45 protein-coding genes, 2 tRNA genes and 5 pseudogenes (2 of these 52 only partly in view) are annotated in these 57671 nt (G+C 43.5%); 18 read left to right on the plus strand and 34 right to left on the minus strand.

Going from position 1 to position 57671, the window contains the following annotated elements; translation table 11 throughout:
* From myaer_RS12485 to myaer_RS12515, 7 genes are all read right to left on the minus strand, one after another.
* Positions 1-1577, minus strand: partial view of a cation-translocating P-type ATPase gene (locus myaer_RS12485; RefSeq protein WP_046662330.1) — the 5' portion only. It extends 1210 nt beyond the left edge of the window; the window shows 1577 of its 2787 coding nt (coding positions 1-1577); it begins with the start codon at positions 1575-1577; its stop codon lies beyond the left edge, outside the window.
* Between the two features lie 256 nt (positions 1578-1833).
* Complete coding sequence (locus myaer_RS12490) at positions 1834-2940, minus strand: hybrid sensor histidine kinase/response regulator (RefSeq protein WP_046662331.1); 1107 nt, start codon at positions 2938-2940, stop codon at positions 1834-1836.
* Between the two features lie 104 nt (positions 2941-3044).
* A complete protein-coding gene (locus tag myaer_RS12495) occupies positions 3045-3482 on the minus strand; it encodes a pentapeptide repeat-containing protein (RefSeq protein WP_046662332.1) in 438 nt (145 codons plus the stop codon).
* 114 nt (positions 3483-3596) lie between these two features.
* Positions 3597-5069 (minus strand): BCD family MFS transporter, encoded by a 1473-nt coding sequence (locus myaer_RS12500; RefSeq protein WP_046662333.1) that lies wholly within the window; start codon positions 5067-5069, stop codon positions 3597-3599.
* Between the two features lie 70 nt (positions 5070-5139).
* Positions 5140-5979, minus strand: coding sequence for an Rpn family recombination-promoting nuclease/putative transposase (locus myaer_RS12505; protein ID WP_046662334.1), 840 nt, complete (start codon positions 5977-5979; stop codon positions 5140-5142).
* A 219-nt stretch (positions 5980-6198) separates the two neighbouring features.
* Positions 6199-7449, minus strand: coding sequence for an RNA polymerase sigma factor RpoD (gene rpoD, locus myaer_RS12510; RefSeq protein ID WP_046662335.1), 1251 nt, complete (start codon positions 7447-7449; stop codon positions 6199-6201).
* Positions 7450-8150: 701 nt separating this feature from the next.
* Entirely contained in the window at positions 8151-9752 is a 1602-nt protein-coding gene (locus myaer_RS12515; protein WP_046662336.1) for a 2-isopropylmalate synthase, read from the minus strand.
* 175 nt (positions 9753-9927) lie between these two features.
* On the opposite strand from myaer_RS12515, the gene myaer_RS12520 reads away from it, so the two are divergent.
* Positions 9928-10263 carry a hypothetical protein gene (locus myaer_RS12520; protein ID WP_046662337.1) on the plus strand — a complete coding sequence of 112 codons (336 nt, stop codon included), beginning with the start codon at positions 9928-9930 and terminating at the stop codon, positions 10261-10263.
* An 80-nt stretch (positions 10264-10343) separates the two neighbouring features.
* Entirely contained in the window at positions 10344-11891 is a 1548-nt protein-coding gene (locus tag myaer_RS12525; protein WP_046662338.1) for an FAD-dependent oxidoreductase, read from the plus strand.
* A 241-nt stretch (positions 11892-12132) separates the two neighbouring features.
* Here the strand turns inward: myaer_RS12525 and myaer_RS12530 are convergent, their stop codons facing one another.
* A complete protein-coding gene (locus myaer_RS12530) occupies positions 12133-13641 on the minus strand; it encodes a helicase C-terminal domain-containing protein (protein WP_046662339.1) in 1509 nt (502 codons plus the stop codon).
* Between the two features lie 153 nt (positions 13642-13794).
* On the opposite strand from myaer_RS12530, the gene psb28 reads away from it, so the two are divergent.
* The gene (psb28, locus tag myaer_RS12535; RefSeq protein WP_046662340.1) at positions 13795-14133 is read left to right on the plus strand and encodes a photosystem II reaction center protein Psb28; all 339 of its coding nucleotides are present in this window, start codon (positions 13795-13797) and stop codon (positions 14131-14133) included.
* Between the two features lie 83 nt (positions 14134-14216).
* Here the strand turns inward: psb28 and myaer_RS12540 are convergent, their stop codons facing one another.
* From myaer_RS12540 to myaer_RS12555, 4 genes are read right to left on the minus strand one after another with little or no spacing between them, the layout of a single operon-like run.
* Positions 14217-14735, minus strand: coding sequence for an FKBP-type peptidyl-prolyl cis-trans isomerase (locus tag myaer_RS12540; RefSeq protein ID WP_046662341.1), 519 nt, complete (start codon positions 14733-14735; stop codon positions 14217-14219).
* Between the two features lie 6 nt (positions 14736-14741).
* Positions 14742-15065: a phasin family protein gene (locus tag myaer_RS12545; RefSeq protein WP_002737682.1), complete on the minus strand. Its 324-nt coding sequence runs from the start codon at positions 15063-15065 to the stop codon at positions 14742-14744.
* Between the two features lie 14 nt (positions 15066-15079).
* Positions 15080-16903, minus strand: a complete 1824-nt coding sequence (locus myaer_RS12550) for a phosphodiester glycosidase family protein (RefSeq protein ID WP_046662342.1) — start codon at positions 16901-16903, stop codon at positions 15080-15082.
* 2 nt (positions 16904-16905) lie between these two features.
* On the minus strand, positions 16906-18447 hold the full coding sequence (locus myaer_RS12555; RefSeq protein ID WP_046662343.1) for a bifunctional pantoate--beta-alanine ligase/(d)CMP kinase: 1542 nt from the start codon (positions 18445-18447) through the stop codon (positions 16906-16908).
* A gap of 651 nt (positions 18448-19098) precedes the next feature.
* On the opposite strand from myaer_RS12555, the gene myaer_RS12565 reads away from it, so the two are divergent.
* Together myaer_RS12565 and myaer_RS12570 are read left to right on the plus strand one after the other, a co-directional pair.
* Positions 19099-19836 carry an HAD family hydrolase gene (locus tag myaer_RS12565; RefSeq protein ID WP_046662344.1) on the plus strand — a complete coding sequence of 246 codons (738 nt, stop codon included), beginning with the start codon at positions 19099-19101 and terminating at the stop codon, positions 19834-19836.
* Between the two features lie 85 nt (positions 19837-19921).
* Positions 19922-19992: transfer RNA gene (locus myaer_RS12570), tRNA-Gly, on the plus strand.
* A 59-nt stretch (positions 19993-20051) separates the two neighbouring features.
* Here the strand turns inward: myaer_RS12570 and myaer_RS21220 are convergent.
* A pseudogene (locus tag myaer_RS21220) lies at positions 20052-20183 on the minus strand (lysozyme inhibitor LprI family protein); the annotation flags it as partial.
* Between the two features lie 240 nt (positions 20184-20423).
* Here myaer_RS21220 and myaer_RS12575 point away from each other — a divergent pair.
* The 4 genes from myaer_RS12575 to malQ all read left to right on the plus strand — a co-directional run bounded on the left by myaer_RS12575 (position 20424) and on the right by malQ (position 25033).
* Positions 20424-21122: a GNAT family N-acetyltransferase gene (locus myaer_RS12575; RefSeq protein ID WP_052734181.1), complete on the plus strand. Its 699-nt coding sequence runs from the start codon at positions 20424-20426 to the stop codon at positions 21120-21122.
* A 174-nt stretch (positions 21123-21296) separates the two neighbouring features.
* Positions 21297-21770, plus strand: coding sequence for a sigma factor-like helix-turn-helix DNA-binding protein (locus tag myaer_RS12580; RefSeq protein ID WP_235614744.1), 474 nt, complete (start codon positions 21297-21299; stop codon positions 21768-21770).
* A gap of 459 nt (positions 21771-22229) precedes the next feature.
* Positions 22230-23300 (plus strand): SGNH/GDSL hydrolase family protein, encoded by a 1071-nt coding sequence (locus myaer_RS12585; RefSeq protein WP_052734182.1) that lies wholly within the window; start codon positions 22230-22232, stop codon positions 23298-23300.
* Positions 23301-23530: 230 nt separating this feature from the next.
* Positions 23531-25033, plus strand: a complete 1503-nt coding sequence (gene malQ, locus myaer_RS12590; protein ID WP_046662346.1) for a 4-alpha-glucanotransferase — start codon at positions 23531-23533, stop codon at positions 25031-25033.
* Between the two features lie 270 nt (positions 25034-25303).
* Here the strand turns inward: malQ and myaer_RS12595 are convergent, their stop codons facing one another.
* The 5 genes and pseudogenes from myaer_RS12595 to myaer_RS12615 form a co-directional block, all read right to left on the minus strand.
* Positions 25304-25729 carry a hypothetical protein gene (locus tag myaer_RS12595; RefSeq protein ID WP_046662347.1) on the minus strand — a complete coding sequence of 142 codons (426 nt, stop codon included), beginning with the start codon at positions 25727-25729 and terminating at the stop codon, positions 25304-25306.
* A 133-nt stretch (positions 25730-25862) separates the two neighbouring features.
* Positions 25863-26789, minus strand: a complete 927-nt coding sequence (gene argF / locus myaer_RS12600) for an ornithine carbamoyltransferase (protein ID WP_002762401.1) — start codon at positions 26787-26789, stop codon at positions 25863-25865.
* A 328-nt stretch (positions 26790-27117) separates the two neighbouring features.
* Positions 27118-30354: a tubulin-like doman-containing protein gene (locus myaer_RS12605; RefSeq protein ID WP_046662348.1), complete on the minus strand. Its 3237-nt coding sequence runs from the start codon at positions 30352-30354 to the stop codon at positions 27118-27120.
* Between the two features lie 2 nt (positions 30355-30356).
* On the minus strand, positions 30357-31313 hold the full coding sequence (locus tag myaer_RS12610) for a ribonuclease Z (RefSeq protein WP_046662349.1): 957 nt from the start codon (positions 31311-31313) through the stop codon (positions 30357-30359).
* A 1500-nt stretch (positions 31314-32813) separates the two neighbouring features.
* Positions 32814-34062 (minus strand): annotated as a pseudogene (locus tag myaer_RS12615) (ISNCY family transposase).
* A gap of 265 nt (positions 34063-34327) precedes the next feature.
* Here myaer_RS12615 and myaer_RS12620 point away from each other — a divergent pair.
* A pseudogene (locus myaer_RS12620) lies at positions 34328-35923 on the plus strand (DUF6603 domain-containing protein); the annotation flags it as partial.
* A gap of 125 nt (positions 35924-36048) precedes the next feature.
* Positions 36049-37941, plus strand: a complete 1893-nt coding sequence (locus tag myaer_RS12625; RefSeq protein WP_046662351.1) for a hypothetical protein — start codon at positions 36049-36051, stop codon at positions 37939-37941.
* A gap of 60 nt (positions 37942-38001) precedes the next feature.
* Here myaer_RS12625 and myaer_RS21670 read toward each other — a convergent pair whose 3' ends face one another.
* From myaer_RS21670 to myaer_RS12675, 11 genes are all read right to left on the minus strand, one after another.
* On the minus strand, positions 38002-38139 hold the full coding sequence (locus myaer_RS21670; protein ID WP_174236441.1) for a hypothetical protein: 138 nt from the start codon (positions 38137-38139) through the stop codon (positions 38002-38004).
* 223 nt (positions 38140-38362) lie between these two features.
* Entirely contained in the window at positions 38363-39607 is a 1245-nt protein-coding gene (sigC, locus tag myaer_RS12630) for an RNA polymerase sigma factor SigC (RefSeq protein WP_046662352.1), read from the minus strand.
* A 232-nt stretch (positions 39608-39839) separates the two neighbouring features.
* A complete protein-coding gene (locus myaer_RS12635; protein ID WP_046662353.1) occupies positions 39840-40901 on the minus strand; it encodes an anthranilate phosphoribosyltransferase family protein in 1062 nt (353 codons plus the stop codon).
* Between the two features lie 43 nt (positions 40902-40944).
* Positions 40945-41916, minus strand: coding sequence for a LysR family transcriptional regulator (locus myaer_RS12640; RefSeq protein ID WP_046662354.1), 972 nt, complete (start codon positions 41914-41916; stop codon positions 40945-40947).
* Between the two features lie 198 nt (positions 41917-42114).
* Entirely contained in the window at positions 42115-43362 is a 1248-nt protein-coding gene (locus tag myaer_RS12645) for a glutamate-5-semialdehyde dehydrogenase (protein WP_046662355.1), read from the minus strand.
* 10 nt (positions 43363-43372) lie between these two features.
* A complete protein-coding gene (locus myaer_RS12650) occupies positions 43373-43780 on the minus strand; it encodes a hypothetical protein (RefSeq protein WP_046662356.1) in 408 nt (135 codons plus the stop codon).
* A gap of 170 nt (positions 43781-43950) precedes the next feature.
* Positions 43951-44022: transfer RNA gene (locus tag myaer_RS12655), tRNA-Gly, on the minus strand.
* Between the two features lie 72 nt (positions 44023-44094).
* Complete coding sequence (locus myaer_RS12660; RefSeq protein ID WP_080949755.1) at positions 44095-44415, minus strand: hypothetical protein; 321 nt, start codon at positions 44413-44415, stop codon at positions 44095-44097.
* Between the two features lie 57 nt (positions 44416-44472).
* A complete protein-coding gene (gene ribH / locus myaer_RS12665) occupies positions 44473-45018 on the minus strand; it encodes a 6,7-dimethyl-8-ribityllumazine synthase (protein ID WP_002767497.1) in 546 nt (181 codons plus the stop codon).
* Between the two features lie 150 nt (positions 45019-45168).
* Positions 45169-45357 carry a photosystem II reaction center protein PsbZ gene (gene psbZ, locus myaer_RS12670; RefSeq protein WP_002732865.1) on the minus strand — a complete coding sequence of 63 codons (189 nt, stop codon included), beginning with the start codon at positions 45355-45357 and terminating at the stop codon, positions 45169-45171.
* A gap of 370 nt (positions 45358-45727) precedes the next feature.
* Positions 45728-46177, minus strand: a complete 450-nt coding sequence (locus myaer_RS12675; RefSeq protein ID WP_046662357.1) for a CopD family protein — start codon at positions 46175-46177, stop codon at positions 45728-45730.
* Positions 46178-46290: 113 nt separating this feature from the next.
* Between myaer_RS12675 and myaer_RS12680 the strand changes: the two genes are divergently transcribed.
* Entirely contained in the window at positions 46291-48990 is a 2700-nt protein-coding gene (locus myaer_RS12680) for a CBS domain-containing protein (RefSeq protein WP_046662358.1), read from the plus strand.
* Here myaer_RS12680 and myaer_RS21675 read toward each other — a convergent pair.
* Both myaer_RS21675 and myaer_RS12685 read right to left on the minus strand, forming a co-directional pair.
* Entirely contained in the window at positions 48987-49151 is a 165-nt protein-coding gene (locus tag myaer_RS21675; protein WP_002733784.1) for a hypothetical protein, read from the minus strand. The genes myaer_RS12680 and myaer_RS21675 overlap by 4 nt on opposite strands.
* 112 nt (positions 49152-49263) lie before the next feature.
* The gene (locus myaer_RS12685; RefSeq protein WP_046662359.1) at positions 49264-49557 is read right to left on the minus strand and encodes an RNA recognition motif domain-containing protein; all 294 of its coding nucleotides are present in this window, start codon (positions 49555-49557) and stop codon (positions 49264-49266) included.
* Between the two features lie 241 nt (positions 49558-49798).
* Between myaer_RS12685 and pheS the strand changes: the two genes are divergently transcribed.
* The 5 genes and pseudogenes from pheS to cdd all read left to right on the plus strand — a co-directional run bounded on the left by pheS (position 49799) and on the right by cdd (position 54630).
* Entirely contained in the window at positions 49799-50803 is a 1005-nt protein-coding gene (gene pheS, locus myaer_RS12690; RefSeq protein ID WP_046662360.1) for a phenylalanine--tRNA ligase subunit alpha, read from the plus strand.
* Between the two features lie 157 nt (positions 50804-50960).
* Positions 50961-52148: pseudogene (locus myaer_RS12695) on the plus strand (RNA-guided endonuclease InsQ/TnpB family protein).
* The gene (locus myaer_RS12700) at positions 52105-52419 is read left to right on the plus strand and encodes a DUF4870 domain-containing protein (protein WP_235614745.1); all 315 of its coding nucleotides are present in this window, start codon (positions 52105-52107) and stop codon (positions 52417-52419) included. The pseudogene myaer_RS12695 and the gene myaer_RS12700 overlap by 44 nt, the downstream one beginning before the upstream one ends.
* Positions 52420-52493: 74 nt before the next feature.
* Positions 52494-53621: an NAD(P)/FAD-dependent oxidoreductase gene (locus myaer_RS12705; RefSeq protein WP_046662362.1), complete on the plus strand. Its 1128-nt coding sequence runs from the start codon at positions 52494-52496 to the stop codon at positions 53619-53621.
* A 607-nt stretch (positions 53622-54228) separates the two neighbouring features.
* Positions 54229-54630 (plus strand): cytidine deaminase, encoded by a 402-nt coding sequence (gene cdd / locus myaer_RS12710; protein WP_012266153.1) that lies wholly within the window; start codon positions 54229-54231, stop codon positions 54628-54630.
* A gap of 140 nt (positions 54631-54770) precedes the next feature.
* On the opposite strand, the gene myaer_RS22045 is transcribed toward cdd, so the two are convergent.
* The 3 genes and pseudogenes from myaer_RS22045 to myaer_RS12720 form a co-directional block, all read right to left on the minus strand.
* Positions 54771-54950, minus strand: a complete 180-nt coding sequence (locus myaer_RS22045; protein ID WP_046662363.1) for a hypothetical protein — start codon at positions 54948-54950, stop codon at positions 54771-54773.
* A gap of 38 nt (positions 54951-54988) precedes the next feature.
* Positions 54989-55090 (minus strand): annotated as a pseudogene (locus tag myaer_RS22690) (BrnT family toxin); the annotation flags it as partial.
* A 227-nt stretch (positions 55091-55317) separates the two neighbouring features.
* Complete coding sequence (locus myaer_RS12720) at positions 55318-56583, minus strand: YcjF family protein (RefSeq protein WP_046662364.1); 1266 nt, start codon at positions 56581-56583, stop codon at positions 55318-55320.
* A 58-nt stretch (positions 56584-56641) separates the two neighbouring features.
* Here myaer_RS12720 and myaer_RS12725 point away from each other — a divergent pair, with 58 nt between their 5' ends.
* A protein-coding gene (locus tag myaer_RS12725) for a DUF4336 domain-containing protein (protein ID WP_046662365.1) crosses the window boundary here: on the plus strand, positions 56642-57671 show its 5' portion. The gene runs 146 nt beyond the window's last position; only the first 1030 of its 1176 coding nucleotides appear in the window; it begins with the start codon at positions 56642-56644; its stop codon lies beyond the right edge, outside the window.

Below are 57671 nucleotides of genomic sequence, written 5' to 3' on the forward strand. Positions count from 1 at the left end.
GCATTGTTAGCGACTAAGACTTTTTCTTTTTCCCTATCCCCAAAAGGAAGACTTTCTAATCCCGATTGGTAGGAGAGACACTGTTCAAGGATTAATTCCGGGGAACCTTTGGTAAATAGTACGCGATTGACTCCTTGACAAATGACCGACATTCGCTTTCTTTGAGAAGAAAAGGGGATTTCAGCGATTCTAGGGAACTCTTGCTTGGTTAGGGATAAATTTAAGCCCGCTTTCGCCCCTAAAACTAATAAGGCTCCTTCCGTGGGATCGCCTAAAATGCTATCGTGACCGTTATCGAGGTCTAAACTGGCATCGTTGCAGAGGATACTGGCAATTAAAAGATGATGTAATTCTAGATCGGTTTTGGGATCGATCGCCCGTTGCTCGGAGTCTAAAAATTGTCCTTTTGGACTATATCCTTCCCCAGTAACTAAAAAACTGCGATTAACTGTCTCTATCTCGCGTACAATCATTTTATTTTCCGTTAGCGTCCCTGTTTTGTCGGAACAGATCACATTAACAGAACCAAGGGTTTCTACTGCCGGCAGTTTGCGAATCAAGGCCTGACGTTTGACCATGCGTTGGGTACCTAGGGCGAGCGTTAGGGTGATAACTGCGGGTAATCCTTCGGGAACGACGGCTACTGCCATACTAAGGGAAACTTCGACCAATTCCTGTAGGGCCGACCAACCGGCATTGATCAGGCCGATGGTAATAGTCAGGGCCACTAGAATGAGAGAACCAGCAACAAGGACATTACCCAAGTGAGTCATTCTTTTTTGGAGAGGAGTGGGTTCATTGCCGACTGTTGCTAACATTTGAGCGATTTTGCCTAATTCCGTTGTCATCCCCGTATTGGTAACGATGACCTTGGCCCGGCCTTGCAGTACCTCTGTTCCAGTAAAGACAAAATTTAAGCGATCGCCAAGGGGAGTATCCCTGTCTAAGGGGTCAATGGAGGCGGATTTATTAACACTATTTGCCTCTCCTGTCAAGGCCGATTCGCGAATTTGCAGGTTAAAAGCTTCGATAATTTGGCCGTCGGCGCTGATTTGGGTTCCCGCTTCAATCAGCATGATGTCCCCGGGGACGAGATTAACCGCATCTATTTCTGTGCGTTGACCCTCGCGAATAACATTAACTTGGGGAGAGGAAAGTTTTTTTAAAGCGGCCAGAGCTTTTTCGGCGCGACTTTCTTGCAGATAGCCGAGGATACCATTGAGGATGACAATTGTTAAGATAGCGATCGTATCTTTGAAGGGAACACCAATTTTAGCCAGATGACCGCGCTGCAATTCCAGTAAATCTAGTCCTCCGGAAATTATGGCCACGGCAATTAAGAGGAGGAGCATAATATTGGTAAACTGATCTAGGAGAATTTGCCAATTACTGCGCCCTGGACGTTCTTTTAGTTCATTTTTGCCATAATATTTAATTCTTTGGGCGATTTGCTCCCTATTGAGGCCATTAACAGCCGAACTACCGAGGATAGATAGGGTGGTTTCCACCGGATAGGTATGCCAAGGTTGTTGCAAGTTAAGGCTAGAATGGGCAGAATAGTCAGCATTAGCGGCCATGGCAAGTGAAGATAGTTGATCTAAATAGATCTTAGCCCTTTCTTTCCAGGGTCACAGGAAAAACAAATGCTCAAACTGGCTCTTCCTGCTCATAGACAGTCTTAACGGGTAATTTAGATAAGTAGCTGGTTATAATTAAATTGAAGATAGATCCCCCCTGCCCCCCTTGATAAGGGGGGTGCCGATCCCCCCTTAATCCCCCCTTGATAAGGGTGGTGTCTGAAAGTTTTTAACATCTACCTACTTAGTCAACAGCTTAGTAGGGCAAAGTAAACCAAAATTGTGAACCTTTTTCGTCATTATTCATAATGCCAATTTCCCCTCCGTGAGCATGGATAATTTGACGACATAGATATAAACCTAGTCCTAAACTAATCTGATTATTATTGTTGCCTCGTTGATAGCGATCAAATAATTTTTTTCTCTGGGTTTCGCTAATTCCCACCCCATTATCGGCAATAGTACACCGGAGATAATTGCCCTCTAGTCTAGCGGATAAAGTGATAATTATTCCTTGGGGATTGTGTTTAAGAGCATTGGCTAATAAATTCTCAAAAACTCGCCAGAGATGGTGAGCATCGGCATTAACTAAGGGTAAATCGGGGGAAAAATTATTAATTAAAGTTGCTTGATTTTCCTTTAATCTTAACTCCCATTCCTGGCCGATCTGTTGACCGATTTCGTAGAGAGATAAAGGCTTTAGTGCTAGGGAAACTCCCCAAAGATCATTTTGTCGGGTTTCGACGAGAGAATCAATTAAAGTTAATTGTCGATCGCAACTGTTGGCCATCTGTTGTAAAATCTTCAGGGATACTTCTTTAGTTTCTCCCTGAGAATTTTTAATTAAATTATTTAAGATCATTGACATCCCGATCACGGGATTGCGGAGATCGTGAGAGACAGCATGAAGATAAATTTCTAAAGTTTCCTCAGTTTTTTGACGTTCTTTAATTTCGTTTTGTAGTTGTTTTTTTTGACGGCAAATAGTTAATTGATTTTCGATGCGTGCCATCACTTCTTCCCCTTGAAAAGGTTTAGAAATATAATCAACACCTCCCACTTGAAAAGCTTTGACTTTATCTAAGACATCATCAAGGGCGCTGATAAAAATCACGGGAATTTCTCTGGTTTTTTGATCAGCTTTTAACTGTTCACAAACTTGATAACCATTGAGATCGGGCATATTAATATCAAGGAGAATCAGATCGGGAATTAGCGATCGCACTGTATTCAGGGCCATCTGTCCATTAATCGCTTTCCGTACCTGATATCCCTTCTCGGTGAGCATAATCGACAATAGCCGCACATTATTGGGCAAATCATCGACAATTAAGACACTAGGGCGCGGTGTGAGTTGAGTCATGCCGGTTATTTTATAACTCAAACTATTTAGTAAAAGTGTATAAAAAAACAGACGCGACACTCGCATCTGTTACAAAATTAACTATATTTTGAGGACAAGAACATCTAAGGACTTTCACCACCCACAGCGATACCAGTACCATAAATCTGAGCATTTGTCAAGTTAATTCTCTCCATTGATGCACCCGTCACATCGGCATCATAAATCACCGCGCTGGTGAAATTGACTCCATCGAGATCAGCTTGATTCAAACTGGCATTAGTCAGAAAAGCTGCGGTTAAATTTGCGCCTTCTAGGTTAGCATCGGTCAAATCTGCGCCCTCTAAGTTAGCTTCCTCCAGATTAGCTCCCTGTAAATTCGCTTTTCTCAAATCGGCACCGATTAGATGCGCCCCTCTTAAATCTGCACCACGGAGATCACAGCCCGGACATTCCCGCGTATTCAATAACTCTTGTACCTGTTGAGGATTTTCGGCGCTGACGGGGTTAATCAGCAGTAAGGAAGCTAGGGAACCTAGAACAATCATTAAAGTCCTTTTCATCTTTTTCGCCTCCTCTTTCGTTTTCCTCTCTACTTTTAGGATAGGAAAAAAGCTGCTAACCAACTTCCCCCGATCGGGCTAATTCTCCTGTTATCTCACTTTTGCTTGCTGTTGCTAGTCGATCTCTCCTTTTATTACCGTTGCGATCGCTGCTCGGGCATTTTCCTTAAATTCCTTGACATCGACGCGACTTAATAACCAAACTGCTAGGATCATTCCCAATGCTTGCACGAGGAAAACTAAGCCATAGGCTAAAACCGGGCTAGAAAAGACAAGTTTACCGATATTTAAAATCGTACCGCCTAAAACCGTGGCTAATCCCCGTGCGATCGCTTGGGATAATCCCCAAGCGCCGATAAAAGTTCCTGCGGTTTCGGCGGCGGTTAAATCTAACATTAAACTGGTAGCCCCGGCGGTAATCATTCCCGAAGCTAAACCGAAAAAGAGCAAGCTTGATTTTAATAAACTTTGATTAGCAGAAAAGCCGGCAAAAATCAAGAGAATAAAACAAATTGTTGCAAAAATACAGCCATATTTAGTGGTTTTTTGTTTACCGATGCGGGGAATGAGCATAAAACCCGTGGCAGCAATACCAAAAAGGGTTCCGGTTCCCCAAAAAGCGTTCAATTGGGTGGTTTGGGCGATACACATCCCAAAAACCTCGCCGCCAAAGGGTTCCATAATTGCATCCTGCATAAATAAACTCAAAGTCATCATCAGCAGAAAGGTGAAAAATAAACCGGTTTGCCGACTAGCGGTGAGAACTTGTAGGGCATCTTTAAAGGTAATTTGATCCTCTCTTTGCACAAGAGTGGACCGACTACTAAAACGAGAATATTTTTTTTCTACGCCAAAAGTCGCTAAAATGCAGAGACCGAAAACGATAGCGGGCATAATCGCGAACACGGGGTTAATATTCGCCTGTAGCTGCGGAATATTGGCTATAGGGGCTGATTGAGTCGGATCATAGGTCAAAATATTTGTACCGCAGATATTGGGAGTATCCAGCAAACGAGAACTAACGATCGCCCCGACGACGATTCCCACCATCAGCATTGACCAAACTATAGCAACTAATTGCGATCGATTATCTTCATCGGACACATCCACCAAGAGGGCAGCAAAAGGGGTGGAACTGGCGCTTAAAGCTAGTCCGTAGAGGGCGAAAATTAAAGCTAAGAGGGCAATCCAGGCGTAGGAAATGGTATTCCATCCCGAAGTTTGAATACTAAGTCCCAATTGCCAAACTACCTGCAAAGCAATAAAAGCTAAAGCGGTAAAAACTGCCGCCCCAATCCAGACATAACCGCTGCGATGATGACCGAAAATAGTTTTACCGTCGGATCTTTGCCCAAACCAGATGCGTGCTGGACTAACAAACTGGTGCATAGCGATCGCAGCTGCGGCGAGAAAGGGTAAAACTTTTAACTCATCAATCATAATCCGATTGAGAACCCCCAAAGTCAGCAGAGACATAATACCTAGTCCCATCTGAAAGAGTCCTAAGCGAAACATGGTAAAAAGCCCCAGTTTTGGCAGGGGTTTTGGGGATGAGTGAGTAGAATTGGAGATATCGCTGGTAGCCATGGTTAAATCAATACAAAAAAAGCCAGTATTTAAAAATTTAACGCAGGACGAGCAGACATCTTCTGGGGATTTAATTTTCTATCTCCAATAACCAAGTGGTCAGATCTGTCAAGCTGGTAAAATCGAGCAGCGCTTCTCCTAAAGTTTCTAATTGTTCTAGAGATAGTTCTTGGATTTGTTGGCCTAAAGTCGAGGATATTTCACCTAAACGACGGTTAAGTAGCCGTAGAATCAAAGAAACCGCTTCTTCTCGTCTTCCTTCCTCTCTTCCTTGTGCTTTTCCACTTTCCCGGATATCCTGATAAATAACTGATTCGCGCATAATTTCTTCCCTTAATAAGCTTCCGATGATTTCCTTACTTAATACTAACCCCGCCAGAATTGCTGTAGCGGCGGCTAAATTGCTTTTTTCAGTTCTACCCTCGATATTATCAATTTTTGCGGCTACTTGTCGTAGAATTTCGGGACGATTAGGGGTTTTTCCTAGATTGGCCAAGGGTAACAATCCTGATAATCCTAACATTTCCTCAGCAGCAATTTCCCAGAGACGAAGCACTTCATATTCATGACGGGTATTGGGAAGAATAAAAGCGTTTTCCTGCACCAAAGGTGATGAGGTTTCTTTCAGGTAAATTACCACTTGTCGCATGGTTTTTTTGGGGAAGCGACGATAGACTCTAGTGCGATAATCTAACATCCGAAAGGACATTTTTGGGTCAGGTTCGGTCTGGAATTCGAGATGAAGAATCATCTGATCTGATTCTAACAAAATCAGGGCATCGGCCCGAATCGGTTCTAGAGACAGTTCCGAGGGACTCAATTGGGTGAAGGAGAGAGGTTCTCCTAATAACCATTGGGCGAAGTCACGACTATAATTTTCAGCGAGAAATTTACAGACATTATCATACATTTCTTGATTCTAATCAATTAGATATTTATAGCGTCTCTGATCAAGATAAAGTCTAACCTAATTTGGTATCGACGAGCGACTCCCCAAAACAAAAACTTTGTACCTCATCATTAAGATAACTGCTGTAAATTCGATCGAGAGATGGGGAGAGGAAAGTGTAGATTACAATAAAACTGAGCCTCAAGGAGACTCAGTTTCCAGTTTTTTAAGGACGGGAAATTAACGAATGTACTCTTTGAGGATACTATTACGGTTAGGGTGACGCAGTTTCCGCAGGGCCTTGGCTTCTATTTGACGAATGCGCTCGCGAGTAACGTTGAAAATCTGGCCGATTTCTTCGAGTGTTTTCATCCGGCCGTCATCTAAACCGTAGCGTAGCCGCAGCACATCGCGTTCGCGAGGACTAAGGGTATCGAGGACGTTTTCTAAATCCTCGCGTAATAAATTTTTAGAAACTTCATCTTCTGGGGTTTCCCCATCCGCTTCGATAAAGTCTCCTAAACGAGAATCTTCTTCTTTACCGATGGGAGTCTCTAGAGAAATCGGTAATTGAGCAGATTTGGCAATAAAACGCAGTTTTTCGATGGTCATCTCCATCTTGGTGGCGATTTCTTCCTCGGTGGGTTTGCGGCGCATTTCCTGAGAAAGAATCTTGGTGGTTTTTTTGATCCGGGAGATGGTTTCGTAGAGGTGGACGGGAAGACGAATGGTGCGGGATTGATCGGCGATCGCCCGGGTGATGGCTTGACGAATCCACCAAGTGGCATAGGTGGAGAATTTATAACCCTTTTCGTGGTCGAATTTTTCGGCGGCGCGGATCAAACCGAGGGAACCTTCTTGAATTAAATCTTGGAAGGAAAGACCGCGATTCATGTATTTCTTGGCGATCGAAACCACTAAACGCAGGTTCGATTGTACCATTTTTTCCTTAGCGCGACGACCATGGTACAATCGACGCTTAAAGGCCGATAAGTATTCCTTTGATTTCGCCAGCCATTCTTCCACCATGGGAGCCGTTAGCTCCGTCTTACCTAAATAAGCCTTAATATCCGATAATTTCGGTTCTTTTTCCGATTTTTCGGCGATAATTTTTTCGATGCGCTCGAACAAGAAAACCTGTTTTCCCCATTCAGCATCGCTATAGAGGCGAAAATCTTCGCGAATGCGTTCTAATTTCAGTAGATCGGCGATTTTTCTCGCTAATTCGATCTCCTCCTCCGCTCTCAATAACCGAATCCTGCCAATCTCTTGCAGATAAATCCGAATCGAATCTTCCGTATAGGGTTTTTTTCTGGCCGCGTCGCGACGACGAGCGCTGGCAAGGCGGCGGGTTTTTTTGCCATCGTTGCTATCGCTGGTTTCTTCTAGCTCTAACTCGATATCCTCATCATCGAAGTCTTCGTCTAGGTCAATCAAATCTAAATCCAATTGCGGCTCGGTAAGGGTTAGTACATCGTGGGCCTGCGTCATGCCGTTTTCCTCTTGCTCCTTCTGTGCAAAACTAGAAGATCGAATCTCAATCTAGGTGATACTGAACAAATTTGTGTCTCAAATCCGAGACGGGGAAAGACTTTTCCGATTGTAGCTTTAATTACAACAAATGGGAGAAGATTTTTGCTTAAATTCTCTTGATTCTCTTGTGTCGATGCGATTTTAGCGACACGGAATGCTATTTTACCTCAGTCAACTCATAATCTGGCTCCTGCAAAAATTGGGTAAATGGCTGGAGGACTGAAATCCGACCGCCGGTTTGTCTGCGGTGTTGACCAGATAGCTAACAATCAAAGGAATTATTGGACGGGTTAACTGTTCCCACTGGCAAGGGGAATAGCATCCCTATTTGCCTTGCTAATTCCTTTAGTCCTTAGCTATTGTATTTAATTTGATCAGATTCTTACGTATAAATTTCATCCCTCATTAATTTTACGCGAATCTGTTTTTGGTACATTTGCACCATAATTAATCAGAGCGCAAGCTCATAATATTAACTTAGCAACATTTTAGAAATTTGCGAGACAAATTTAAGATTTTCTCCAATAGCACCGTGGGGTGTGGGGTGTGGGGTGTGGGGTGTGGGGTGTGGGGTGTTTTCTCAGTGAACTGATAACTGATAACTGATAACTGATAACTGACTCCTAACCCCACCGACCAAATTGTTCAGCAAACCCTATCTAGACTTGTAGCATTTCTGGGGTTTTTTCCTTCTGCTGCAGTGCGACATGGAGACGGTTTAAGGCGCTGATGTAGGCGCGAGCGGAGGCGACAATAATATCGGTATCGGCTGCGCGAGCAGAGTAGGTGCGTCCTTCGTAACGGAGACGGATAGTCACTTCTCCTAAAGCATCGATTCCCTCGGTAACTTCTCGCACCGAGAAAGAAATTAATTCGTTAGGAATCTGCACCACTCGATCGATCGCTTTGCAGAGAGCATCCACCGGTCCTGTACCGATGGCCGCATCGGATAACTCGCTACCGTCGGGAGTGCGAATCGTTACCGTGGCCGTGGGTCTGGCACTATTTCCACAGGACACTTGTACTAATTCAAGGCGGAAGTGATCGGGAACCGTATCGATTTCATCGTTAACAATCGCTTCTAGATCGCGATCGGTGATTTCCTTTTTGCGATCAGCCATTTCCTTAAACTGGATGAAAGCGTTATTAAGTTCCGTTTCCGAAAGCTCAAAACCCAATTCCTGTAAACGAGAGCGAAAAGCGTTGCGGCCGGAGAGTTTACCGAGGACGATCTGATTATGGGTCAAACCGATCGATTCTGCATCCATAATCTCATAGGTGAGTTTATGTTTTAACACCCCGTCCTGATGGATTCCCGACTCGTGTGCGAAAGCGTTAGCACCGACGATCGCCTTATTCGGTTGCACGATCATGCCGGTCAGATTAGAAACTAGGCGAGAAGTGCGATAGATTTCCTTGGTGTTGATCTTGGTTAAAGGTTCCGTGGACTCTGCTGGACGACCGAGGAAAGGATTAAAATAGGAGCGCCGCACATGAAGAGCCATCACCAATTCTTCTAGGGAAGCATTACCCGCACGCTCACCGATACCATTAATAGTACATTCCAACTGTCGAGCGCCATTTTTAACTGCTTCGAGGAAATTAGCCACCGCTAACCCTAAATCGTCGTGACCATGGACGGAGATAATCGCTTGGTCGATATTGGGGACATTTTCCTTAATACCACGGATTAAAGCCCCAAATTCGCTGGGGGTGGTATAACCGACGGTATCGGGAATATTAACGGTGGTGGCTCCTGCGGCGATCGCTCTTTCGAGGACTTGGTAGAGGAATTCCGGATCGCTGCGGCCGGCATCTTCGGGGGAAAATTCCACATCATTAAGGAAGGATTTGGCATAGGCCACCATTTCCGGCACAATCTCAAGAACTTCCTGACGAGTCTTCTTAAGTTTGTATTGGAGGTGTATATCAGATGTGGCTAGGAAGGTGTGAATTCTCGGCTTGGCGGCGGGTCTGAGCGCATCGGCGGCAGATTTTATATCTTTTTGGGTAGTGCGGGCTAATCCGCAAATAATCGGGCTATCAGCTTCGCCGCCGACGCTGGCGGCAATTTTCTGCACCGCATCAAAGTCCCCCGGACTAGCGTGGGGAAAACCCGCTTCAATGACATCAACTCCCAGTCGTGCCAGTGCGCGGGCTATGGTTAGCTTCTCATCCACATTTAAAGCGGCACCCGGGGACTGTTCCCCATCTCGAAGGGTGGTATCGAAGATAATCACACGGTCTGGACTGGTATTCATAGTTTTTTTGTACCGTTAACGAACTTGGGAGTTGTTCCTCTGATTATAGCAGCCGAGGCCGAGGGGGTTATAAGGAAAATTGCCCTGAGAATTTCTCGACTTGCTCGCGCTTTTCCGGCTTGCCCTCTTTTTGGCTACCATAGAGGATATGGATAAATTGGCGAGGGAGTTAACAATGTTTGGCAAACCAGGGAAAGAACCGAACCCACCGGAGGTAAAAGACTTACAGGAGGTGATGTTTTCGATTAAGCAAAATCTCGAACCAGATCAGGATAAAGCTGATATTAATCTTGTTGATCCTCCCACTCCAGAGGTAGTTACTGTAGTTGAAAATATTAGTAAAATTCTCTCTCCCTATTTTATCGTTTTGGTGGGTTTATTCCTCTATGATCGAAATAGTTTTATCGGTTTTTTATTAGTCTTTACGGGAGTTTTAGCGATTTTTGGAGTTTCCCTCAAGGATATTAATAAACTCGTTGAAGAAGGGAAAAAGTTTTTCCAATCTAAGTAGTTTTATCCTCTGGATATGGTGATAACTGATAACTGATAACTGATAACTGATAACTGATAACTGATAACTGATATAAGATTATGTCTTTAGTTGCATCTTTACTCGATCGAGTATCTCCTCAGAGTTTACAACAATTGCGAGCCAGTGATCGAGCTTGGCAAGCTTTGCGTTTAGAAAATCCGCTTATTCCCACGGTAATTAATCAAAGTCAAGAATCTTTAGGAGATACGGATTTTGATCTAGTTATTGCCGGGGGAACTTTGGGAATTTTCATCGGGGCTGCTTTACAAACCAGGGGCTGGCGTGTGGCATTATTAGAAAGAGGTATTCTGCGCGGTCGTGAGCAGGAGTGGAATATTTCACGTTTAGAATTAAGCAGTTTTTTAGAGTTAGATTTATTGACCGAAGCTGAATTGAATCAAGCGATAGCGACAGAATATAATCCTGCTAGGGTGGGATTTTATCAAGGTTATGAGCTTTGGGTCAGAGATATTTTAAATATTGGTGTTAATCCGGTTTATTTGCTAGAGACTTTAAAAACGAAGTTTTTAGAAGCGGGAGGAAAGTTATTAGAAAATTCGGGATTTAGTGGGGCGATTATTCATACCGATGGAGTAATGGTTAAAACGGGAGAAGTGACTTTAAAAACCCGTTTATTAATCGATGCCATGGGTCATTTTTCAGCAATTGCAAAACAGGCAAGAAAAGGAGAAAAACCCGATGGAGTTTGTTTAGTGGTGGGTAGTTGCGGTCAGGGTTTTCCCAGTAATGAAACTGGTGATTTGATTTATTCTTTTACCCCAATCTTGCACCAATGTCAATACTTTTGGGAAGCATTTCCCGCTAGGGATGGTCGGACAACTTATTTATTTACCTATCTTGATACCCATCCCGATCGCTTTAGTTTAGAATTTTTGATGGAGGAGTATTTAAGATTACTGCCGGAGTATCAAAAGGTGGATTTAGAAGCGGTAAACTTTCAGCGTTTTCTAGCGGGTTTTTTCCCTGCCTATCGTCAAAGTCCTTTAAAAATGCCTTGGTCAAGAATTCTGGCAGTGGGAGATAGTAGCGGTAGTCAATCTCCGGTAAGTTTTGGTGGTTTTGGGGCAATGGTCAGACATTTAAAAAGGCTAACTTTCGCCATCGAGGAAGCTTTACAAATTGATGCTTTAAACCGAGAAGATTTAGCTATTTTACAACCCTATCAACCGAATATATCGGTAACTTGGCTATTTCAAAAAACCATGAGTGTTGCCATGTCTGCTAACCCTAATCCCAATCAAATTAATGACTTAATGAGTGGAGTTTTTCGGGTAATGGACAAGTTAGGAGATGAGGTCTTAAAACCATTTTTACAGGATGTGGTGCAGTTTTCTTCCCTCTCAAAAACTTTGCCTTTGGTTAATCCTCAATTAGTTTTACCGATGATTCCACAAGTGGGTATCAGTCCTTTTATCGATTGGACGGGACATTATTTGAATTTAGCTTTGTATAGTGGTTTATATCCCTTGGCAGCCACCTTAAAACCTGTTTTAGAAAAGTTACCCGACAGGCAAAAATATCTTTATCATCGTTATTTAGACAGTTGGAAATATGGCTCTGGGGGAGATTTTATCAGTAATCAGTGATCAGTGATCAGTAAACAGTGAACAGTGAACTGATTACTGATAGGGTGCATCTCTTATTGGTGACATTCTCTCACATATTGGTGAGCAGCAGAAGTTATTCCAAGAGGGCGAATGCAATTCGCCCCTACAATAATATTATCGCGTCAATGGTAGGGGCGCACTGCGTGCGCCCAAATGTAATATAGATATTTCTACAAAATTGAGATGCACCCCATCTGATAACTGATAACTGATAACTGATTTAATCTTTATCTTGAAAAAATTGTTGATCGAGATAATTAACTTTAGCATAGGGTTCTAAAGCGGAGAGAATTTGTCGGCCATAACTGCGGGCATTGACACGATTATCGAGGACAGCCACACAACCTTGACACTCCCGGAGAGACTGGACAGATTGCTGAATTTCCCTTACTGCTGTGGGTAAAAGATAGGCACGAAACCAGTCGAGATGTTGTCGTTTATAGTAGGCAATTTTGCCAGCAACGAGAGGATTTTCGGGGGAGGGTAAGGGTAAAGTAGCGATAATTAATAAACTGGGAGTCGGAAATTTTTCTTGATGGGTTTGCCAGAATTGCCAACCACAAACGAGAATAGTATTACTATTAATCTCAGTTTTTTCCACTTGCACTCGCGAACCGTAATCGGCTGCCATTTGGGTGGCAATTTGTGCCTTGAGGGGAACATCTTCAATCAGGATTACTATCGGTTGTTCACTGGTATGATTAGCACTAACTAATTCCCGCACTTGCTTTAATAACATCGGTTGAAATTCGGGGGTATTGGGGGCGCTGATGCGATCGGGTAGATATAAATGAATATATTCACTTTCGCGATCAGCTGCAAACTTTAGAGTTAAAATTTCTCCGATACCCTGATTTTGACGGTATAAATTAGCGGATTTTTCGCTATCTAAAAAACTGCCGATTAAAACAAAGGGTTGCTGCTGCCAAATCGGTTTGAAAAAACTAGCCACCTCCAAAGGACTGATTTTTAGGGTAAATTCTTCTCGATCTCGATCTACGGATGTCCAGAGGAGATAATTAAGCTCGGGGATTTTTGCCGCTAGAAGTTGCCAAACAGAATCAGTGGTTAAGTCTTGATCCAAGCGTTGCAGGAGAGCAATTATATATTCTTTTTCCTTGGCATCAATAAGATAGCAATTATAGGGATTAATTGGATGACCAAGAATACTTTGGCTAAGTTGTGCTTTAATTAAGTCTATAAACTCTCTATGCTGGGGATATGCTGACCCTAAAGCGAACCATTGTTCGGGAGTAATGGTGACGGTGAGATAATCTACTAGACAAGTTTCTAAATCTTCGGCCCGATCGATTATTGTGGGGATATTCTGGGGAAAATGACCGAGATTGCCCAATTTATCCTCTAACCATTGTTGGGGTGTGGTGAGGAGTAAACCGGTAAAATTAGCGGGAAAGCGATCGCTTTTGAGGATATTTCGCTGAGTTTGTAACCATGCTTGCAGATGGGGGATTTCCACTTCTAAAAGTAGGTTTAGTTCCGACTCTGGGGCAACAATCAGAACAGGTGTATCACCCAAAAGAGCCGGGGTGAGATAACTGAGACAATAACGGGATAGAGTAGTTCCAGTTTGTATGAGAGAGGAACGTTTTAAGCGTAAAGCTCTAGCCACCAGTCGCCCCATAGTGAGATGATGAGACCAGTAAAAGCGTCCTTGTTCGCGTAAAAAAGCGCGTAGGGAAGAATGAACCGCTGCTTCTAATAAAACCATCTCATCTCAGTTATTGGTTATCAGTAGTCAAACCTACTCCCACGAGTTGACCGTGGATATTTTAAGTTTATGCTGTTGCATCTGCTTTTTACTTGCGACTTGGTGTGAGATGATCTAGAGATGTCTATTTTATGAGAAGGATAAAGAAAAGTAATGGCAGAAATTCAGTTTTCCAGGGGGTTAAAAGAACCGATTGTTCCCGATATCCGCTTAAGTCGCACTAAAACGGGAGAAAAGGGATCGGCAAAATTTTATTTTGATCAACCGACTATCCTGGGAGATCAACAAACCGAGGAAATCACGGGGATGTATCTCATCGATGAGGAAGGAGAAATCGTCACCAGGGAAGTAAAAGGCAAATTCATCAACGGTAAACCCATGGCGATCGAAGCTACGGTTATTTTTAATTCTCCCGCAGAGTGGGATCGTTTTATGCGTTTTATGGAACGTTACGGTAGCGAAAACGGTCTAGAATTTACTAAATCTTCCTGATTTTACCCTTAGCTTCTGGCAATCTGTCAAAAAACCCGCATTCAGGATCGATGCGGGTAGAAGTGAAAAATCAGAGGAAAAAGCTATTTAACTCCCAACAATTCCACATCGAAAAGTAAAGTCGCGTTGGGAGGAATTACCCCACCGGCACCCCGCGCACCATAACCCAATTCTGGGGGGATAATTAAGGTACGCTGTCCACCGACTTTCATCGATGCGACTCCTTCATCCCATCCTTTGATCACTTGACCCACTCCAATGGTAAAGGTAAAAGGTTGATTGCGATCCTTGGAACTATCGAATTTTTTGCCGTCTGTGAGGGTTCCCGTGTAGTGAACAGTCACTTTTTGACCTTTTTGGGGAGTTTCTCCAGTTCCTTCCACGATATCGATGTATTTTAGTCCCGAATCGGTGGTAACTGCTTGATCTAAATCCATGGAGATGATTTCCTTATTAATAGTTTGAGTGATAGCGGGTGGATCGATTTCTGCGGCGATCGCATTGGTTTTTTCCCCTCCACCAAAGAGGGAAGCAACGATTAAAAATAAGCCACAAACCGCAATAATAGCAAAACTGAGCAAGATTTCGCGCATTGATTTCATAGTTCCCTAACGCCAGAGTTTATTCTCTAAGTCTCTCACCTGCCGTTCTAATCTATCAATCCTTCCTCGCAGTTCGTCCATTTCCGATTGTCGGGGAACCCCTAAATCCCGCAAGATCTGGCGAATATAGCGTTCTAAGTTATTCTCGAAGTTTCCCTGTTCGGACTTCATCTGTGTCATCAGATCATCGACAAAGTTTTTAGCCTGATCGGAATTGATTTTACCGTCTTTTACTAATTCATCGCTCACTTCTTTGATCTTTTCTGCCACCATGGAAGTAGTGCCAATACCCATCAGCAGCAATTGTTTAATCCAGTCGCTATTATCCATTGTTTTCACACTTTTCAAGGAGACGGGGATAAAAATATCCCTATTCCATTATGGACTTTTGCGGCGGTAACGGCAGAGCGATCGAGCAGATAACCCCCTAAGGTTATTCCAGTGGAACTCCCCCCATCTAGGTTTAAACCGTCTGTTGCCGCCATTAACAGCAAAATTCGAGCTAATTCGCCTAAAGTTGCCCCCCTTCCCCCGACGCGATTATGGATAGCAACTAGCAGAATTTTTCCTTCTCGGCTAACTGCGATCGCACTGCGGGAAGCTTGTTGATTTTGGAATGCCGGACTAAATTTTTCGGCATTTCCATCTAAAACTATGCGCCCATTCTGCAATAATAGGGGGCCAGCACCTAAAATCTGAGGATAATTGGCAAAATCCCTCGGTAGGGTGACGCTATCGAGGTTGACTGTCTCACCAATATTTAAATTAATATCTGTCTTTCGGCAGATGACTAAATAGCCATTTTCTGGTACTTCTATACTATCCTGTGGCAAAAGATTATTTAATTTCTCCGTCACGCGATCGCCTTGGACGACTAACCCAGTTTCCCGCTCGGTGAGGGGATGATAATTACTTCCCCAATCGCGAGTATAACGACTGCAGCCGGCTGTTAGGAAGGCACTATTTAACTGGGTTAGGGGAAAACGTTGTCCGGTGGCAGTAATGAGAGTTTCCTCTAAACTGAGGCGATCGATCCTGATTTTACCACGATTATCCCATGCGATCGCTCCTCGGTTTAAAATTGGTCCGGATAACCATTTGCCATCCACACGAATTGCTCCCAAAGGTAACTGATTATTACGATTAAAAAAGCCGCCATTAATCATCGCTACTGCGTTACTTTCGCTATTAATCGTGATCAGGGGATTAGTGCCGCGCATTGAGGTGGAATTAGCGGTAATTGGTTTAATAGTTATCTGAGGATTTCTAGGATCGATTTCTAACCAAGTCACGGGAAACCAATCTTTGTCTAACTGGATATATTTTTGATTCCAGATTAACCCTGGTTGCCAAACAATGCGCTTTTCATCCATAGCATCGGGACGAGAATCAATGATAATTCGGGGAGGATTAGCCACACTGCTGATCTGTAATCCGTAGGCAGTGGGAAGGTTAATTTTTAAACGACTGATCACTCCATTATTTTCTAAGGAAGTGATCTGAGTGGCTAAGTTATTATTGGAGTTGCCTAGATCATCTTCATCGTTATTTTGATTACTGTTGCTGATAGTTTGGGGTTGAAACCTAGAGACGAGCGATTGCTGGGCATTTCCTTCTAGGGTAATCACAGCTTCATTTTTTGCCTGACTAACTTGCCAAAAGGTCGGGCGATCAAGTTGAATAATAATCCTTTGTACTGCTCCATAATTTTCTAGCTGAATATCTTGAATCTGGGGAGCAGGAAAGTTAATAGTTAAACTATCGCCATTAATAGTGGTTGTTGCCCCCATTTTTAGTAAAATATCCGTAACATCCAGCCAGCGATCGGAATTGATCAAATTAGCTGATAAAGTTTGTAAATTAAACCAGTTTATCGGTTGCTTTTTTGGATCATTTGTGCTAAGAAAATCCATGCCAAATAATTGTCTTGATCCCGTGTCACTCATGGCGATTCTGGTACTATTTGCTGTTGTCCACTGTCGCCAAGAAACGGGCAAAGAACGACCATTAAGAATAATTTTTTTTCCCTGTTGCTGGTTTGATAAATCCCTAGCAGCTAAAGTTATTGGTGATCTATGATCGGCTAAAGATATAGCTGGACTGCCGATAATTATCAAGGAAGTTACCGTTAAACAGATAGATGATAAAGTCAGGTAATTTAACTGCATAATTATCCCCCTAAATCACCTGAGTTAAGATGATAAAGAGCAATGATTTTTTCCGTGACTTCTGTAATAGTGAGATGATCGGTATTAACTTCGATCGCATCTGTGGCTTTTCGCAGGGGTGCTAGGGAGCGATTACTATCCAAATAATCCCTTTTTTCAATCTCTTGGGTTAATTCTGCGAGACTAATACCTCCATTTCCCTGCGCTTCTAAGTCTTTTAATCTCCTTCTGGCTCTTTCTTCGGGTGTCGCTGTCAAGAAAATCTTTAATTCCGCTTCTGGGAAAACATTAGTACCAATATCTCGACCTTCCACAACTATTCCCCCCGACATTCCCATCTGTCTTTGCAGGGTGACTAACTGCTGTCGCACCGCTTTTTGAGCGGCAATTCTGGACACTTGCGAGGTAATTGCGGGAGAGCGAATCTCTAAAGTCACATCCTGCCCGTTAATCTTCACTATAGTCACATTTTCGGGACTATCGGCCGGAATTATTTCTATCTTCGCTAAAGATAATAACTCGGCGATGGCCGCTTCTGCGGACAAATCCAGACCGGAATTCACCACCAACCATGTCACCGCACGATACATCGCACCGGTATCGAGATAGGTTAACCCCAATTTTTCCGCTACTAAGCGCGTTACCGTCGATTTTCCCGCTCCAGCAGGTCCATCAATAGCGATAACTGCCCGACGTTGACGCAAGATAATATTATCAATTAAACGGGTTTGACCGATCGATCCAGCGATCGCTAACAAGCCACCTGTCTCGATCTGCTCGATCGGTTGTAAACTCTGGGGATGGACTAAATCCAGATACTGAGGGCGAAATTCTGGCACTCTGTCGAGATTTTTTTGCACAATAGCCAGTAGTTTTTCCCTTTGTCTTTCCCCTAAACGAAAACTTTCGAGAGCTAATTGCAAACTTTGGGCGATAATTGTCGCTTTTTCCCTTTCTGTGGCCGATAGATACTGATTGCGAGAACTAACTGCTAATCCCGATGTTTCTCGCACTGTAGCACAAGCGCGAATCTCGATCGCTAAATTTAAATCCCTGACTAATTGCCGGATAATCGCTAACTGTTGGGCATCCTTTTCGCCAAAATAGGCGATCGTCGGTGCAATTATATTAAACAACCGCGTGACAATTGTGGCTACTCCCTGAAAATGCCCCGGACGAAAAGCACTACATAACCCGCTAGTCAGAGAAATCGGGGGAACAACTGCGGTTATCTCCTCAGAATTACCAATTCCTAAAGTTTCCGCACTGGGAGCAAAAATAGCAGCAACTCCCAAAGATTCACACAATTGGCGATCGCTGTCAAGGCTGCGGGGATAGCGAGAAAAATCCTCTGTGGGGCCAAATTGTAGAGGATTAACAAAAATACTGACCACCGTTACCTCCGCTTCCGTCACTGCGCGTCGAATTAGACTAGCATGACCTTTATGGAGAGCGCCCATGGTTGGCACGAGGGCAATACTATGATCATGGCGATAATCAGCCAAAAAAGTGCGTAAACCGGGGATTGTTGTGAATATTTGCACAGGGTTCACTCCTTTAATAGCCTATTCCACTACTATTCGCCAGGGGATGCTGCCCGATGATCAATTCGGCTGCTTCCGGGGAATCGGCTTTAAATAATAACATCCCATCGCCTCTTTCTGTCCAATAACTCGTTTTTTGCCTCCTGTCGGCTCTCTTGGGTTTGGTGGGTAAAATGTATTTTATAAGATATATTCCCGCCAGCGAGCGACTGGAACGAACCACAAAGACACAAAGGACACAAAGATTGATCGGTTCTATATAAGTTAAACTGATCACACAAAGAATAAGAGAGGCTCCTGTGCTGTCTCGGTTGACCGCTGCATATATGCTTGTTTAACAAACCGGGGCATAATTTTTTTCAGGACAATGACGGGTGAGCAGCCCGACAATTCTATAGATTAATGGCAAAAAAGACTTGACAAAATCCCTCGATTTGACCTATACTTTTTATTATAATGGGAATCCGTGCCGAAATATATATATAAGCCTTTTTAGTTCTGCTCATAGTAGGGTTGATTCATGAATCAACCCTACCCCACTTCGGGGGGGTGGGGGAAAATGGTTATTAGCTTCCCCACACCTGGCCCCGACGAAAAACTTTAGTATAATCAAGAACAGTGAGTATTTATTAGCTTTTCTGTCTAAGATTGATGTTAAAGGCTGTTCTGTTCGATTTTAATGGGGTGATCATCAATGATGAACCAATCCATCAAGAGTTAATCAATGAAATCTTGCTCGGGGAAAATTTGCTGCCCCTAGGGTCGGAATTTGCGGAGTTATGTCTGGGAAGAAGCGATCGCGTCTGTTTGCGTAATGTTCTCACCCGTCGCGGTCGTCAAGTGACCGAGGAGTATCTGACCAAGTTAATTAACAAAAAAGCGAGTTTATACCGAGAAAGATTAGGAAAATTAGAGAAACTTCCTATTTATGAAGAGATATACTCTTTTTTAAAACGGGTTAAGGCCAGGGATTTACAAATCGGTTTGGTGACGGGAGCAATACGATCGGAAGTGGAATCAATCTTGCAACAGACGGGCCTTGGGGATTACTTTAGTGTCATTGTCACCGGTGATGAGATCAGCACCAGTAAACCTCAACCGGATGGTTATTTACTGGCCGTAGAAAGATTCAATCGTTGGAATTTTAATCTACAGTTGCAACCCTGGGAATGTCTGGTGATTGAAGATACTTTTGCCGGTTGCGAAGCGGCAAAAAGAGCCGGAATGCAGGTGGTGGGAATCGCTCATACCTATCCCTTCCATTTTATGCAGAGAGTGTCCAACTGGGCGATCGATAATTTCTCCCAACTAGACCTCGATCGCGTGGAAGCAACTTTTAGCCAAATCGGGGATACAAGGGAGCGATCGGGATTTTTAGGCAATTTATAACCATCTAGGGGCGATTCACAAGCTGAAAATACCTACTTGTAAAAATTGGCAATTCGTGTTATGCTAACGAAACTGCTAAGAAAATGCGGGTGTAGTTTAGTGGTAAAACCCTAGCCTTCCAAGCTAATGATAGGGGTTCGATTCCCCTCACCCGCTTAGGCTGTTGTGCAGTAAACGTCTAAGGAATTATCGGTAATACTAACGGCGATTCTGACTTAGAGATCGCTATCTTCTAAATATCTCTGCAAATCTTTGGTACGCTGCTCGGTGACATTTGCCAAACAAAAACCGTAAATCATGGGAGCTAGAGAGCCTCCCTCATAGGCGCTTCTTTCAAATTCGCAACTGCGAAAATGTCCTAAATTTGGCTTAGTAGCCACATAAAAAATCGTATCAATTTGTGCTAAGGCTTTTTTGGCTTGAGTTAAATCTGGATTTGCGCCATAAAGATTACCTCCTAAACAGAAAAGGGTGTTGATTTTTCCCCCTTCGGCAGCTTTAATTAATGCCCTGGTATCAATTTAGATCGATTTTATCGATTACCCTCGGTTTCGGGATCGGAAATCGTCTGGAGAACTCGATGTATAATGGCAGTAGAGAGGGTCGAAGGGGGAGAAGCGGCCATGAAAGGTTTTCACTATTCTTTGGAGTATCCGATCCTTAGAACAGGCTCGGCTGGAAGGGATAGTTGTCCAGCGATTCTACCGACGCAGGGATACGGTTCGGCTATTATCCGAAGGGCAAGCGAGAACGATATTCGCCCGCTCTACAAACTCTACAAAATCGTCGCTCGCTCGAACCCTGGCAATTTAACCCAGGAAGAAGGCGAAATTACACTCGACTATGTGTGCGGGGTGTTAAAGGAAGGATTACAGTGCGGGCTGGTTCTAGTTATCGAAGAGGGGGGGGAAATGGTCGGCTGCTTGAAAGCTTTCACTTCACGATTTAAGTGTCTGGCTCACGTCCTCACTAATGCGACGATGATAGTTCATCCCGAATGGCAGGGGAAAGGATACGGCGGTCGATTGATCGATGCTTATCTGAGAGAAATTGAAGCTAATATGCCTCATATCCTCCGATTTGAACTTTTGCCCCATCGGAGTAATACAAGGGCGATCGAGTTTTACAAAAAGCATGGTTTCAGATGGGAAAGTATGGCTTTCCAAAAGATTAGAAAACCGCAAGGAAATTTCGACTCCGAAGTTACACTGGTCTGGTTCAACCCGAATTTTTCCGAGGAGGGGTTGAAAAGATACCATGCTTTTTTAAGTTCTCCTATCCTGTGATGTCTAATCCTTTTTTAAAATCGTCGGTAAAGGGATGATCAAATTCAATTAATAGCCGGAAGATATGTCCCATATAAAAAGGAAAAATAACCGGGCAAGCCGCCGATTATTGACAATATCTCCTGATTGTGATTTTATCAGACTAGGGAGAGATTTATTAAAATGATAATTCCGATGGATAAAAATGAAGACTTTCAACATTTAGAAGAGATGATCGCCAATCTCCAAGTAAAACAGAAACAGATTCTGAAAGGGATGTTAGATTATCCGATTCAAATCGATTCGGCAATGGGGATACTTTCCGATCCATCTCGGCAATTGGCAACAACTCATAATAATATAACCAGAATACATAAAATACTGAAAGAATTGGAAAAACAAGGATTGGTTAGTTTCCACGATCCTCAATATTCTTTGACCGAGTTGGGAAGGGAAATAGTAGGACACCTTAGCAATAAGAGTCCAACCCCAAAATGGGATGCACAGAGAAAGGAAAAACTGCAAAAAACCTACGATTTTTTAGAACTCCATAGACAAGGATTGAGCTATCAGCAAATAGGGGATAAATACGGCATAAGTCGGGAGCGCGTCCGTCAAATTCTTGCCAGTAACCCCGAATTTGAAGCTTATCGGCAAAAACAAAAGTAAAACAATTATCGTTGAACGACTGAAAAGAAGAGCAAGAAACGATTATAATTCTATCGGATAACCTGGATAGTTTAGGTTTTTATAGCATCTCGTGAGTTCATAATAGTGATATTGGGAAGCGGGATAAAAAGATGAAATATTGGCTTTAACTAAATCATCGGTAATTCCATTTTCCCTATTGTTGTATTGAATCTAAACCCTGTCTTGGATAATCTTAACCTGAATTAAACAACTATGTTGAGTTTGCTGTCACCTTTTGGAGATAATCAGGTATTGGCTTATGTCCATATTCCAAAAGTGTTAAGAATTATGTGCGATTGCCCCACCTCTTGACTAAGTTGTTAGAAAAAGTTTTTTTATTGTATGTTAGGATGTGGGCTGTTCATTTTTGGGTCTGATTTGTTCTTGTATTGATCGGACATTGATTGATGAGCCTTTTTCTGTCAACTCTTGAGGTTGATGCGTTTCATTTTTGAAGGCGAACCGATGAAATATTTCTTAACAAAATCACTAATCGCCACGGCGGGAATTACCTTCTTTACTCTCCTTTCTCCTTTCAAGACCCTAGGGGCAACCTTCGATAGTTTTCAGGTATTCGGCGATAGCCTATCGGATCCAGGAAATTTATATCAACTAACGGGCAATCTTTACCCGACTAGCCCCCCCTACGCAAATGGGCGCTTTTCTAACGGTCCGCTCTGGATCGAGTATTTACAGGAGGATTTCGGACTGCCGAATAGCGCGGTGCTGAATCTTGCCTACGGCGGGGCCACCAGCGGTCGTCAGAACGTGGCCGAACTCTTGTTCACGGGGGATTTTCCCGGATTACTCGACGAGATCGACTCGTTCGCCGCGAACCCGTTCCTATCAACTTTCGACGCTCGCGATCTCTTCGTCGTGTGGGCCGGGGCTAACGACTATCTTTTCGGCTTCACTACCGACCCCGATGCCGTAGTCGATAACATTATCGCCGCGGTTGAAACCCTGATCTCGCCTGCGGTCGGTGCGAAAACGGTGATCGTTCCGAATCTACCGGATCTCGGGAAATTACCCAGTCAGGCGGGAATACCGGGGATGACGAATCTAGCCCTAGAGCATAATCAGAAATTAGCCGCCGCACTTCAAGCCCTCCAAAACGCTCCCTCGACTGCGGCCACTCTGATCCCGCTTGATATCTACTCTCTCTTCGAGAACACCTACAACGATCCGTCTCGCTACGGTTTAACCAACGTCACGGACGCTTGTTTGAATATCAATACCGGGCAGAGCTGCTCGAATCCCTCCGAGTATCTTTTCTGGGACGGTTTCCATCCCACGACCGTAACCCATCGAGCGATCGCCGGTCTCGCCTCGACAACTCTCACCAGCGTTCCCGAACCGGACGCGACAGGTGCGATCATTATCGTCGCTTTTGTCGGTTTAGGTGTTAAAGTGGCGCAGGTAACGATGAAGAGAAAACCGAACCGGGCCAGCGATCCCGCCTTTCGGGTAAAAGCGGCTGAAGGGAGGAGTAAATCTTTATTCAGGTAGGTAGAAAAATCGTTATAGTGATGTGGAAAGAATCGCCCGTCACAGCATAGCTTGACGGTGGGAGTATGTCAATGTACGGCTGTAATGCCTGATTTTGTCCTATAGGTCTAATAAAGTTGTTAAGTATTGCCCTTATCGATCGAGATCGGGTTAGCTTGGAGATAGCAGTGAGCATTCAGCTTTAAACACTTAAGAACTGCTAACCGAATCACTGATAAGGGGGTTTTTTCATGGCTTTTAGCCGTTCTAGCGGTATTTTGCTTCATCCCACCAGTCACCCCGGTCGTTACGGGATTGGAGAACTAGGTAGGGAAGCCTATCAATTTATCGATTTTTTGGCTCAAAGTGGTCAAAAACTCTGGCAAATTCTCCCTTTAGGCCCCACAGGGTACGGTAACTCTCCCTACATGAGTTTTAGTGCCATTGCCGGCAATCATCTCCTGATTAGTCTCGATCTTCTTCGGGAGAAAAACCTGCTTAGTGAGGCAGATTTCGAGGATATTCCCGATTTTCCCCTCGATCAAGTGGATTTTGATAAATTGATCGCTTGGAAAATTCCCCTACTTAGAAAGGCGGCGAGCAATTTTGTCAAGGGTTCTGACACAATTCTTTACAAACAGTTTGCCGGCTTTTGTGCTGGCAATGCCGATTGGTTAGAGGATTACGCCCTATTTATGGCTTTATCCCACGCTTACCAGGGTAAAGCATGGATGGAATGGCCGACAGAAATTCGCGAACGTCATTGGGGTGCGTTGGAAACACCGAAACAGGAGTTACAAGAGGAGATTTTTCTGCACAAATTCCTACAATTTGAGTTTTTTGAGCAGTGGTTAGCCCTAAAACGCTATGCTAACTCCCTCGGTATCGAGATTATCGGTGATATCCCCATTTATGTCTCCCATAATAGTGCCGATGTTTGGGCAAATCCGCAGGTTTTCCGACTAGATACCCAAACCGGTAATCCCTTAGAAGTGGCAGGGGTTCCCCCAGATTATTTCTCAGAAACGGGGCAATTATGGGGAAATCCTCTTTATAACTGGGATTATCTCAAAAATACGGGCTTTGACTGGTGGGTACGCCGTTTAAAAGCGGTTCTTTCCCTAGTCGATATCATCCGTATCGATCATTTTCGCGGATTAGAGGCCTATTGGGCGGTGGCTTTTGGCCAAGAAAACGCTATTAATGGTCGTTGGCTCAAGGCCCCGGGTTATGATCTCTTTAATACTATTGGCGCTCGTTTAGGTAAATTGCCGATTATTGCCGAAGATTTGGGCGATATTGACCAAGCAGTCTTAGATTTTCGCGATCACTTTGCCTTCCCCGGGATGAAGATTCTCCACTTTGCTTTTGGGGGTGATGCGGGTAATCCCTATCTTCCTTTCAACGTCGAACGCAACTGTGTGATTTATACCGGCACTCACGATAATAATACCACTGTGGGCTGGTTTCAAGATAACGCCAATGACTACGAAAAAGCGCGACTTTATCAATATCTTGGCGCTCCCAGTGGTCAGGGAGTGGCTTGGGATCTGATTCGACTGGCCTATAGTTCCGTGGCTAATCAGGCGATCGTACCGTTACAGGATGTGTTAAGTTTAGGATCCGATGCGCGTATGAATACCCCTAGTGTCGCAGAAGGGAATTGGTCATGGCGCTATCGTCAGGAAGCTTTAACCGGAGAATATAGCGAGAGATTGCGAGATTTAGTCAATCTTTTTGGCAGAAATCGTTAAATAGGGTTTGCGGCAAAAAGCTTTTCCTGGGGGCAGGGTGTGGGGTGTGGGGTGTGGGGTGTGGGGTTTTACCGATTTTGAGGTAGTCAATTACCTAATTTTCAGGGAAAAAGTACCTGAATTTTCCCCCCGATCCCCGCAACGGCTGGCACTTTTTGAGGAAAAAAAAGTCTAAAAGTCTTATCCAACAAGGTTTTTAGATTTATTCAGCAGACCCTAAATCTCAAACCTTTTGTCGAGACGTTACCCCTAACGTCTCTTTTTGTCCGGTTAATGTGAGGGAGAATTTTTTAGCAATCTTTGCCGGATGCGATCGAGATTTTCTCGACTATTGACAGGTAAATGGGGTAAGGGTAATTCTAAATTGGGCCAATTACTCAAATCATGGCAGGGACAGGATAAACCCGATTGGCCCAGCACTTCAATTGGTACGGGTATATTACAACGAGCGCAGGGGTGAAATTCCCATTGAGGGGAAAGTAAGTCTCGGATAGTTTGTTGAGTACCTTCTAGGTAACAATCGCCACTTTGAGGATCAAGCATTTTTTGCCAACAATCCTCAAACTCCGACGAATAGCGATCAGCATTGAAAATTGGCAGCGGAAATAGCATAGCTTGGTTTTTGGGACAAATAACTTTTTTTCCCAATTGAAACCAATGGGCGAGATATTTTTTAACGGCGGGGGTGTCTGACATATAGTTAGGTGTGGAGGCTGCCCTGATTATTGCTCTTACCATCAATCCTAGCGTTAACTTCCGGTGTCGGACAGGTCTTAGGATGATTGATGATCGAGTTTAATAATTATTTTAGGTAACTGAGCATCTACAGCTAGATTAATCCCAATAAACTCACCATTAAAGCTTTTTGGGCGTGCATCCGATTCTCCGCTTGTTCCCAGACTTTTGATTGTACACCCTCGATCGCCCCGTCGGTAATTTCTTCACCCCGGTGAGCAGGTAAACAATGGAGAATAATCGCGTCTTTGTCAGCGTGACTCATTAGCTGTTCATTGACTTGGTAGGGCTGAAAAACGGGAATTCGGGCATCAGCGAGGCTTTCCTGTCCCATACTCGCCCAGACATCAGTATAGACCACCTGAGAGTCTTTTACTGCCGTAACGGGATCGTCGGTAATTAAGATTTTACTACCGGTTTTCTCGCCAATAGCCTGGGCGCTGGCGACAATTTCCCCATCCGGTTGATAGTTTGCGGGGGAGGCAACCCGCACATTTAGCCCCATCAAAGCACCACCCAAGAGGAGAGAATTAGCGACATTATTACCATCCCCCACATAGGTGAGGTTAATTCCCCGTAAAGTCTGAAAAGTCTCTTGGATAGTCTGTAAATCGGCTAATATCTGGCAGGGATGTTCTAAATCCGTTAAAGCGTTGATAATCGGGATGCGCGAGTAATTGGCAAAAGCTTCTAAATCCTCTTGTTTAAAGGTGCGAACTGCGAGAATATCGAGATAGCGATCGAGTACCCGGGCTGTATCGGCTAAGGGTTCCCCCCGTCCCACTTGGGTTACACTGGGATTAAGATCGATCACCTGTCCCCCTAACTGGTACATGGCGACGGTAAAGGAAACCCGGGTCCGGGTGGAAGCTTTATAAAATAGCAATCCCAAGACTTTTTTGCAGCTAGGGTTAAGAGTGCCAGCTTTAAGCTGTGCCGATAGATTGAGTAGGGCGCTGATTTCTTCGCTACTCATGTCGGTTATTCTTAAAACATCTCGTCCTTTTAAAGTGGCTACCATTGGTTTTTCTCTCGATAAACAGGGGTCTTGATTGGGTTTTATGGCAGTTAGCGATTAGCAAAAATCTTGAGCAAAGACCTTATTATAATCCAGTTTTTTCGTTATTAGGCAATTTTTCCCGAAAATTTTCATTGTGGGGGATGTTAGTCTAGCTAACACCCCCAAATTATCTGTTAAATTAGGTAGGTGTTAAACATTGTCAGATTCACCCCTTATCAAGGCGGCTCCCCCCGCCTATCGGCACCCCCCTTATCAAGGCGGCTCCCCCCGCCTATCGGCACCCCCCTTATCAAGGGGGGCAGGGGGGATCAAACCCAAAATCTAATTTCTACTTAACTAATTTTGCCCCACACTTAGAACAAAAATTAGACGAGGGCGGGTTTTTGTGTCCACAATTACCGCAGATAATTAAAGCTGGGTTAGCCACTTCCGTCACCGGAGAAAGAGGAATTTCTCCACCGCTATCCAACTTATAGTTATGGATTAACTGCAAAATAATTGCATCTTCCCGTTTATATTCTGTATTGTCTTTTCCTCCTGTTAATTCCTCGGAACGTTGTTGTAAATATTCAATGAAAGTCCGATACAAAGCTTGTTTTTTCTCTGGAGTGGCTGAATCCTGTAACTTAGCTGTCACCTGACTTTGAATTTTTTCCTTATCTTCGCGACAAGCTTTTACTTCTAACACCTGTACCGCGTCTTCCCAACTGGTAGCGATATCGACTTTTTTTAATCCCGTTGCGGTTTTAATTTCATAGCGAATTGTTTTCTCATTAGTGACTCGATTGACTTCTGGAAAAAGCACTTTTAAAGCCCGGGCTGTCACCACCAATTGATAAATACTCGGATCTTCGGGAAAAACATCCCAGAAAGGAGGTTCCTTTTGGATATGCACGGGGATGGGTAAATCGCGATTTTCTCCCATTTGTTGGGCGCGTTTAGCGAGAATAAATTCTCCTTTCCAGTCCTGATAGGATTGCCGCAGTTCTCGCATTCCCTCGAGACAGCGTAGGGAAAAACCGCCAATTTCCTGCACGAAGACAAGACGATGTTTTTCCACTTCTGCCAAGGGTTTAATATCGTCTTCGTTGGGGATAAATTCCCGCAGTTTCGGCATAATTTTTTGGGCTGCTGGGTTATTGGTATTTCTTCCCCCAATCAGGGCAACATTTTGATTTAATTGCGGCGTAAAACCCGCATCTTTTCCTCGCAAAACCGCAGGATTAAGCATAATTAGTGGTCGCGATTTTTGGTAGGCAATGCGAAGATTATTGATAATATCGGCATCGTTGTTATAAATTTTTAACAAGCGATCGCAGGCGGATAATTCCTGCTGAATGCGACTACTAGCGGGAGCATTTTGTAGTAGTTGATTAGCTTGGTTTAGGATAACTTGTTGAAAATCTCTTTGACGAATATCGGCAATCTCGGTGATGTCAAATAAACGCATATTTTCATCAGCGCGGCGCGTTTCTTTCCAGAGGGGGCTAGATTGCTTTAAAATCTCTTCTGAGAGGGGTAAACAAAGGTTATCCATACCTGTATCGTAGGCATTTTTGTTGCCGGCAATCCCCGATGCAAATTGTTCGATAAAGTCTTGATAAAGACCATTTAATTCTTGTCTGTCAAATAATTTAATCCCATTAATTAATAAAGCATCGGCACTATCGATCTGTTGATTAGCTTGGAGATTAAATAGATCGCGACTTTGAATTAATTTCTGACGGAAGCGATTAAACCGGCTTTCTAATTGATTAAGATGTTCCAGTAAACGATTAATAACCTCTACTCCTGCACCTCTGGTTTTTCGTTGAATATTGGCCATTAAATAGCCTTCCAATCCCGTTAAAGCTTCTTCACAATATTCTTCCATCTTATCTTTTTTCGAGATATGAAGTTTATCTTTGAGATCATTAATTTCCGCTAAGGCTGTATCGTATTCTCGTTGACGTTTACTTTCATTTTGACTCCAAACCTGTTCTTGATCGCGACGGAATTTTTCTGCTATGTCGGTGAAGATTTGTCGTACTAAAATAATAAAACTCTCGGCAAATTTTACCCCACGGTTCCGATCCTCAAGGATATTATAAAACTCCATTTCTAGGGACTTTTTACCCCGTTGAATAATTTCATCTCGGTTACTATAAATCTTTTTCAGGTAATCGCCGTGCAGCCGTTCATCGGGACTCAATTCTAGTAAATGATTGCGTTTAAATTCCTCGACTCTTGGCGTTAAATAATCATTAATAAATTGCAGAATTTTTCCCTGTTCATTGCCTAAAATATTAACACCCTGTTTGGTACAAGATAGCCAATTATCTTGATTGATTTCCTGACGAGTTTCGTTAATCCATTGGGAGATTATGGCAATTAAAGAGCGATCCTTGTCGGCACATAAATCCATAATTAATTCCCCTTCGCTCAAGCGCATTCTTTTGAGGATATCACCTCTGACTAACTCCAACATTTGAGCGGGTAAAATCACGGAATCATTCAGCCACCAATTAATTAAATCTTTGGCTAAACGTTCCGATAAAGAGGCACGAATTTGGGCAATAGGAATTTCAATAGTTGATAGCCCAAAACTCATAAATTGCTTAGGATAACCGCGACCCCCAGGGTCAGCTTGCGCCCAAGAACCCTTAATATTATCTCTAATGGAACGCTTATGGGGAGCAAAATCAGAGGTCATATCTAGGAAGATATTTTGGGCGATCATTTCCCGAATTTGACCGAGTTTAAAATCACCTTCTCCGTTTTTTGTCCCCACTAAGTAAGTAAAATCAAAGGGGGGTAGCTTACTAACAACTTCATCGACTAAACCGCTGCTAAACTGTTGATGATATTCGGTTCTGTAGTCAGAAAAGTAATTTAATTCCATCAGGGCAGCGTAACCATTAGCCAAAACTCGATCGCCGACACTAATCCCCGCAAATGCTTCAGGAGTGGGAACAATTGCCGTACTCAAAGGACTACTTTCCCCGCGTAACCAATTACGAATACAGTAGCCTAGATCGATTAACATTCCGCTACCTGTACCACCGTTTAAAGACCCCGTAGTAAAGACATTAATAGCAGTATTATTAACTTTAATTCCATAGCGATCGAGCATAAAGTTTTCTTGTCCTTTTACCCGTCTCACCGCATCCAGAAATTTTCTTTGGATCTCATGATAATTACAAAATAAAGCAAAACGTCCACAGGCGCGAATTTGTCCCGCTCCCGCTTCCAGGGAAGTAATATTTCTCTCTAATTCCGGGGGAAACCAACTATTAATCCAGGGATATCTATCCATGTCAGATACCATCTCCTGTACCTGTTTTCCACTCACCCGGGCCCAGTGTTTTTCGTTATCTTTAAAAGCACTGCCAGCAGCTTCAGGATTACTGATTTTATAATCCTTATCCGTGTCAACCACCAAAAAACTGACAATCGGAAAATTGCTCAAACTGCCATAACTTTCCTCGATTAGACGACGCAAGCGCGATAAAATTTCGTTACCCGTGCCACCTATACCCACTAAAACCGTGGGAACCATGCTTTTTTCTTCTACTGCTGCTGGCATAATTATTTAACTCCTAAGGCCATTTCTTGACGATTGCGAGGGACTTCGTAGGCGAGGAAATCGTAGGCTAATTTAGTGTTAGGAAAAATTGCCCGCGCTTCCTCTAACAGATTGGAAATATCCAGAGAATTACCCGGTAGATAACGGGGGCTAAAATGGGTCATTAATAACAATTTTACCCTGGCTGCCAAGGCCACCTGGGCTGCCATCGTCGAAGTGGAGTGAACACTTTCAAAGGCTAACCCGGCATCTTGGTGTGCAAAAGTCGCCTCATGAATTAACACATCTGCATCGCGTGCCAATTCGATCGATCCTTCACAAAAAATAGTATCGGTACAGTAGGCAATTTTACGGCCGATTTCCGTTTCCCCGCAGAGAGACTGACCGCGAATTTTTCTGCCATCGGGAAGGGTGACAGTTTCCCCTTTTTTCAGCTTGCCGTAAATCGGTCCGGGGGGAATACCTAAAGCGTTGGCTTTTTCCACATCAAAACGTCCAGGACGGTCTTTTTCCGCGATGCGATAACCGTGGGCGGGAATACGATGTTTTAATAGCTGACAGGAGACGGTAAATTCTTCATCTTCGTAGAGTATGCCGGGGGAAATGGCATGGACACGCACCCGATTGGCGAAATTAGTATAGGAATACTTAGCACAAGCACGCAGATAGTCCCCTAGTCCGGGGGGTCCGTAGATATCAATATCCTGAGCAGAACCGGCTAATCCGATACTGGCTAACAATCCCATTAAACCAAAGATATGATCCCCGTGCATGTGGGTGATAAAAATGCGTCGGATTTGGGAACTTTTTAGGTCGCTACGCAGTAACTGGTGTTGAGTTCCTTCTCCACAGTCAAACAGCCATATTTCCGCCCGTTGCGGCAACCGAAGGGCGATACTAGAGACATTACGCGAACGAGTCGGAACCCCGGAACTGGTTCCTAAAAAAGTAATCTCCACAGGATAGCTGTCAGGATAGAGGATTCTTTTTCTAGTCTAGGCTGTTTTGATCGATTTCTCGATCAAATTGCTGCTTTTCTGTATTTGATCACTTGGAAACAGGAAATCCCCTGATTTTGACCTAACTCTGCAATAATTACTCGCAGCCAGAAATACGTTGGTTCATATATCATACTTTGTGCTTTTTGTCAAAAAAACTTTTTTTTTGCAATAAAACTACACAAAAAAAAGATCATCGTTGTGGGTGAAATTGACTGATTTACTCGTCTTAATTAGGATCACCTTGTAGGTGTGGCAAGGGTTTCAACCATTGCCGCCCAAAAAAGCACAAAATAACCCATTATGAAATTCAGTAAAATCGCTGTAACCATTATAACATCGTTGTTAAATAAAAATCTTTCTCAATTAATTCTTAAGAATTTGTAAATATTGCGGAATGTTAATTTAAATATTCTCAAGCTTTTGGAGTCAATAAATAATTTTTGCTTATCTTTGTCCAACATCAGGTTAGAAGTTAGAAGTTAGAAGTCAGGAGTCAGGAGATTATTTTTATTTATTCTTCCCACACCCCACACCCCTCTCCCATCACCCCACACCCCACACCCCACACCCCACACCCGTTCGGACCTCGGACGTTCGGCGAGACTTCGGACGTTCGGCGAGACTTCGGCGTGAGCTTTTGTCGAACGCTGATCTCACGGCCGAAGCCCACACCCCATCCCTAGAACGATTTTGGATTGAGAATCCTGAAAATCCTCAAATCCTGATTAGATTTTGGCTTGTTAGAACTTCCTGTAAATATTGACTTTACTCTGTTTCTTGTTACCTTAATCCTAAAAGTTAGAACGAGATTGTAACAAAAAACAACAAAAAATAACAAAAAAAATGATGAAAATTTACAAAAAAGAATCCCAAAAGTGTTGAAAAATAAATCAAGTATGCGTACTATTCAACAAAGTAAAGAAAAAACCGAATCTTAAAACTGCTGCAAGTGGGTTGGGCGCATTGACATCCTCTCGCAGTATAACAGCGAAGATTGCTAAATCTCACGATTTAGGCTTCTGCTTCCTTCATCCCTACATACTATAGTTATGACCACACTTCTAGTCCCAGTTTACCTTGATGCCCTCTACCTCCCCACCAAGACAAATGTACTGGAGGAAATGACTGATTATCAGCAATTCTCATTTTGAAAACAAAAGAAGATAAAGTTCTCTATGTGAACAAGAGAACTTCTGTCTAATTATCATTTTTTTTCAAGATAATCATCATAATTAGCTTCAAGAGACAGTTTTAAAATATCTGCCCATAAATAAACTTATCTCAACTCATAAATTTAGCTGAAATTCTGACCTAATTTGTGGTTTTTTCAATGAATAAAATAATCTTTCCTTCTCTCGAAAAATTGACATTTTTAACTAGAATTTATTTTTTTGAGCGGGACATATTCGGTAAGAATAAACAAGAAAAACTCTGACCAATTCTTAAACCAAAAATATTTTAATAAAGTACGAATATCATTAAAAAAACTGGTGCGAGTAACTAATAACTCACGAATATTTTGATAAGTATGATTAACTAAATCTAAAACGGTATGAAATAAAAAAGCTAGTAAATTTAAAGACAACAAGAACTCGCATAAATGACTTTGACCATGACCAAAATTATGTTCTAAATTATAACCGTGATTTTTAAGAACGTTATTTCCTTCATTCTCAACTTTCCATCTGCTGCGTCCAGCTTTGACAATTTTTTCAACATTATTTTCAGTAATTTGATGATTGGTAATCCAATTATTTTGATAGATAATTTTCTGTGTTTTTTCATTAATGACCGTGACTTCACACCAATTAACTTCGAGACTTGACTCGACCTCTCTCAGAGGAACTCTAGAAACATAACGATAACGATAAATGAGATTCTTTCGTCCATCCCATTGTTTCTTTTCTACGGCTTTAACTTCTCCACTTTTTTCTAAAAATTCTAGCCATTCATATAAGGTTTTATGAGAAGTTTCAAGACAAACAAAAATAAAATTATAACCTTGTTTTAGAGCTAACTCACAGATAGGTTGGCGAGAGTATAAGTCATCTCCTAACAGGGTTACAGGATAACCATACTTCTTTTGATGATTCTTATCTAACCATCTTTTAACAGCCGCATTTTCACAATCTTGTTTTTGCTGCCCATCTTGTTTTTTAATAAATTCTGGTTCTAAATTAATCACTTGTTTTTGCTCAGGAGAAACCACAATTGGCGTGACGCAACCATGAAAATAAGTTGTCGTTCCATTACGATGATTGCGGCAATTACAATGGGGACAACTAATTTTCTTTGAAGAAAAATATTCCGTACCATCTAAAGCTATTAAAATTTCCTCATCTAAGTAGAAAAATTTTTTAATAACTCCCTGTTTTTTTAACCATTGATAGACTTGTTGAAAAGAGCCAAATATTGTGGCAGCTGGGATAGGATCTAACAGGTTTCTGATTTGATTATCACCAGGTATTTTTTTGATACCAAATAAACTTGAAGCATTATCTTTTCCCTTACTACTTTTCATCAAACGTTGATGCTCTAAAAAAGAAGGTGACTGAGTAAAAAAAACCGAAAAAGCCGCCTTAACTGCATCTTCTACCTGATATTTGGTATTGTTTCCTGGTTTTCTGTCATCGGGTAAGTCATGTAATTCTTGAACTAAAAATTGTATTAATTCAGGAATTTCTAAAGTCACAGCCTTTTTCGTCATCGCAGAACAGTTTGATTAATTAATATTTCCAACTTAATAATTTTACCTCAACAGACAACAATCATCAATTTTTATTTGGTTCTCTTTCTGATGTAGAGAACTTTTGTTCTAGATTTCTCCCATCTTTCAAATATTTTGAGTATAAATACTCTATATACTCACTTCTCTGCGATGCAGTCGCACTCGCGGGAGCGCATTTTGTAGCTTGCTTAAAGCTTTGTTTCTGTCTGTATCACTTGTTACTTTTTAAAATGAGAATTGCTGGGATAAATATATGCCCATATCCATCGGCTCCGGCTTTATTGCCATCGGACTCAAGTTTACCTGCTTCCAGATGTTAGACTGCTTTGCGCTGCTAACCGTCGCCTTTGGGGAAGATTTCGAGATCAACCTGTTGGGAATTGCCAAGATGAAAATTCCCACTCCGGCAAAAGACTCGAAAAATACAAGCTGTATTCTCAATATGACGATGCTCCTACGAGCCAGATTTTCTCTGAGTGAAGGAGTAATCTCCATAGAAGGTCAATTAGCCTCAGATTGCTACATCCTATCGCCAGATTGCCGCTTAACTGGTGGCTTTGCCGTCTGTCTCTGGGTTTCTGGCCCTCATGCAGGGGATTTTGTCATTACTTTAGGCGGTTATCACCCCCTATTCAAAAAACCTGCCCACTATCCTACAGTCCCTCGTCTGGGTTTCCACTGGAAAGTAGGAGATTGCCTATCCCTCAAGGGAGAAAAATACTTTGCTCTGTGCGCTCATGCCATCATGGCCGGTGGCCGACTAGAAGCCAATTTCAAACTCGGTAAACTGTGGGCTAACTTTGTCGCTGAGGCTCATTTCCTCATCTCTTGGAAACCCTACTACTACGAAATCCTAGTACAAGTGAGGATTCAAGCTGGCTATGGAATACTCGGACCTGTTAGTTTAGGGGTGCAACTCCATATCTGGGGTCCAGAATTTGCCGGTACAGCCACATTCTGGATTATCTTCGTCAAAGTCACTGTGGAATTTGGCGATCAATCTTCTCGCTTACCAGAGCCTATCGATTGGGAAAGTTTCCAAAGTTCCTTCTTACCCCCTGCGAAATCAACAGCACAAGGTTCATCAACAGCTGCAGACGTTTGTAGTGTTGTTCTCAATCAAGGAGTCACCAAACAACTCTCACCAGCAACAACCAAAGAAGTCGCCTTTGTCGTCAATCCCAAAGAGTTAGAGCTAGTAGTTAATTCTGCTATCCCCAGCAAGCAAGCATCTTACAATACCCAATCTCTTGGGGTGAATAACAACACCGATTTTGGCGTTCGTTCCATGGGCATTAAAAATGCTCAACTCGAAAGCAAGTACAACATCAAAATTACCCGGAAGACAAAGGGAGGAATCTCACAACCCGTTGACCAGAACCAGTTCCAATTTATCCCGATAACTCAAGATGTACCAACCGCACTTTGGGGCGATGCTAAAGTTAAAGTTGTCAAAGTAAAGGGTAAAGACTCAGAACGAATTCTTCTCCCTGAAGCTAACGATCAGCAATTTGTTAAGAACACCCTCTCCGGTTTCCGGATTGTTCCTCAAATCAAGAAAGATGTCTGTAGCACCAATAGTATTGATGTCAAGAAATTGCGACACGATACCACCCGCCTAAGTGACGTTTACGCTTGGCAACAAATGACGGCTTTTTCTGGGGTTTCTACCGACAATCAAGCTCGAACTACAGCCATCAAAAACAACATTGTCAGCACCAATACTCAGAAGACGCGCAACAATCTGCTCCAATCTCTCGGCTTTAATCTAGCCGATGATGTTAAATTAACCGATTCGGTGGCTAATTCTTTTGTCACTGCACCCCAGGTTAAAGCGTAATTCAAGTGGGGCAGGTCTGCTGTTGCCCATTTAAACGGGGTATTCTAGGGTTAGAAAATCCCTAAAACTCCCCCCCTCTCTCTCCTACTCTCTAGCTTCAATCCACAATACAAAATCAATTAATCATGTCCACATCAACAGTTAAAGTTCAATTCATCCAACATCGCCAACCTCCCCTAGATAGTGGTACTTACACAGTCGAAGTTGAACAAAAAGTTAAAACCAAACAGTCTGACAAAATACCTGAGCAGACATTCAGTAAAGAGCTTACCTTTTATGTAGATGGCCACCGGTTTGCTCCCCTAACTCCTGATAGCATTTATGCCGTTTTTCCCCCTGCGGGAAACTTGGGTGAGTATTCTAATGCCTTGCCCCATATCATCCTCAAACGCGGTACTCTGCCTTGGGAGCGTACTATCAAATCAACAAATTCTGATCTCCCTTGGTTAGCTCTCCTTTTGTTTCAGGAATCAGAAAAACCTGAACCACAAACGATTAAATTAAAGGAGCTAAAAGCAACTTCTGGTAATACTAAATTCCCCACATTTGCATACGAGCCGGGGCAAAATGATGAAGATGTGGTGACGGTAATTGATGTCCCTAAAAACATTTTAGAAAAGATTCTTCCTCCAGAAAAGGATCTGACTCTACTTGCGTCTGTTAACCAAATAACCAACGAGAAAAATGAATCTCTCAGTGAACCTTTAGCCACTATTTTAGGCAACCGCTTACCCAAGAAAGGGGAAGTGAGTACCGTTCATTTAGTCGCCCTTGAAGAACGCTATAATAGTGGAACATTTGACTATCAAGGTGCAGGACCTAACGATTTCATCCGTTTAGTTAGTCTTGCTAGTTGGAGTTTTACCTGTGTTAATAGTAAGCACAATTTCGATGCCCTGCTTAAAGAAATTGATCGCGAACCCGATACCCTCAGACTTCCCTCCCAAAACAATCATCCAGCGAAGCAATACCTAGATTTAGGTTATGTACCTCTCCACCACGCTCTGCGACAAGGAGATAAAACAGTTTCTTGGTATCATAGCCCTTTAAGTACAGGCCAAAGCCAAGATAATCTAACCGCTCCTGTTGCTATAGCTGATCAATTGATGCGTTATGATCCTAATACGGGTATGTTTGATGTTTCCTACGCTATGGCTTGGCAGTTAGGACGAATGCTCACCCTACAAAATCAACCCCTGGCTGTTGAGATTTTTAACTGGAAACGCTCTAAAGCTCAAGATTTACATCAGATACAGCAACAAGTGCTGCACCTACCTTTCCAAAGCACAACTGAAACTAACGGGGATCTACCAACAGCGATCGCCAATTGGTTCCAAGATTTAGAATTGCTCAAAAACGTTCCCTTTAACTATTTAGTTCCCGATACACGGTTACTTCCCCCCGAATCTTTGCGCTTCTTTTGGATAGACTCTTATTGGGTTGACTGCTTACAAGATGGGGCTTTTAGTGTCGGACGAGTTACGAAAGAAGACTTACGATTAGATGTTCAAACTCGCAGTTTACAGCGAAGAAGCCTCGCCCCGTCTGATAAAACTATTACTGGCTTTTTGTTACATTCAGAAGTAGTATCCGGTTGGCCCGGTTTAGAAATAGAAGGTTACGTCAATCGCGTAACTGGAACCGATTTTGTCGGACCAGAGAATAAACTAACCATACTCCGAAGAGATCTGCTATCAGATAATATCTTACTCTGTTTTTTTGCCGGGGAAGTCAAAACCCTTGACCTTTCGCTTCAGGGATCATCCGTTAATTGTGGTGTAGATCCGATTAAAAAAGGAACTAAGATTACTAAAGGACTACGAAACCTCGATGGTGAGCAAAAGACGGGGAACATAGAGGTTCCCTTCCGAAATGAAAATCTAGGAGTAATTAATATTGAGGAAATGACCAAGAGGCTCAAACAAGGATTAAATGTACCCTACGATTTCACTTCTGCTCAATTGGCAGCCACCATGATTGAGGGATCGCCCAAAGTTAGATTTGTCGCACGGGGTTAGAGATGAGCCTTTAGTCAACGAAACTATTCAGTTATTAGAGGAAATTGATTTTCCTGATAATTAAGAGGTGTTAGCGGCTGATTCATCGCCCTGGAGTAGATAATTTAGCCCCAAATACCAGTAATTCGCCACGTTTTCAGGATTAGCATCAATTTGTTCCTGATAGTAAGCGATTTGTTCAGAAAGATTATTTTCCATAATAGTCTAGGTAGGGTTGGCCGAATAAATCTAAAAACCTTGTTGGGTAATGTCTTTGGGCTTTTTGAAAATCAAAAAGTACCGGATATGGGAGTGATCGGGGGGGACAATTCAGGTACTTTTTCCCTGAAAATTAGGTAATTGACCTCCTCAAAATCGGTAAAACCCTACACCCCACACCCCATACCCTACCCCCACGACAAACTTTTTCCACATACCCTAACTAACTCAACGCTTCAAAATAATCGCGAATTTGGTTACATCGTTGGGGTTGACGCAGTTTTTGCAACGCTTTCGACTCAATTTGTCGCACCCTTTCCCGGGATAATTCCAAGGTGCGACCGATATCACCTAAAGAATGGGATTTACCATCGAGAAAACCATAGCGCAATTCAATCACTTCTCGTTCGCGAGTGGTTAAATCTCCCAATAATTCTCTCATATCTTTTTGCAAAGATTCATAGACAAGACGATTTTCTGAAGACACTTCTTCGGTTTCCAAAATGTCTATTAATTCCGTATCTTTTTCCTTGCCCACTTTTATTTCTAAGGAAACCGAACGCGGCACTTTCATCAACAATTCCCGCACAGCTTCAGGAGTCATCGCTAACTCTTGGGCAATTTCCTCTACGGTCGCAGTGCGACCGCGCATTTGCGAGATTTTCCGTTGTGCCTTCTTAATTTTGTTGAGTTTTTCGGTAATATGAACCGGTAAACGAATAATCCGGCTTTGAGTTGCGATCGCTCTCGTAATTCCTTGACGGATCCACCAGTAGGCATAGGTACTAAAACGATAGCCTTTGCTGGGATCAAATTTCTCGACGGCGCGTTCTAAACCCAGGGTTCCCTCTTGAATCAAATCCAATAATTCTAAACCGCGATTCTGATATTTTTTGGCCACCGACACCACTAGACGTAAATTGGCCTTGATCATCTGTTCTTTGGCACGGGTACCAAGGGCAATAATTTCTTCTAATTCCCCCACTTCTAAGCCCACTAGGTGGGCCCAGTGCTGTTTTCCTGCTTTTAAAGCATTTTTTAATTCAGAAACGTTTATTTGGGCGGTTTTTGCCCAACGTTCTAGGGAGGGACGATGGGCTAATTGCGCAGTTAGTTGATCGCGAATCTCAATTAACTTGACAAATTGCTGTACTTGTGCATCACCTTGTTTAACGGCGGTGGCGCGGAATTTCAGTAAAGACAGATGACGCTGCACCTGTTGCGCTTGTTCAACTTCCTCGTCCCGTTTGAGTAGAGGCACTCTGCCAATGTCTTGCAGGTATAAACGTACTAAATCAGTAGTTGTCCCTTTGTTGTAGCTTTTTTCAGGACTAGATACTAGATCATCTTCTAAATCACTGCCGAGAAAATCTTCATCTAGGTTGATCGAGTTTCCCTTCAGTTTTAAGATAGAAAAAGAGGGAGAGATCAATTCAGTTTCGAGCGTCGAGGGGTTAATTGCAGACATGATGGCTTCTCTACGGGCGACTGTGATAGGAATTAGAAACTTCTAAATCGTTCACCGTAGTCATAGCTTTCCCACTTAAGCGAGGAAATGATGCAGTCGGGAAAAATTTTTTTTCAAAAGCATTGATCTTTAAACCTAGAAGTTACACCAATTCTGGGGTTTACCTTCTTAGCCCAACTTCTAGAATTAATGATTGATTGAGAAGTAATTTCCCCTAAAGCCCTATTCCTATCTATTCCTGACTTTCCAGATAATTACGGATTTGTTCTAGTTTAGCAAGGGCTTTTCCTGACTGTAAACATTGTTGTGCTTGCTGGAAACCCGCGGGGATATCTGGGACAATTCCACAGCGCCAAAGATAAAAACCACCGTTAAAAATTGCCGCATCGGTTAATTCATTATTTTCTCCGGCTAATAAACCCTTTAATTTAGCGGTGAGCATTTCTAAAGATTCGAGGGGATAATCCGAGGGACAAAAACCATAATCGCGAGGATTTAGGAAAAATCGCTGAAAGGAAGGGGGATCGGTGGGATTTCCCAGACCAATAATCGCCGTCCGATTACAGGCTAAATCACAACTCCCCTCTAATCCTTTCACAGTCGTGAAGTGAGAGATATTTCTCAGGGCAAAAGTTTCGCGAAAACGATCTTCGGTGGGGGGATGAACAAAACCCGATATCTGATGAATATTACCGACAAAAGGCGACCAGATTAACTCTACCGTGGCCATGGGCGGACGTTTACCGATTTGCTCCCGATAGGTGACAAAATTCTGTACTAGGGGAAAGTGGCGCGGAATATAGAAAAAAGTCAATCCTGTGGTGATTAAACAGTCTTTCACCGCTGCTAAGGATAATTGACTAAAATCTGCTCCTAATTGCTGCCAGATTTCCCTGAGAGAAATACCGTATTTAGTCGGCATTCGATCGCCCCCGTGCAGGACTACGGGAACCCCCGCCAACCCTAAGATTAAAGTAGTGATCGGAGTAACTGGGGCAGTGCGAGAGCGTCCATCGTAGGGATTGCCAAAAATAGTGATCGGATGCTGAAAAGAGGCTGATTCTAGGGTTATTTGCGGGCCAAGCTCGGCGTAGGCATCAAGCATTCCCGCTAACTCATCGCTGGTGGGGCGTTTAATGCGATGGGCAATCATGAAAGCACCGATTTGGGCCGGGGTTGCCTCTTGGGTTAACATCATCTTGGTGGCCATTGCCGCTTCGGGACGGGTTAAATTTTTGCCCGTATGGGTGCCACTACCGATCGCTTTTAATAATTCTCGAAAAGTATCGCTCATCTCAAGGAAGAAAATAAAGAGTAAATAGGATTGATTGGGATTGCTAAGGCTGTAAAGGGTGGTTTTCTAAGCTTTCTAGCACACTTTGATTCATTTGCCGCACTAATTGACAAAAATGAGCGATCGGTGGTATCTGTAAGCGATCGCTGGTGGTGACAAGGACTACCTGACGGGTGAGGCGCTGGTGAAATTTACCATGATTAGGGTGGGGATTTTTGTTGTTGGGGCAAGCAAGAGGACGAATGGCGAGGGTAGCATCGCTGCGGGCTTCCATCAGGGCTGATTGGGGCAGAAGAGCGATAATATTACCCTGACGCACCACACCGCGAAAAGCATCAAGGGTGTTTAATTCCATGACAGTTTTCAGGTGGGCATCCTGACGGGAAAACCATTCTTGTACTAATCTTTGCATTCCGTAGCCATCTTTGAAAACCACTTGCGGATAGGGGATTAATTCCGACCATGGCACTTCTTTGTATTGGGCGAGGGGATGATTAGCGGCCATGAGAATTTCGATCGCTTCTTGGTATAATACCTCGACCACCATCTCCGGGCTAGAGGTGAGAAAACGATTATTCATTACCAACGCCACATCTACTAAACCATCCCGCAAGACTTTTAAAGCGCGATCGCTGCCTAGGGCTGTAACTCTCAACTGAACTTCTGGGTATTCAGCACAAAATTTCGGCAAAATCGGCGGTAAATAGTGGGCGCACACGGAATGAATCGCCGCCACGCACAATTCTGGCTGTTTTCCTGCCTGTAGGTCAGTGATTTCCCTGTGAACATTCGTCCATTCTTGACAAATTCGTTTCGCCCGGGGCAGTAATTTCTCGCCGGCAATGGTTAACTTCGCTTGGGCGGTACGATGAAAAAGAGGTAAGCCCAAATCGGTTTCTAGGGATTGAATCTGCCGGCTGATAGTCGATTGGGTGACTCCACACTGGCGGGCGGCTTGACCGAAATTGCCCGTATCGGCTACGGCTAAAAAGGCTTGCAATTGCTCGATCCGCATTCTTTCTCGTTTTAATTACATTCCTTCATGACTTTATGACAATAACGAATTTTATTGGGACTTTTGGTAGAAATTGCTACCGTTTTCTCAGTTATCAGTCATCAGTTATCAGTTATCAGATGTGAGTTTTCAGTTCACATTTTTGTCAATTATCAGTTCACTGTTTGCTGTTCACTGTTGACTGATTACTGAAAAAAACTACCCCTGCACCACCTGTTTAAGGGTGGTAAAGGTTTCTAGGTTGATTAACCCCCGGCGCTGACCTTTTTGGTTGGAAATGCCCAAAAATACCGATTCTCCCTGTTTGGGATTGCGATCGAATCGGGGGGAAGAATTGATATAAACTAAAGCACTATCGGACTCCATGGCGAATTGACGACTTTCTCGATAGGATTCGGTGACAATACAATCGGCATGACCGCTACTATACTTATTAATCCAAGCGATCGCATCAGTGAGGGTATCCACTAACCTAAAGGCCACCGTTTTTTCTAAATAGGGTCTTTGCCAATCATTATCGGTGGCAATGGTTAAATGTTCGGGAAAATCCGCCGCTAATCGGGTATCTCCCCGCAATTTAAAGCCTTTTTCCTGCAAACTTTTAAACAAACGACTTAACGTCGAAGAATTCTGATGGGGACTAATTAAAACTTTTTCGATCGCGTTAACCGGATCTGGTATGCTGCCATGACTATCGATAATTACCTGACGGGCTAACTCCAAATCGCCACTAGGAGACCAATACAAATAACAGTTTCCCATGGCCGCACGCAAAACGGGAACTGTGGCCAATTGACTCACCTGACCGATTAAACTGGGGCGACCGTAGGGAATAATCAAATTAACATAATTTTCCTGGGTCACCAACTCCTCTAGGGAGGGACTAGAATCACAGGGTAAACCACTAACACAATCCATCGGTAAACCCACATCTTGCAATGCTTCTTGGATAATTTCCGTAATCACCTCATCGGAATGACTAGAGGCATTGGAACCACGAATAATCAAACTATTGCCACTTTTTAGGGAAAATCCCGCCGCTACCATCGCTAATTCGGGAAAACCTTCATAGACTAAGGCAATCACTCCTAAGGGCATCCTTTGGCAATAGGTTTGGGAAGGATTGAGTTGATAGGCGGCGTTAATTACCTGTTGCAGCGGATCCGATGCTTCCGCCAGTTGTTGCAATACCTCCACCGTCGTCTCTAAACGTTCGGGAGTTAACCTTAACCAGCGAATCATTTGTTCTGAGACGGCCATCTCTCGACTGACTTCTAAATCGAGGGTATTGGCTTCTAAAATGCGATCAAAGCCAGTTTTAATGCCCTTAGCGATCGCGATTACTCCGCGATTTCTTTCATTGCCATTAAATTGACCTAGAGCCAGAAAAGCATTATATGCTTGCTTAAAGATCGTCAGGGGGTTTTTCGGGGAACTTTCGATCATAGATTCTTGTCTAGCGTCGATAGGCTAACCAAAAGATTAACGCGGGCAAAATAACTAATAGCATAACTAGAATTGCCCCAAAAATCACGCTTACCCCCGGCGGTGATTTTAAAATTAACGGTAGCCAGACGATCGATAATAACAGAATTATCCCGATCATCAGGGGTAATACCTCTTCCCCAAGTCGCTTATTCGTACTCACCCAACGAAATCCCGTCCAGCGCCAAGTGCGTTTATAGGGATAGTGGGGGGCTAATTGTTCGATAATTTGACCGTTTTCCTGTACCACAAATATTTGTTGACAGCGATCGCAGCCAAAGGCATCGGTCAATAAAATTGGGCATAATGTCCCTTTCCGACGACAGGGACACGGGTAGTCTTGGTGTTGGTCGATTTTGGTATATTTATGCGGTCGCACAAGCTAAATTTTGTTTATAAACGGTTGTTTTTAGTCGCTCGTGGTCAATAGCTAAGGGATTCAACGGTTGCCCAAAATCCTGAAACCTGTTTCTCACGGGTAATTCCCATCTTAAGGGATATCCCTAAATTATTCCTACCAATCTTAAGGTCTATTTTAAGATTTTTCCAAGCGGGCAACGCGATTCGAACGCGCGACATTCACCTTGGCAAGGTGACGCTCTACCACTGAGCTATGCCCGCAAGCCGTTTTTTTCACACTTACCTGAGTATGCCAAATCTCAGAGCATTTGTCAAGTAGTTGGGAGCATTTTTTTACAATGATTCATCTTCTGGCAAATCCCCCAAACCCGTAATAGCTTCGAGAACCACTTCTATCTTAGCCTGTAGTCGGTTGAACTGATGTTCCAAGCGATCAAAACGCTTGTCAATGGCGGCGAATTTTTCAGCCACTGTGGCGAATTTTTCAGCCACTGCGGCGAATTTTTCATCTATATGCCGTTCCATAGCGTCAAAAGCTTCCGTAATCCGCCCCTCTGGTTCCAAATCTAATTCCAGAGTCTTGATTCTCTCGACAGCGTTGACTAATTGCCGTCTGAGTTGGTTAATATATTTGTTCTGTTCGGCTTCGCTCATCAGTGGAACTCCGGGGGAGTGGGGACACCTAAAACCCTAAATTCTGGGGGAATTTTGTTAGCCTTCCATCAGTGCCTGTTGGGGATTATTTTGCAATAATTCTAGGGGTTTATCTTCATCCCGGGGGCGCAATTGACGCATGAGACTAGCCATTTCTAGGGCAGATAGGCCATAATTCCAGCCCAAATTACTTTTAATACCGGCTCGTTCGAGAGCCTGTTGTAGAGTATCAGTGGTGAGAATACCGAAGACAACGGGAACACCTGTCTGAAAAGCGGCCGCAGCGATGCCCTTAGCGGCCTCGGCGGCAACGTAATCAAAATGGGGCGTTTGGCCGCGAATAATTGCCCCTAGACAAATAACGGCATCGTAACGGTGGGAAAGGGCGACTTGACGGGCTACCATTGGCACTTCAAAGCTACCCGGTACCCAGATATAATCCACTTGAGTGCCATCGGGATTGACATCAACCCCGTGACGCTTGAGACAGTCTTGACAGCCTGATAACAGTTTATCAGTGACGAGATCGTTAAAACGACCAATCACGATCGCAAACCGCCAAGAGGATATATCCTCGGTAAAATTTCCCTCAAAAACAGTCATAAGGTGTGGGGTGTGGGGTGTGGGGTGTGGGGTGTGGGGTGTGGGGAAGTGGGGTGTGGGGTGTGGGGTGTGGGGAAGTGGGGGAAGCTGTCTCATCACCCTATCACCCTATCACCCTATCTCCTCCTGTCTCCCGTCTCCTGATCAAGACTAAATCACTAAAAAGTTTAAAATAGCGACGGCAACCACTAAAATTGCCCAAATTGCCGAACCCACATAAAGAAGGGGTTTCGATTGATCCCAGTTTTGGGGGGAAGCATAGGCAACGGGGACACCAATCACCATCAGCAAGGAAAATAAAACTAGGGCAATGAGAAAAAATTGAAAAACAATAGACATGATTGGGTTCTCCTAAAGCAGTTGATCTTTATCTAGACAATTCTCCCAGATTTGATACTTGTATGGAAGAGCCTCGCTTCCACTCAACTTTAACTGGACGATCCTTCCTCTAAGTCCTGCCTGAATCAGGGTTTACAAGGAGATATGCCCGTCAGACCGAATCCACGAGCATTTTAATTTTACTCCTAGTGACTACCTAGCCGCAGCGGGGCTGAAAACTTTTTTCCATTGTCTATCCTTGCCAAAAGCAGCAGGGCAAGGGTTAGGTGGGGGAATTGACTCCCTGTAATCCCTTACTCAGATTAGCCTATTTTCGCGTTTTCGCCAAACCTAGTCTAGAAAGGTCTCCAGACTGCTGAACTGCTAAAAGCTAATGGTTGAGGCCCCCCAAACGGATGCCGGCGCCAAAAATGACGAATAATACTGCTAGAGTGGTGACGGCGACTATGTGCAGAGCGAGGAAATTTAAGTTTTCCTTGCTCAGTTTAGGGATGAGAAAAAAGCGGGAATGAAGGGCTAAGATGAGAGTTAAGAGCAGTAAAGCCAACTTAATTCCTATATAAACCGATAAAAAACTATCAAATGACCAAAAATCACGAAAACTGGGCAAATAAATCCAAGTCAGTCCTAGGCCCGTTATTACCTGCAACAATAGCGCAGATAACCCAAAACCTTCAAAATATTGCTCAAATTGACGAATTCGGTCTGGTTCTCGGTTTTTGAGGGCCTGGGGTAGAACGGTGACTGCCAACAATAAATGGCCACCGGCCCAGACGGTCGCCCCTAGGGTGTGGAGAATTACTAAAATTTTGAACAACATCGGTTTCTCTCAGTCAAGATTTGCTAACTTATAGTTCTTGACCCGGTTATTGCCGAGCATTTAGTAACAATAGATACAGAAAAAATCCCGATAACTTCTCCTTACTAAAAAATATGGATTTAATTTTATGTCATCAAACGGCGGATTTTGACGCTTTGGGGGCAGCGGTGGGTTTATCGTTGCTGAAAGCGGGTAGTCGCATTGTGTTAACGGGGGGAGCGCACCCAACAGTGAGGGAATTTTTAGCCCTGCATCGGGATGAATTCGCTTTAATTGAAATGCGTAGTGTCAATCCGTCCCAGATTCGCTCTTTAATTATCGTTGATAATCAGTGGCGGGAGCGTCTGGGAAAAGCTTCCCAGTGGCTCGATTTAGGGCATTTACAGGCGATCGAATTGTATGATCATCATTTGGATAGTGAAAGCGATATTCATGCCTCTAGCGTCCATTTAGAGGCAGTGGGAGCCACCACGACTTTAATTGTCGAAGCTTTACAAAAAGCCCAGATTAAACCAAACTCGATGGCAGCGACGGTAATGGCGCTCGGTATTCATGTTGACACGGGTTCCCTGACTTTTGCCGGTAGTACCCCCAGGGATGCCTATGCTTTGGCTTGGTTAATGACCTGTGCTGCTAACATTAAAACGATCGCCCAATACTGTCAACCGAGTTTTTCCCCGCGCTTACAGGAGTTATTTAGCCTTGCTTGGGAAAATCTAGAGATTAAAACGATCCATGACCGTAAAATCGCCCACGTTCTCCTCCATACTGCCGATTTTATCCCCGGTTTGTCTAGTGTAGCCGAGCGCCTAATGGAATTATCCGATAGTGATGCGTTACTTTTCGGCCATAGTTATAGTAAAGACGAGGAAGATAATTCCCGACAGCGTTTAACTGTGATCGGTCGCGCTAGGATCGATGGAGTGAATCTATATCGGCTTTTTTCCCCCTATAACGGCGGTGGTCATGCTCAGGCCGCTTCGGTGAGTTTTCGCGATGTTCAGCCAGTTCAACAGTTAAACCAACTGCTGGGGGACTTAATTGCTCAAATTCCTCCTTCTCCCACCGCTAGGGATTTAATGTCTTCCCCGGTGCGGACAATTCGTCCCGATACTTCCATATCTCAAGCCGAGCGCATCCTTTTCCGTTACGGCCATTCGGGGTTATCAGTGGTAGATGAGCAGGATCGCTTAGTTGGGGTGATTTCTCGTCGTGACCTCGATTTAGCTCTCCATCACGGCTTTTCTCGCTCTCCCGTGAAGGGATACATGACTTGTAATCCGAAAACTATTACCCCGGACACTTCCCTTCAGGAAATCGAGTCGCTGATGGTAACCTATGATTTAGGGCGTTTACCTGTACTAGAAAACGGGCAGTTAGTCGGTATCGTCACTCGTACAGATGTATTAAGACAGATTCATCAAAATGAGCGGGTGCGTTTTGAAGGGGTTGCTTTGGTTTCCTGTCTTTTACCGACGATTAAAGAGCGTTTAGAGCCGGTTTTATGGTCATTCCTGCAAGCTGCCGCCGCTGCCGCTCAACAACGGGGTTGGCATCTCTATCTGGTTGGGGGTGCGGTGCGCGATTTACTTTTAGCGGCAGAAAGGGATACTTTATTGTTACAGGATATCGATTTAGTGGTGGATGGCTGCCATCGCGCCGCCGGTGTGGGTGCGGGGGTAGAATTGGCTAATTGTTTACGCGAAATTTATCCGGGGGCCCGGTTATCGATTCACGGGGAATTTCAGACGGCGGCTTTGTTATGGCACAAAGATGAGCGTTTTGGCTCGTTATGGGTGGATATCGCCACGGCACGCACGGAATTCTATCCCTATCCTGCCAGTAATCCCCAAGTGGAGGCTAGTTCGATTCGACAGGATTTGTATAGAAGGGATTTTACAATTAATGCTCTGGCAATTCGCCTAACTTCGCCGAAAGAGGGGGAATTACTCGACTTTTTTGGTGGTATGTTGGATTTACGCGCTCAAGAAATCCGGGTTCTCCACGCTAATAGTTTTATTGAGGATCCGACGCGCATCTATCGAGCGGTGCGTTTTGCCACTCGGTTAAGATTTGTTATTGAACCCTTGACAGAAAGCTATATTAGGTATGCGATCGAAAGTGGGGTTTATGATCGCTCGCGGCAAGAAAATCAGAATGCACCCGCTTTACAGTCCCGTTTAAAAGCGGAGTTGAATTATATTTTAGAGGCGGATTACTGGGAAAGTGCCTTAGCAAAGTTGGCTGATTTGGGGGCTTTGCACTGTTTACACGGGGATTTAAGTTTAAATCGGGCTTTATGGCGACAATTGCGCTGTCTCAGTCGTTGGTTAGATTGTTTAAGTCTGGAATTGCCGGTGAATGCTTGGTTAATGCGGTTGGAATTATTAATCGCTTCTCTGGCTGTGGGGGAAAGAATAGCGATCGCTAATAATTTACAATTGCCCAAAGATACAGTGGAGCGTTTACAAAAACTAGAAGTTATGGAAAGGGAGATTAGCAATAATTTTGCTTATGATCGACCCGTTAGTCAAATTGTCAGCTTTTTCAAGAGTTATCAGGTTCCTAGTTTGTTATTGGTGGCGGTGAGGAGTGAGACTAGGATGCGGGCTTTAATCTGGCAATATTTAACTAAATGGTCTCAGATAGAGGCTCCTATCGACGGCAATGACCTAAAAGCTTTGGGTTATCAACCGGGTCCCCAGTTTAAATCGTTACTTGCGGCAGTGTTGGGGGCAACTTTAGATGGAATAGTCAGCAATAAAAGCGAAGCTATGGCTTTTATTGCTAGTTTAACTAAGTCAGCAGATTAGGTATCGGCTGCCCCTTCATTTTCCGAAGATTGTCTTTGATCGCTGGAATAACCGCCTCTACCTCCTCTGGTGGTGGTACGATTAGAGGCAGCCCGGAATTGACGAGCGTAGGCGCGGTTGCGTTCCGCTTTTTCTTTTTTCAAATTACGACGTTTAGCCACAAGAATCTCCTTGGGATATTAGATAGACAAGCGGGGAAACGAGCGATCGCTTCCCCTATTGACAATGAAAAGAAGTTAGGTAATCATAGCCTAGAATGGTTACGATCAGGGATTAGTAGCGACGATCTCGATTGCGATCACCACCAGCGAAAGAAGATCTGGGTTCTTTTTCACGAGCTTGATTGACTTTTAATTCTCGTCCCATCCATTGAGCGCCGTCAAGAGCGGCAATAGCCTTCGCTTCTTGCTCTGGGGTTTCCATTTCCACGAAAGCGAACCCGCGTTTTCTTTTCGTTTCCCGATCCATGGGAAAGTGAACGCGCTTGATTTCACCATATTCGGTAAAAACCTCAACTACGTCTTCTTGGTCAACCTCGAAGGGGAGATTACCAACATAAATTGACATAAAACCTATCCTTGCACAGATAAAAACAACAGATTTGTAGAGAACCAAGATTTCGGGAACTAGCTGAACCAATACTAAACAGAAACGCTTTGACCATTAATACTGACAACGAGCCGCAGTGCCGACTTTTATTCTCGATTTCCATCCTAGCACATAGCTATTAGCTTTGATCGATGCTGCCTCTCCCGCCACCCGAGCAGATAAACTAGACTAGAATGCTGCCCTATAAAATGCCCTAATTATGAGTTTATCCCCCCATCCGATCGAAACTGCCCTAAAAACCCTGGCAGGGAAAGCGGAAAATTCCATCGAACAAACAACAACCCTAGAAGACTTAGAACAGCTAAGGGTGAATTATCTCGGTAAGAAAGGAGAATTATCGCAGATTTTACGCGAAATGGGCAAATTAAGCCCCGAAGAGAGACCGCGATTAGGTGCGATCGCTAATGAGGTAAAAGAATCAGTACAATCGCTGCTGGAATCCCAGCGAGAAAGTCTCCAGAATGCCCAAATTAAGGCGAAATTAGCGGCGGAAACCCTCGATGTCACCCTGCCTGCTCTTAGCCGTCCTTTAGGGCGAATTCACCCCTTAAATAGCACAGTTGATCGCATGATCGATATTTTCGTCGGTCTGGGTTACAGCATCGCCACCGGGCCGCAGGTAGAAACCGATTATTATAATTTTGAGGCTTTAAATATCCCTGCTGACCATCCGGCCCGGGATATGCAGGATACTTTTTTCTTGAGGGATGGTCGTTTATTGCGGACCCATACCTCCCCGGTGCAGATTCGCTACATGGAAAGTCACGAACCCCCGATTCGGATTGTGGCCCCGGGCCGGGTTTATCGTCGCGATACCGTGGATGCAACCCATTCTGCGGTTTTCCATCAAGTGGAATTATTAGCGGTGGACCGGGGATTAACCTTTACGGATTTGAAAGGAACAATTAAAGAATTTCTTAAGCAAATGTTTGGGGCCGATTTACCGGTTAAATTCCGCGCTTCCTACTTCCCTTTTACCGAACCCTCGGCCGAGGTAGATGTACAGTGGAAAGGCAAATGGTTGGAGGTGATGGGCTGTGGTATGGTGGATCCCAATGTCTTAAAAGCAGTCGGTTATGACCCCCAAATCTATACGGGTTTTGCTGCCGGTTTTGGTGTGGAAAGATTTGCTATGGTATTACATGAGATAGACGATATTCGCCGTTGTTATAATAGTGATATCCGCTTTCTCCGCCAATTTTAGGGGGATAAACCCGATGGTCAAGAGTGAAGATTTAACCAAAAAAAGACTCCTATCCGTGGCTTGTCATCGAAAATTTGGGTCTGAAACCCCGCCGTTTTACGACGGCTTTACCGTTAAATATTAGCGCATTTACACGATATATGCTAAAATGTGAGACATGGAAAAAGCCTATTCTTACCGATTTTACCCAACACCCGAACAAGAGTCGCTATTGCGGCGCACTTTGGGATGTGTAAGATTAGTTTACAATAAGGCTCTCCATCTCAGAACACAAGCATGGTACGAAAAGCAAGAAAGAGTAGGCTACGCTCAAACTTCTTCAATGCTAACCGATTGGAAAAAACAAGAAGAATTAGAGTTTTTAAACGAAGTTAGCTGTGTACCCTTACAACAAGGGTTAAGACATTTACAAACAGCTTTTACTAATTTCTTTGCTGGTCGTACTAAGTATCCTAACTTTAAGAAAAAACATCAGGGAGGAAGTGCCGAATTTACCAAGTCAGCCTTTAAATTTAAAGACAGACAAATCTATTTAGCCAAATGCACAGAACCTTTACCTATTCGATGGTCAAGACAAATACCAGACGGATGTGAACCAAGCACAGTAACAGTCAGATTACATCCTTCTGGACGTTGGCATATCTCAATAAGATTTGATGACCCAACAATTAAGCCATTACCAGTAACAGATAAAGCCATTGGAATTGACTTAGGAATTAGTAGGCTTGTGATTACCAGCAATGGCGATAAAGTATCTAATCCTAAGCACTTTAAAAAGCATTATCGGAGACTGCGAAAGGCACAAAAAAGCCTTTCTAGAAAACAGAAAGGGTCAAAAAATCGGGAAAAAGCGAGAATCAAAGTAGCCAAGATTCACGCTCAAATCACCGATAGCAGAAAAGACCATTTACATAAGCTAACCACTCAATTAGTTCGTGAAAACCAAACGATTGTAGTTGAGAATTTAGCCGTTAAGAATATGGTCAAAAACCCCAAGTTATCTCAGGCAATATCTGATGTAAGCTGGGGAGAAATCACTCGACAATTAGCCTATAAATGCCGTTGGTACGGCAGAAATTACATCGAAATAGATAGATGGTTTCCCAGTTCTAAAAGATGTAGTAATTGCGGGTATATTGCTGAAAAAATGCCGTTAAATGTTCGAGAATGGGATTGTCCAGACTGTGGAACACACCATGACCGAGATATTAACGCCAGTAAAAACATTTTGGCCGCAGGGCTTGCGGTGTCAGTCTGTAGAGCGACCTGATGACCAGAACAGAGTAAATCTGTTAAGGCAGGTGCGAAAAATCCTTCGGGAAAGAAGCAGAAACTCAAATCGTGAGGTTTGGGAATCGCCGTCCGTTTACGGCGGTGAGGATGTCAATTCTGATGATGGAACGGTGAAGGAAAACGCCAAAGAAGCTTTAAACTTTCACCTGAATATGTGGTTATACTACCTAATTGCTGGGATTCTGGTTTGGGTTTTAATCGGTTATTTGCTCTTACCGATTCTTGCTGTGGTGAACATTGTTCTCCCCATTCTTGCTATCCTGCAAGTCTGGAAAGATGCCTATAAGGTTTTCCGTTATCCTTTCATTTTCAGGGTTCTGTAATTAATTATCGGGGTTGAAACCTGTTCAACCCTTTTTTAGTCCTATTCCCACTAGAAAAATAGCCTCTGGAGTTTATGACTAAAATTGTCATCATCGGTGCGGGGATAGTGGGGGCCACCATTGCCTACGAATTAAGCGCCATCGCAGGATTAGAAATTACCCTCATCGATGAAAAAAAACCGGGACAAGGAGCAACCGGGGCAGCCCTAGGGATTTTAATGGGCATTATCAGCCATAAAACCAAAGGTAGAGCCTGGAAACTGCGGCAAGAAAGTTTAAAACGCTACGAAACCCTCCTTCCTGAGCTAGAATCCCTCACCGGACTGACTATTCCCTGTAACCGTGATGGTATTGTCCTACTGCGATCGAGTGCCGAAGACGAAGAAAATTGGCGCAAGTTAGCCCAAATCCGCCAAGAACAGGGATATTGTCTAGAAATCTGGGATAAAGAGACTTTAAAGCAAAAATGTCCCCAGGTGGCCGGGGAGCATCTCCAGGGTGCTATCTATTCTCCCAGTGATCGTCAAATTAACCCAGTCCTGCTCACGGAGGCTCTCGTCACTGCTGCGGCAAGAAGGGGGGTAAAATGTAAATTTGGGGTAAAAGTTGAAAATTTCGGGAAGACAGAGCTTCAAGGTGCTAATTTGAGGCAATGCACCCAGGTTTATAGTTCCAATGGTATAGAGGAAACCGACTCTTTGATTCTTTGTGCGGGAATCGGTGCCACTGCTTTAACCGAAACTCTTACCCATCCAGTGGAAATCCGACCGGTTTTAGGGCAAGCTTTACAGATAAAATTGACGCAACCCTTAGAAAGTTCCGATTTTAAGCCGATTTTAACGGGAAATGACCTGCATATTCTGCCTTTGGCCCGAGCAGAATACTGGATTGGAGCAACGGTGGAATTTATGGACGAAAAGGGCGAAATTATCGCCGATACTGCCCTATTAGAACAAGTGTATCAAAAGGCGATCACTTTTTGTCCCTCTTTGGCTGCGGGTGCGATCGTGCGTACTTGGTCCGGTAAGCGACCGCGACCGGAGAAAAAATCCGCTCCCATCATCGAATATTTGCCCGGATACGATAACGTTATTCTGGCCACGGGACACTACCGCAACGGGGTTTTATTGGCCCCCGCTACCGCTAAAATCGTCAGGGAAATGTTAAGTGGTAAGTTAGGGTTGGCTGAAAAAGTTTGTTGATGGGGTTAGGGGTCAGTATTCTCCGAGTCAGGAGATTATTTTTATTTATTCTCCCCTCTCTACAATAATTACTCGCATCCAGAAATACGTTGGTGTGTATCATACTTTGTGCTTTTTGTCAAAAAAACTTTTTTTTTGCAATAAAACTACATAAAAAAAAGATCATCGTTGTGGGTGAAATTGACTGATTTACCCGTCTTAATTAGGATCACCTTCTAGGTGTGGGAAGGGTTTCAACCACTGCTGCCCAAAAAAGCACAGAAAAACCCATCATGAAATTCTATCAAATCGCTGTAACCATCATAACATCGTTGTTAAATAAAAATCTTTCTCAATTAATTCTTAAGAATTTATAAATATTGCGGAATGTTAATTTAAATATTCTCAAGTGTTTGCAGTCAATAAATAATTTTTGCTTATCTTTGTCGGAAAATAGAACTCCTGCAACAATCCAACATCTACCATTGGGTTAGGAGTCAGTTATCAGTTATCAGTTAACTGAGAAAACTCCCCACACCCTACACCCTACACCCTACACCCCACACCCCACACCCCACACCCCACTTCCCCAATTCCCCAATTCCCCACTCCCTGCTATCGGCAGCCGATGACCCTATCTGAACAAGAAAGACAACAACTCTGTGACACTGCTCGGGAAGTGGCGAAACTTTCCTATTCTCCCTATTCCCGTTTTCGGGTGGGGGCAGCGGTCTTGACAGATAAAAAGATTTATGCTGGTACTAATGTAGAGAACGCTAGTTATGGCTTGAGTTTGTGTGCGGAAAGGGCAACTTTAGCGCAAATCATCGCGGCGGGCGATCGAGAAGTACGGGCGATCGCTATAGCCTGTATCGATGGGAAGGATGATATTAGTCAGTTAACTCCCTGCGGAGCCTGTCGTCAATGGATAGCCGAATTAGCGCCGCAAGCGGAGATTATTATCTGTGGAACCCAGCAAAATTATCGTTTTAATCTCTCGGATTTACTGCCTTTTTCCTTTCGTTTTTAACTGTGGGTAAAGTATCGGGGTTAAGGTACTACAACAACGGCTAAGATAACTGGTATAAGAGCCATGATCTGACAAAACATTAGTATCTAGTAAATACTTGAGAGTCATAAATGAACATCTCTCCCGGTTGAGTTGTCGCGTCAATTATCAAAAGTATCATCATCAAGACTTGTCAAATCTACCCTTTGCCTAAAATCTTGCAAGGCTGACCAAAAATCATTAACCTCTCTAATTTCTACTAATACCTCTTCATTATCGGGAAAATCAACTTCCTCTAATAACTCAATAATTTTGCCTTTTTTAATTCCTTTAACTAACATAATATCAACTCCTTCTAAATGACTCGATTGTAGAATTAAACATAGAGAGAATCATCAAAAATAGTTTTTGCCTCCTCAAATGAGACTTCGTGCTTTGATAGATTGCATTCTGCCTTATTCTTATCCCAGTCAAACTGCATAAAGCCATTATACTGCTACTCACTGAAACTCATGGCACATTTTTTATATGTTTTGTCTATTACTTGAACGGGATATATTCAACTGTATTGAACCATAGATCTGGTTGAAAAGCCCAAGTAAATTTCCAGTGGGGCTAAAGCTGACGAATATTACTAAAATCTCGCTAAATTGAAGATATGCTACTTGTCTTAGGCTGCTTCATCTCCAACACTTAAGAGGCTAATAACTACATTTTATCTTCCCCTGTAGCGACATTTTTAAATCTTTCTTGGGCAGCAGAAAAAGCCTCTTTCATCACCCTTTGAATCCTCTTAGGATCGGGTTTTTTACCCCCCATTAAATCGCCAAAATAGACACAAGCACCCTCTCCTAGGGCCCAGGTATAGGCAGCGGACCAAGAAGCGGCGATAACACTGCCAAAACCGGGGATAAATTTCACCAATTCCCGACCGATGGCCTGGGCCAAAAAGCCGCCAGCGATCGCACTGACGACTCCGCCGGCTTGGGATGGGGTTAAGACTTGACCGTATAATTTGCCTAAAACCCCCACCATTGACACTTGTAGGGCGGTTAACACGGGCATAGTCGCTAAGGGTAAGGGAATCGCCGCCAAGGTTGCCGCTATGACGGAAAAGGCTAACATATAGCGTCGGGCCACGTCCCGATAGAGATTGCCTAATTTATTGCTGGTTTCCCGATCTAAAAGTTGGTGGATGGTGTTAGCCTCGGCTTTTGGCAATAAATCGGCTAAATTGTCTCTAAATGCCTCTAAACCGTAAAAAACGGGGTTATAACCGTCTTCTTCTAGGGTAAAATCTATTAGCACAGAATTGTCATATAAATCCTTAAAAGTTTCTTTAATTTCTTGATAGGCGCGATTGATATCCTCGCAATCGGGAGGATAAGGGGGATGATCGGCGGTATTAGGAGGATAAAGCTGATGAAGACAGGTTACAGCCAGTAAACAGGGGATTTTAGGGTATTTTTGCCGCAGTTGTTTGGTAATTTCTAGGAGGCTATCGGTGGCAAAATCATTAATTTTTACCGTCACGATAAAAACTTGGGCGCGTCCCGTGTTTTCGCTTAAATCTGCTAATAATTCCGCGATTACCGTGTCTGTGTGTTGATAGGCATCCCCTAACCCCACCGTATCGGTAAAAATCAACAGGGGTAAGTCTTCCGCGGGGTAGGTGTAGCGCTGGGTGTTTTGGGTGTGGGGACGGAAACCTTGCCCGACGATTTCCGCCGAAACTCCCGTTATTCCCCGAATAATCGAACTTTTTCCCGTTTGCGGTTTGCCGATTAACAGCGCCTCGGTGGTGGGTAATTCTTGACGGACTTTTTCTAAAATTTCCGCCACTTGAGTGTCACTAACACTAAACCACTGGAGGACAGTATTAGTCAACTGGTCGATGGGGAGTCTTTTCATCACTTCCCCCGTGAGACTATTCCAAGTATTGACCAAAGAATCAATGGGCAGTTTATCAGTCATGGGGATTAGAAGGGTTTATGATAACTAAAATAGAGATTTTCAGCGATAGAATCAGACGATGACAAAAGCCGCAATTAGTCCGCAAGATTTATCATGGCCTTTTTGGCCAATTGTACCACTTTATCCCTATGGTCAAAGACGGACAATTCGCCAAGAAGTGGTGAAAGATACGCTCTGGACATTTGAGCAATTGCAGGGTATTTTCTATGTGGTTGTGCCGATTCGCATGACGGTAATTAAGTTAGCATCCGGGGGTTTATTTGTTTATGCACCAGTGGCCCCGACTCCTGAATGTATTCGCTTAATGCGTGAGTTGGAAGGTGAACACGGGGAAGTTAAATATATTATTTTGCCGACGATTTCTGGGATTGAACATAAGGTTTTTGTTGGTCCTTTTGCCCGTTATTTTCCTAAGGCTATAGTTTATGTTGCTCCTAATCAATGGAGTTTTCCTCTTAATTTACCTTTGAGTTGGTTGGGTTTACCGGCAAAACGAACAGAAATTTTACCTGCTGACTCGGCAACCACTCCTTTAGGAAAAGATTTTAGTTATGAAATTTTACCCGCAATCGATCTGAATGTGGGATACTTCTCGGAAGTGGCTTTTTTTCATCACTACTCTCAAACTCTGCTGCTGACTGATGGCATTATTTCTATCCCAGAAAATCCTCCTGCTATTTTAGAATTAGACCCCTATCCGCTGCTGTTTCACGCTAAAAATAGTGCTAAGGATCTGGTAGAGGATAACCCAGAAAATCGCCGTCGGGGTTGGCAGAGAATTTGTCTTTTTGCTCTTTATTTTCAACCTCCTGTTTTAGCTGTTCCCAATTGGATTAAGGTGTTTAGAGATGCTTTTACTGCTCAGGAAAGGAGTAAAAAAGCCTATTTTGGTTTATTCCCTTTTCAATGGGGTGATGATTGGCAAAGGACTTTTTTAAATTTGCGTCGCGAGGGGAGGTTAATAGTAGCGCCAATTTTGCAAACTTTGATTCTTAATCGCAATACTGACGAGGTGAGTCAATGGGTTGATAGAATTTGCCAATGGCCGATTAAACAGGTTATTCCTTGTCATTTTGCTAGTCCGATTC

Origin of the sequence: Microcystis aeruginosa NIES-2549 (genome assembly GCF_000981785.2) — a bacterium.
Classification (GTDB): Bacteria; Cyanobacteriota; Cyanobacteriia; order Cyanobacteriales; family Microcystaceae; genus Microcystis; species Microcystis aeruginosa_C.

Coding starts and splice junctions, on each gene's coding strand:
- myaer_RS12490 (WP_046662331.1), bottom strand. CDS start 2,940: ATGACTCAACTCACACCGCGCCCTAGTGTCTTAATTGTCGATGATTTG.
- myaer_RS12495 (WP_046662332.1), bottom strand. CDS start 3,482: ATGAAAAGGACTTTAATGATTGTTCTAGGTTCCCTAGCTTCCTTACTG.
- myaer_RS12500 (WP_046662333.1), bottom strand. CDS start 5,069: ATGGCTACCAGCGATATCTCCAATTCTACTCACTCATCCCCAAAACCC.
- myaer_RS12505 (WP_046662334.1), bottom strand. CDS start 5,979: ATGTATGATAATGTCTGTAAATTTCTCGCTGAAAATTATAGTCGTGAC.
- rpoD (WP_046662335.1), bottom strand. CDS start 7,449: ATGACGCAGGCCCACGATGTACTAACCCTTACCGAGCCGCAATTGGAT.
- myaer_RS12515 (WP_046662336.1), bottom strand. CDS start 9,752: ATGAATACCAGTCCAGACCGTGTGATTATCTTCGATACCACCCTTCGA.
- myaer_RS12520 (WP_046662337.1), top strand. CDS start 9,928: ATGTTTGGCAAACCAGGGAAAGAACCGAACCCACCGGAGGTAAAAGAC.
- myaer_RS12525 (WP_046662338.1), top strand. CDS start 10,344: ATGTCTTTAGTTGCATCTTTACTCGATCGAGTATCTCCTCAGAGTTTA.
- myaer_RS12530 (WP_046662339.1), bottom strand. CDS start 13,641: ATGGTTTTATTAGAAGCAGCGGTTCATTCTTCCCTACGCGCTTTTTTA.
- psb28 (WP_046662340.1), top strand. CDS start 13,795: ATGGCAGAAATTCAGTTTTCCAGGGGGTTAAAAGAACCGATTGTTCCC.
- myaer_RS12540 (WP_046662341.1), bottom strand. CDS start 14,735: ATGAAATCAATGCGCGAAATCTTGCTCAGTTTTGCTATTATTGCGGTT.
- myaer_RS12545 (WP_002737682.1), bottom strand. CDS start 15,065: ATGGATAATAGCGACTGGATTAAACAATTGCTGCTGATGGGTATTGGC.
- myaer_RS12550 (WP_046662342.1), bottom strand. CDS start 16,903: ATGCAGTTAAATTACCTGACTTTATCATCTATCTGTTTAACGGTAACT.
- myaer_RS12565 (WP_046662344.1), top strand. CDS start 19,099: ATGTTAAAGGCTGTTCTGTTCGATTTTAATGGGGTGATCATCAATGAT.
- myaer_RS12575 (WP_052734181.1), top strand. CDS start 20,424: ATGGCAGTAGAGAGGGTCGAAGGGGGAGAAGCGGCCATGAAAGGTTTT.
- myaer_RS12580 (WP_235614744.1), top strand. CDS start 21,297: ATGGATAAAAATGAAGACTTTCAACATTTAGAAGAGATGATCGCCAAT.
- myaer_RS12585 (WP_052734182.1), top strand. CDS start 22,230: ATGCGTTTCATTTTTGAAGGCGAACCGATGAAATATTTCTTAACAAAA.
- malQ (WP_046662346.1), top strand. CDS start 23,531: ATGGCTTTTAGCCGTTCTAGCGGTATTTTGCTTCATCCCACCAGTCAC.
- myaer_RS12595 (WP_046662347.1), bottom strand. CDS start 25,729: ATGTCAGACACCCCCGCCGTTAAAAAATATCTCGCCCATTGGTTTCAA.
- argF (WP_002762401.1), bottom strand. CDS start 26,789: ATGGTAGCCACTTTAAAAGGACGAGATGTTTTAAGAATAACCGACATG.
- myaer_RS12605 (WP_046662348.1), bottom strand. CDS start 30,354: ATGCCAGCAGCAGTAGAAGAAAAAAGCATGGTTCCCACGGTTTTAGTG.
- myaer_RS12625 (WP_046662351.1), top strand. CDS start 36,049: ATGTCCACATCAACAGTTAAAGTTCAATTCATCCAACATCGCCAACCT.
- myaer_RS21670 (WP_174236441.1), bottom strand. CDS start 38,139: ATGGAAAATAATCTTTCTGAACAAATCGCTTACTATCAGGAACAAATT.
- sigC (WP_046662352.1), bottom strand. CDS start 39,607: ATGTCTGCAATTAACCCCTCGACGCTCGAAACTGAATTGATCTCTCCC.
- myaer_RS12635 (WP_046662353.1), bottom strand. CDS start 40,901: ATGAGCGATACTTTTCGAGAATTATTAAAAGCGATCGGTAGTGGCACC.
- myaer_RS12640 (WP_046662354.1), bottom strand. CDS start 41,916: ATGCGGATCGAGCAATTGCAAGCCTTTTTAGCCGTAGCCGATACGGGC.
- myaer_RS12645 (WP_046662355.1), bottom strand. CDS start 43,362: ATGATCGAAAGTTCCCCGAAAAACCCCCTGACGATCTTTAAGCAAGCA.
- myaer_RS12660 (WP_080949755.1), bottom strand. CDS start 44,415: ATGAGCGAAGCCGAACAGAACAAATATATTAACCAACTCAGACGGCAA.
- ribH (WP_002767497.1), bottom strand. CDS start 45,018: ATGACTGTTTTTGAGGGAAATTTTACCGAGGATATATCCTCTTGGCGG.
- psbZ (WP_002732865.1), bottom strand. CDS start 45,357: ATGTCTATTGTTTTTCAATTTTTTCTCATTGCCCTAGTTTTATTTTCC.
- myaer_RS12675 (WP_046662357.1), bottom strand. CDS start 46,177: ATGTTGTTCAAAATTTTAGTAATTCTCCACACCCTAGGGGCGACCGTC.
- myaer_RS12680 (WP_046662358.1), top strand. CDS start 46,291: ATGGATTTAATTTTATGTCATCAAACGGCGGATTTTGACGCTTTGGGG.
- myaer_RS12685 (WP_046662359.1), bottom strand. CDS start 49,557: ATGTCAATTTATGTTGGTAATCTCCCCTTCGAGGTTGACCAAGAAGAC.
- pheS (WP_046662360.1), top strand. CDS start 49,799: ATGAGTTTATCCCCCCATCCGATCGAAACTGCCCTAAAAACCCTGGCA.
- myaer_RS12705 (WP_046662362.1), top strand. CDS start 52,494: ATGACTAAAATTGTCATCATCGGTGCGGGGATAGTGGGGGCCACCATT.
- cdd (WP_012266153.1), top strand. CDS start 54,229: ATGACCCTATCTGAACAAGAAAGACAACAACTCTGTGACACTGCTCGG.
- myaer_RS22045 (WP_046662363.1), bottom strand. CDS start 54,950: ATGTTAGTTAAAGGAATTAAAAAAGGCAAAATTATTGAGTTATTAGAG.
- myaer_RS12720 (WP_046662364.1), bottom strand. CDS start 56,583: ATGACTGATAAACTGCCCATTGATTCTTTGGTCAATACTTGGAATAGT.